Raw genomic sequence first — 53,447 nt, forward strand, 5'->3', positions numbered from 1 at the left:
TTCGGCATCCAGACTGACCCCGATTTCAAAGGGGTCTGCCATGCGTCTGTCGTTTTCAATCTGCCTGTCGTTCGGCCTGTTCGTCCTTGGTGCGACCCCGCCGACCGCCCAGACGACCGTCCCGCCATCGACATCCGCCACGGTTCAAACCGCCCATGACGCGCGGGGGATCGAAGGGGTCGGTCGGTTGGACATCCGGGGCGCGGATGGCGCATCCGGCTTTTGCACCGCCGCCCTCGTTTCCCCATCGCTGGTCCTGACGGCCGCGCATTGCTTGTTCGACAAATCGACCGGGCAAGCGTTCTCGAACGAGGCGATGACCTTCCGCGCCGGTCTGCGCCAAGGCGAGGAGACCGCCTCCCGGCGGGTGCGGCGGATGGTGATCCACCCCGGGTACACGTATTCCGAACGCCCGACCGGGACCGCCCTGCGGACCGACCTTGCCTTGCTGGAACTGGCGCGCGACGTCCGGTTGCCGCAGGTCCATCCATTCGCCGCGCAGGGCAGTCTGACCACCGGCGATGCGGTGGAATTGATCAGCTATGCCAGGGGCCGCGCCGATGCGCCGATGCGCGAAAGCGGCTGCACCGTCCTGGACCGGGACGCCCGCGTTCTGGTGCTGTCGTGTTCGGTCGATTACGGGGCCTCCGGCTCTCCGGTGTTCGTGCGGACCGCGCAGGGATTGCAGATCGTATCGGTCATCTCCTCGATGAGCGACTGGGACGGCCGGCCGGTCGCCCTTGCCGTCACGGTGGAGAGCGGCCTGGAGGAGTTGAAGCGCGAATTCCTGCGCACCCCGCAGTTCGCGGCCCGGCGCAAGGTCCTGCGCGTCGGCGAAGATGGCGGAACCGGGACGATCCGCTTCCATCGGCCCGGCGACTGACACAATCCGCCCGATCTGCCCGCAAAGGGTCCCGAACGGGCACCAATCCGGACCCAGACTCGGCGCTTTCCAACCCTAGACAGGGGGAAGACGCAGTGAGGGCAGACATGAACACTCCTTTGAAATCGATGATGATGGCCGTCCTTGCGGCGGTCACGCTAGGCGCGCCTTCGATGGCCGAGACCCCGCTCGAAAGCCTGGAAACGGCCGACGCGAACCGGGGCTGGGAAGCGGTTGGGCGGCTCAACTTCGGGCCCGACGGGTTCTGCACCGCATCGCTCATCACGTCCGACGTCGTGCTGACGGCGGCACATTGCCTTTACGACGCGGCGACCGGAGAGCGGATCGATCCATCCAAGATCGAATTTCAGCCCGGGTTGCGCAACGGCCGTGCCGAAGCCTATCGCGGCGTGCGCCGGATCGTCGTGCATCCCGAATACGACTTCTCGGACTCCACCCGGCTGAGCCGCGTCGGCTCCGACCTCGCACTGCTGGAGTTGGATCAGCCTGTGCGTCTGGGCCATGTCCGCCCGTTCCGCACCCAGGTCCGGGTCGAGGCCGGGCAGGTTGTCCAAGTGGTAAGCTACGGGCAGGACCGGGCCGATGCGCCGTCGCACGAAAGTGCATGCGAAATTCTGGCCCGCGACAACGAAATCCTGGTGCTGAGCTGCGAGGTCGATTTCGGATCTTCCGGCGCGCCGATCTTCATTCGCTACGGGGACGAAACGCGCATCATTTCGGTGGTGTCCGCCAAGGCGCAATGGGAGGGGCAGGACGTGTCCCTTGCCGCCGTGATGGAAGGGCAGCTGGACGCCCTGATCGGCGAATTCGCCCGCACGCCGGCCATCGGCGCGGTGGGCAAACGGTTGGCCATCGACGGTGCGGTCGACACGTCCGCGTCGCGGTGAGCACGCATTATCCGTCGGCCCGCACCTTGACCTGACGTCCGCGAACGCCACCATCGTTATCATGCTCAGGACATTCTTCGCATTGGTTCTTTCCGCCGCGCCCGCTTTCGCGACCTGTCCGCCGGCCCCCGACATCGCGGGCGCGATCGACGGGCTGATCGATGCGGTGCAGGACGCCCCGGATGAAGGGGCCGCACGCGTCCTGTCGGGCGAAATGTGGACCTTCTGGGCGAAGGCGCCCGATGCCCGGGCCCAAGACCTGCTGGATGACGGCATGGCGCGCAGGGCGTCGTTCGATCTGGCAGGGGCGGTGACCGCGTTCGACGCGCTGATCGAATACTGCCCGGAGTATGCCGAAGGCTACAACCAGCGTGCCTTCGCCAATTTCATCCGGGAAGATTTCGCCGCCGCGCTGCCCGATCTGGACCGCGCCCTGGCGTTGCAACCGCGTCACATCCCGGCGATGGCGGGCAAGGGCCTGACGTTGATCCGCATGGGCCGTATCCGGGACGGACAGGCGGAAATCAGGCGGGCCGTCGCATTAAACCCGTGGCTGAGCGAGCGCATCTATCTGACGCTCAAACCCGAGAGCACCGATCTCTGACGGCTTGGCGCTTGCCAATGGCGGGCGGTTCCACTTACGCAGGCGACGTGCGGGTGTGGTGGAATGGTAGACACATCAGACTTAAAATCTGAAGGGCTTTGCCCGTGCGGGTTCGAGTCCCGCCACCCGTACCGAAATCTTCCGCAGTCTTCGTCACCACGAAAAACGGGGCGGCCTTCGCCACCCCGCTATCGTCAAGATATCTGCCTGATTTCTACCGGATACGTTCGGCCGCATAGGCGATGGCGCGCTGGTAGTTGCCGCTGTCGTTCCAGGCCGACAGGACGTTGAAGTTGCGCGTGCCCTGACCAAAGGGCTGTCCGGCCTGCCAGCCGTTCTGGCGCAGCATGTTGGCAGCACTCGCAAGCGCATCGGTCGCGGAATAGGGATCGCGGCGACCGTTTCCGTCGGCATCGACGCCGAAGCGTTCCCAGTTGCCAGCCAGGAATTGCATGTGCCCCAGCTCGCCCGATGGGCCACCGCGCGTGTTGGCCGCGATGGCACCCTGATCGACCAGACGCAGGGCCGAAACCGCATGCGTCTCAAACCGGGGGTGACGGCGGCAATAGCTGGCAAGCGTCACGGCCCCGTCCACGATCGGCGTCTGGCCGGTATAGCCGCCCCAGGATGTCTCCAGCCCCCAGATCGTCACCAGGATCGAGCCGGGCACGCCATATTGCCGCTCCAGTGTGTCGAACAGACCGGCGTTGCGGTCCTTGCGCGATTGCGCCTGGCTGACGAAGGCCTGCGCCGAGGAGCCGGAGCGTTTGGCAAGGAAGGCCGCCGGATCGCCCTGGCTCACGCCGGACTGGCTGGCCGGGTTCGACTCGAAGCGCCATGTGATGCCCGAAAGATCGGCGCTGTTCAGGGCCTGAAGCCCGCGCTGACCGACGCCCGCCGACGCCGCCTGCTGTCCCAGACCCTGCTTGTAGGCACCGAACTGACCCTGACTGGTGATGCATTGTGCGGCCAGGGCCGGGGTGGCGACGAGCGTGGCCAGAACGGCCGCGGCGCGAAGCAGGTTTGCGCGGATCATGGGAATCTCCTGAAGGAATTGTCTGACGGGAACCTTAGCATGGGTTCGCAGGTGGACAACGTTCGGGTGTCCGTTATCGAATATCGGTGGCGATCTGCAAAAGGGCTTCCATGTCGAGGCAGACCGCCAGATGCGCGGCAAGGGCATCCAACGTGGCATCGACGCCCGCACCGTAGTCGGTGGGCGATGTGAGGGCCCCCAACCTGGCCAGGTAGGCCGCGCGAAAGGCATCGCCTGTAAAAAGCCCGTGCAGGTAACACCCCCGGACACGGCCATTTTCGCCAGCGGCGCCGACCCGTGTGCCGTTTCGCGTCAACCAGCCGCGCGCGGTATCCGGGCCGGTCGTCTGCCCCAGGTGGATTTCATAGCCTGTCACGGCCGCGCCGCTGTCCACGTCGGTGGCGGTCACGCGGGACAGATGCTTGCGCGGCTGCATCACCGTGTGGATGTCCAGGTGGCCCAGGCCGTCCACGGTCGTCGGTGCGCCCTCCAGACCTTCGGGGTCGGCGATGGTGCGGCCCAACATCTGATAGCCGCCGCAGATGCCAAGAACATGACCGCCCCGCCGCACGTGCGCCGCGATATCGATGTCCCAGCCCTGCGCGCGCAGGTCGGCCAGATCGGCAATCGTGGCTTTACTGCCGGGGATCAGGATCAGGTCGCAGACGGGCAGGGGACGGCCCGGCGCGATCACCTCGACCGACAGGTTCGGATCGGCGGACAACGGGTCAAGGTCGTCGAAATTGGCGATCCGGTTCAGGCGCGGCACGACGATGCGGAAGGTGTCGGGCCGGGTCGCGGACCGGATGTCCATGATGTCTTCGGCCGGAAGCCGCCACGCATCGGCGAACCAGGGCACCGTCCCCAGTGCCGCCCATCCCGTGCGCGCCGCGATCTGCGCCGTGCCTTCGTCGAACAGGCTGACATCGCCGCGGAACTTGTTGACGAGGAACCCCTTGATGCGGTCGGCATCGTCGGGGGCCAGCACCGCCTTGGTGCCCACAAGCTGCGCGATGACGCCGCCCCGGTCGATGTCGCCCGCAAGGACGACGGGCACATTCGCCGCCTCGGCGAAGCCCATGTTGGCGATATCGCCCGCGCGCAGATTGATCTCCGCCGGGGAGCCGGCCCCTTCGATGACGATCAGATCCGCATCGAGGGACAGGCGGCGAAAGCTGTCGAGGCAGGCCGTCAGAAGCTGAGGTTTGAGCGCGGCGTAGTCGCGCGCGCGCACCGTCGCCAGACGCTGCCCTTGCACGATGACCTGACTGCCGGTGTCTGTCTCGGGCTTGAGCAGGACAGGGTTCATGTCCGTAACCGGATCGACCCCGCAAGCCATCGCCTGCAACGCCTGCGCGCGCCCGATCTCACCGCCGTCGGCGGTCACGGCGGCGTTGTTGGACATGTTCTGCGGTTTGAACGGTCGAACGCGCAGGCCGGCTTGTGTAAAGTGGCGGCAAATGCCCGCGACCAGCATCGATTTGCCAACGTTCGAGCCGGCCCCCTGGATCATGATCGCCCGTGTCATGCGCGTTCCTGTCTGATGTGGCGGGTGATGGCGCTCGATCCCTCGTTCTCGCTGTTCGGCCCGGCGGACCATCGCAGTTTAGGGACGTCCACGCCGCAGGTCAGCGCGCGACGTCCTCGACCACATCGACCACCGGATCGCCGACCCGCTGCGGTGCGGGGGCGATGGGGAAACCCGCCTCCTCCATCAGACGGTTTGACGCGGTTTCGACCCGCTCCTCCAGAAGGGCCATGAAGGTCGCACGGTCCAGGCCCGGCGGGATCGGATCGAGGAATTCGGCCACGGCCAGACCGGATCTGCGCAGCAGGCCGCGCTTGGGCCAGAAGACACCGACGTTGGTGGCCACGGGCACGCAGGGCTGCTTGAGCTGATCGTAGAGCGCGAAGGTCCCCACCTTATAGGGCGCGCGCACCCCCGGTGCGACGCGTGTGCCCTGAGGATAGATCAAGAGCTGACCGCCTTCGCGCTTGCCCGACGACACTTCGGCCAGCATCCGTTTGATCGCCTCGGCCCGCTTGCCACGAAAGACGGGGATACATCCCAGTCGCAGGGCGTACTGGCCCAGGAAGGGGGCAAACCGCAGGATGGATTTCATGATGAAGAACGGACGCGACAGGGGGATCCAGATCAACATGATGTCGAGAAAGCTCTGATGCTTTGCGGCGACCAGAACGCCGCCGGTGGGCACATTGCCCCGGATTTCAGTGCGCAGGCCGGTTATCTTTTCAAGCAACCAGAGCGTCGTCTTGGCGTAAAAACTGCAGGTCCAGCGCGCGCCTTCGGGCGACGCGATGAGCAACGGGATGCAGGCGATGCCGACGATGGTCATCCAGATGTACATGACGACGTTGAATAGGACGGAACGGATCATTTGCATGGGGCGACCTTATTCGAACCGGGCCAGCGCGGATAGCGCGGCGCGGCGGGTGGCCAGGAACGCGACGGCCCCGGCAAAAAGCGGGATCAGCGGCAGTAGGAGCCAAGCCGCCCCGGCGAAGCTGAGTCCGGTGAGAAACCCGCCGGCGGGATCGGCCTGCGGCAGAAAGGCGATGGCAAGGCCGCCAAGCGTGGTTCCGATCAAAGCCCCGGCGGCGGCGCGCAGGGTGAAACGGCGGGTGAATGCGCGCGCGACATAGGCGTCGCGTGCCCCGACCAGGCGCAGCACGCGGATCACCTGCGAATTGGCGGACAATGCGGCCTGCGCGGCCAGGGTGACCATCGCCGCCAGCGTGCCCGCAATCAGTGTCAGCGCGATCCAGCCAAGGGCGCGCAATCTGTCGGCCGCGCGCACCAGGGGCTGCCGCCAGCGGGTATGGTCGTCGTAGGTGGCGCCCGGAACCTCGGCCGCGAGACGTTGGCGCAGGCCCTCGACATCCAGATCGTCGGTGCCGATCACCTCCACCAAGCGGGGCAGGGGAAGCGTGTCGAGCGGCAGATCCGCACCCAGCCAAGGCTCCAGCAGGGCGGCCTGTTCGGACTGGTCCAGAACGCGGCTCTCGGCCACGCCGGGCGTCGCGGCCAAGATCGCCTGCAGCGCATCGACCTGGGCATCGGCCTGTTCGGGCGGGGCGGACACGCGTATCGTGGCGGCCTGTGCAAGACTGTCGGCCCAGCGGTCGGCAAGCCGGCCCGTGGCCAATGCCAGAGCCAACGCAAAAACGGCGAGGAAGGCCATCGCGGTCGCGGTCAATACGGTCAGCCAGACCGTGTGCCCGGTGGGTGGGACGACGCGATCGGCCTGACGGTCACCAAGGGCCGCGTCGAGCATCGGGCGCAACGCTTTCACAACTCCGCCCCCGACGATAGCACACCATTCGCCAGACGCAGCACCCGGGCCGAGACCTGCGATTTGGCGGCGCGGATCAGGGCCAGGTCATGGGTGGCGACCAGAACTGTTTTTCCCATGCGGTTCAGTTCGGCCAGCAGGGTCAGCAGGCGCTGCGACATTTCCCAGTCGATGTTTCCCGTCGGCTCGTCCGCGATGATGACTTCGGGGTCCATGATGATCGCACGGGCAAGGGCCGCGCGCTGCCGCTCTCCGCCCGACAGCTGCGGGGGCAGGGCATCGGCACGCGGCGCAAGGCCGACCCAGCCCAGCAATTGGGCCAGGTTCACCGCTTCGGCCGCGACGTCGCGGCCCGCCACCATCAGCGGCAGGGCGACGTTTTCGCGGATGCTCAGGTGGTCGATGAACTGACAATCCTGGTGGACAACACCGATCCTTCGGCGCATCCGCGCCAGCCCATCGCGTTCGAGGCTGCGGGTGTCGCGGCCGTCCAGAAGAACCTGGCCGGAGGTCGGCTTCAGATCGCCGTAGCAGAGTTTCAGCAGCGTCGTCTTGCCCGCGCCCGACGGCCCCGTCAGGAAGTGGAACGACCCCTGCGCCAGACCCAGATCCAGGCCGGCCAGCAGGCCCGCGCCGCCATAAGAATATCCTGCGCCCTGCAGCTCGATCACGGTTGTCCCCTCGTGTTCGTGCCCTTCTGCCCCAGCCATGATTTTGACGCAATCGCCGCCTTTCCGGGTATCCGGGTCACAGCCTCGGTCGGGATGCCCGGCGTCAGGGTTGACACCTGCGGGCCAATGGGGCGCGGTAAGCGCAATTGTTAACCTTTCGTCCAGGACACCCACCGGCCGCATGCGCATCACCTGTCCAAACTGCAACGCCCAATACGAAGTGGGCGACGACATGATCCCGTCCGAAGGTCGGGACGTGCAGTGTTCGAATTGCGGGACGACCTGGTTTCAGGACGGACGCCCCCGTGCGGCCAGCGCGGTCCAGGAACGGGCGGTGCGCCGTCCGGGACGTCGCGCCACGGACCTGCCTGTCGAAGATGATGAAGTCGACGACGATGACGATATTCCCGAACCCGTCCGGGCGCGTGCCCGCCGGGTCGAACCGGATCAGCAGACGCTGGATATCCTGCGCGAGGAACGCGATCTTGCCGAACGCCGACACGACGACGAAGGCACGTCCGAAGGATCACGTGACACGGCGAGCGATGATGACCGGGATGGTGATGTGCCGGATGTTGTCGGATCTCAGGATGCGATGATAGAAGGCGCGCCCGGCAACGATACGCCCGACAAAAACGCGCCGGACGACAATGCGACGGATGATGGCGGCGACGCGGACGAGACGCCGTCCGATGACCAGGACGAAACGTCCGACCCGCGCCAGAAAGCAGCTGCCGAACGGGCCCGCATGGCCGCCGCCGCCACACTGGCCCGCGCGCGCGGATCCGCCCGCGGCGGACGGGGAACCCGAACCGTGACCCCGGCAGAAGAGCCCGACATCGACGTGTCGGACGTGATCGCCGAAACGCTGCGCGACGCCGCCGCCCCATCGGGCGATGACGGGGTCGACGACAACGGCGATCCGTTTGATGGCACCGACACGACAAACGACGCCCCGGTGTCTGCCCGCGCGGCGCGGCGCGAATTGCTGCCCGATATCGAGGAAATCAACTCCTCCCTGCGGCCCGACGAACGCGCCGCCGAGGCCGAAGCCGCCGCCGATGCAGAGGCGGAGGCCCCGCGCATGGCCAAGCGGATGAGCGGATTTCGACTGGGTTTTCTGACGGTCTGCGGCGTGATCCTGATCCTTGTCGGGATCTATGTCTTCGCGGACCATATCGGCGAGGCGGTGCCGCAGGCGTCGACCGTCCTGACGAAATACGTGGCTTGGGTCGACGTACAGCGCATGACCATCGCGGCGGCGGCCGAAAAGCTGACGGAAAGCATCTCTCCCGACCGCTGAGGTCCGATCAGAACCGATCGAGCAGGCGGCGCAGGTAGTCGAGTTCCAACTCCGGTCGATCACGCTCGCCCGAGCGGCGACGGATTTCATCCATCAGATCGCGTGCGCGGCGCTGGGCTTCGGGCCCCTCGCCCAGGGACTCTGTGCTGCCGATCTGACCGCCCTCACCCGATTGCCGACCCAAAGGGTCGCGGTCGATGGCGCGGCCAGGCCGGTCGCCCTGCTGCCCCTGATTGCCGGGCTGATCGCTGCCGGGCGGGCGGTCGCCGGCAAGCGCGCGGCCCAGCTCCTGCATCCCGTCGCGCAGCGCATCCATGGCGCGCGCCTGATCGTCGAGCGCACCGCCCAGATTGCCATCGGCAAGATCCTGTTCGGCATCCTCCATCGCGCCCTCGGCCCGACCAAGGGCCTCGCGCGCGGCATCGCCGGCTTCGGTGCCTGCGCCGGGCAGGTTGCCGCGCAGCGTCTCCAGTCCCTGCCGCAGAGCCTCCTGGCGCTGGGCCAACTCCTCGGGGCTGCCGCCCTGACCGCCGCCCTGTCCGGGCTGCTGGTTCGGCTGGCCCTGGCTGCCGCCACCCTGACCGGGGGACTGGGACTGCTGGTTCTCGCCCTGCTCCCCCTGCTGACCTTGACCCTGTTGCTGGCCCTGACCCGGCGAATGCTGTTCGGACTGACCTTGCCCGCTGCCGTTTGCACCCTCGTTCTGCTGGCTTTCGCCGGCCTGCGCGTCCGGGTTGAACTGCTCCTGCAGCTGGCGGAACGCTTCGTCCGACAGGCCCTGCTGTTCGCGCAATTGCTCGCGCAGGTCATCCATCGCCTGCTGACCCTCGCCCTGCTGACCTTCACCGCCGCCGCCCTGCCCTTGGGTGACCTGCATGTTCTCCATCATCTCCTGCAGCTGGCGCAGCAATTCCTGCGCCTCGGCGGTGCGACCCTGGCGCATCAGCTCCTCGATGCGTTCCATCATCTCGTCCAGCATGTCGGGCGTGATTTCCTGCGTTTCACCCTGGGCCTGCTGTTGCTGTCCCTGCTCGCCTTCCTGCTGGGCAAGCTGGCGGGTGTAATCGTCCATAGCCTCGCGCATTTCCGCCATCAGGCGGTCGATCTCTTCGGGGGAAGCCCCTTGACGGATGGCTTCGGCCAGCCGCTCCTGCGCCTCGCGCAAGCGGGCCAGTGCACTGTCGAGAGACCCTTCCTCGATCCGGACGGCGGCCTGCCAAAGCATTTCGGCCACCTGATCGCGGGTCTCCAGCGTCAGCGGCCCTTCGTCCAGCCGGCGAATGGCCATGCGGGTGATGATATAAGCGGTGGGCGCGTTCCAGCTGCCGTCGGCCTGCCAAGTCACGGCCTTGAGCAGGCGAGAGACACGGTCGCGGTTGGCCCGCGACCAGTTCAGGTCGCGACGCTGTTCGATCAAGGCGCTTGCGATGGGATCATAGAAGGCCCGACCGGGCAGTGTCATCTGCGCGACCGTCGTGCCGGTCTGATTGGCGGCGTCGCTGGCGCGCAGGGTGATGGTGACGGGCATGTCGGCCAGCGGATGCTCGGTCAGTTCGGCGCGGAAGGTTTCCACGATATCCGCGCGGTCGCCTGAAATAGGCAGCGACATGTCGAGGGTCAGCGGCGCGCGCGGTTCCGGCTCGATCGTCAGACCGTGGCGACGCTCGGCCGCATCGGGGTCGAGTGCGATGGTTATTTCTGCCGCGGTCACGCCGTAGTCGTCGCTGGCGGTCCAAGGCAGGGTGACCAGATCAGGGAACTCGAATGCCGGATCGCCAGCGACGGCGATGTCGGGTTCTGCGTCGGGCGTTGCTGTCAGGGTCCAGAGGGGGGTGTCGTCCACCCCGTCGATGGACAGGGTGCCGGACTGAGTGACGACGAAGTCCTGCAACGGCTCCGACGGAAGGGTTTCGGTCCGGCCCGAGACGGTCTCGCTGACGGCGAGGGCACCGACCTCGCCGTAAAGGCGCAGAGTCACCCGCGTGCCTTCGGGGACGTTCACAGGCCCCGGATCTATGTCGTTGAGATATAGCGTCGGCAAACCCGTATGGCGCGGCGGCTCCAGCCAGCCTTCCCATGCGGGACCGGTCGCGACTTGGCTGCCGGCCCCCGGCAGCGCGGGCACCTCAGGAACGCGCCAGAGCGTACCGAAAAGCAAGGCGACGGCGGCCAGAAGGACGGCCATGTAGCGCAGGGCGTAAGGGTCGCGGCGCGACACCCGCAGGTCGCCCGGCACGGCACGCGCCCCGGCCAGACGGTCGGCCATGCGACGACGATGCGCCTCCCAGACGGCGGCGGCCTGAGGGTCGTCGGACCCTACCGCCATGTCATCGGAGAGCGCCGAGAGCGGCCTTCCGGGCAGGGTTGCGTCCAGACGGGCCAGCGCATCGGCGCGGGTGGGCGCGCGGAAATCCCACATACCGACGACGAAAAGGGCGATGGCGACAAGGCCGGCGGCAGCGAGCGCGGGCAGTTCCCACAAGTTGGGAAGGATACCGGACGCCCAGATGGCCAGTCCGACGAACAGCACCGTCCACATCGGCCAGAACGCACGGGTCACCCGCTCGGCCCAGAGGCCGAGATGGGTCAGGCGCACGGCTCCGGCGAGGGAGCGCTTGGGGGGCGGCGTGCTGTCGGTCAATCGACCCTCCCGATGTCTGTCCCTAGGAAGGTAGGGTCATTCGAGCCAATGGGGAACACTATCGCGCGAAATCATCTCGTCATAGGTCGGACGCGGGCGGATCACCGCGTATTGATCGCCCTGCACCAAAACCTCGGGGATGAGGGGGCGGGAGTTGTATTCACTGGACATCACGGCACCGTAAGCCCCGGCGGACCGGAAGGCGATCAGGTCGCCTGCGTCCACCTGCGGCATATCGCGTCCCTTGGCGAAGGTATCGCCCGTTTCGCAGATGGGGCCGACGATATCGAAGGCGCGGGTGTCCGCCCCCGGCGTGGGTTCGATCACCGGAACGATGTCGTGGTGCGCACCGTACATCGCCGGACGGATCAGGTCGTTCATTGCCGCGTCCACGATCAGGAAATCGCGGCCCTCGCCTTCCTTAACGAAGATGGTCGAGGTCAGCAGGATCCCCGCATTGCCCGCGATCAAGCGGCCGGGTTCAATCTCGATCTCGCAGCCCAGATCCCCTACCTCCTCGCGGATGACCTGCCCGTATTCCATCGGCACGGGCGGGGCGAGGTTGGAGCGGGCATAGGGAATGCCGAGGCCCCCGCCCAGATCGAGGCGCGTGATTTCATGCCCGTCCTCGCGCAACGCCCGCGTCAGGTCGGCGACCTTGCGATACGCGGCGCGGAACGGGTCGAGGTCGGTCAGCTGGCTGCCGATGTGGACGTCGATGCCCACGACCTTCAGCCCCGGTAGGCTTGCCAATTCGGCATAGACCTCGCGGGCGCGGGCGATGGGGATGCCGAACTTGTTGTCGGATTTACCCGTCGCGATCTTCTCGTGCGTCTTGGCGTCGACATCTGGGTTCACGCGCACGGTGACGGGCACGTCGAGGCCCATTTCGGCGGCGATCTTCGACAGAAGACGGTATTCCGGCTCGGATTCCAGGTTGATCTGGCGGATGCCGTTTTCGAGGACGTAGCGCATCTCGGCTTCGGTCTTGCCCACACCCGAGAACACGATCCGGTCGCCCGGTACCCCGGCGGCGCGGGCGCGGCGGTATTCGCCCTCCGACACGACGTCCATGCCGGCCCCGGCATCGCCCAGCAGCTTGAGGATGGCGACGTTGGACGCTGCCTTGACGGCGTAGCAGACCAGATGCGGCCCCCAGGCAAGGGCCTCATCGAACAGATGGAAATGGCGCAGCAGGGTCGCGGCGGAATAGACATAGGCCGGCGTGCCGACCCCGCGCGCGATGTCCGACAGCGGCACGTCTTCGGCGTGCAGCATGCCATCGCGGTAGAGGAAATGATCCATGTCAGCGGCTCCGCAAGAACAGATAGAGCGGCAGGCCAAGCGAGACGCCCACGAGATAAGTCGCGGGAATTGCGATCAGGCCCAGCCAGTTGCGGGTTTTCACGGCCTCATAGACGATCCAGACCGTCAAGGTCACGGCGGCCACCGTCAGATCCCAGACCAACCCCGATGACGCGTCGTTGACGTGCCAGGCATCGATCATCGCGCCGATGTCCCAATCGTTCGCCTGCAACCACGGAATGAAGTAGCGCATCGGCAGGATTACCCCCGCCATGCAGAGCAGGAGCCAGAGGATGCGGATCGGTTTCATGGCGTCTCTCCCGTCGGGTGTCGCGCTTCTATAGGGAACGATTCACCGGGTTGGAACTGCGGGACCCTCCGGCAGGGGGTATTTTGGGTCTGAAGACACAAGCGGGGTGACGTGACGCGGCAGGACGTTGCGACACGATGTTGCGCCGCCGTTGACCTGTGGGGTGCCGGACCGCATATCGAGATTGATAAATTCGACGAGGGAGACCACCATGTCCGATGCACCGACACGCGAAGCGATGGAATACGATGTCGTCATCGTGGGCGCGGGGCCCGCGGGCCTTTCGGCGGCGATCCGGCTCAAGCAGCTGGATGCCGATCTGCAGGTCGTTGTGTTGGAAAAAGGCTCGGAAGTCGGGGCGCATATCCTGTCGGGGGCGGTGCTGGACCCCTGCGGCCTGAACGCGCTGATCCCCGACTGGAAGAAGAAGGGGGCACCCCTGAATGTTCCGGTCACATCGGATGCGTTCTTCGTTCTGGGCGAAGAGGGCAAGGTGCGCGTTCCCAACGCCGTGATGCCGCCGCTCATGTCAAACCACGGCAACTACGTCGTGTCGATGGGCAACGTCTGCCGCTGGATGGCCGAACAGGCCGAGGAATTGGGCGTCGAGATATTCCCCGGCATGGCCTGTTCCGAAATCGTCTGGGACGGCGACCGTGTGAAAGGCGTCGTCGCCGGTGAATTCGGGCGCAACGCCGACGGGACCGAAGGGCCGGGGTACGAGCCGGGGATGGAGTTGCACGGCAAATACGTGATGCTGGGCGAAGGCGTGCGGGGATCGCTGTCCAAGCAGGTGATCGCCTATCACAAGTTGGATGCGGACGCGGACGTGCAGAAATACGGCCTCGGCATGAAGGAAATCTGGGAAATCGACCCCGACAAGCACACGCCCGGCAAGGTCGTGCACACGATGGGCTGGCCGCTGGGCAAGAACGCGGGCGGCGGGTCGTTCATCTATCATCTGGATAACAATCAGGTCTATGTCGGCTTCGTCGTGCACCTGAACTACAAGAACCCCTATGTTTTCCCGTACATGGAGTTCCAGAAATTCAAGCACCACCCGATGGTCGCCGAGCTTCTGAAGGGTGGCAAGCGCGTCGCCTACGGGGCCCGCGCGATCACAGAAGGCGGGTATCAGTCGCTGCCCAAGACGGCGTTTCCGGGCGGCGTCCTGCTGGGCTGTGCCGCCGGCATGGTCAACGTCCCGCGCATCAAGGGCAACCACAACGCGATGCTGTCGGGCAAAGCGGCCGCCGAGGCCGCGCACGAGGCCATTCAGGCCGGGCGCGCGGGCGATGTGCTGGACGGCTATGACACCGAAGTGCGCGAGGGGGCCATCGGCAAGGACCTCAAGCGCGTGCGCAACGTCAAGCCGCTGTGGTCCAAGTACGGGCTGACCGCGTCGCTGACGGTGGGCGGCGCGGACATGTGGCTGCAGAATCTGACCGGCTGGTCGCCGCTGAACGTGGCACACGGCAAGAACGACGCAGACTCGACCGAGGAGGCGTCGAAGCATCAGGAAATCGTCTATCCCAAGCCTGACGGCAAATTGTCGTTCGACCGGCTGACCAACGTCGCCTTCAGCTTCACCAACCACGAGGAAAGCCAGCCCGCGCACCTGAAACTGAAGGACGCGAGTGTCCCGGTCGCGATAAACCTGCCGAAATATGCCGGCCCTTCGGCGCGATATTGCCCGGCCGGCGTTTACGAATTCGTGGGCGAAGGCGACGCGGCGAAATTCCAGATCAACTTCCAGAATTGCGTCCACTGCAAGACTTGCGACATCAAGGACCCGTCCCAGAACATCGTCTGGACGACACCGCAGGGCGGCGATGGGCCGAATTACCCGAACATGTGATCGCACCGCACCGTCTGGAACGAATCCCTGCAATCCAGACGGATGCGGGGATTTTTCAACCTCGGGCGGAACGGACCCGGCGGCAGACCGGTCCTGCGACGCCGGATTCGTTGCATCCTGTCCCCACGCCGCCTAGCGTGAGCGAAACGCGGGTCACAGAGCCCCGATGCCAGAGGTTTCCCATGTTCCGTTCCCTGCTGCTTGCCGCCACGTGTCTGGCCCCGCTTCCTGCCCTGTCGCAGGGTCTTGCCGGGCCGTATCTTTCCGCGCGGATCGCGGGCTTCAACAACGATTACGAGGCGGCCGGCGCAAGCTATGCCGATCTGGTCGAACAGGGCGAAACGACGCCGCAAATCCTTGAAAACGCGCTCATCATCTATTCCGTACTGGGCGACTTCGACAGCGCCGTCGACGTAGCGGATATTCTTACTCAAGACGGTCAGCCCAGTCAGTTCGCTGCCAGTGCGCGGATGGTCGTCGCCCTGCGCGACGGCGATCTGGCGACGGCCCGCGACCTGCTGGATGATGGCGGCATCGCCGGCCCGTTGCTTGATGGCCTGCTGGACGGTTGGATCCTGGCCGAGGAGGGCGACATCGAAGGGGCCCTCGCCGCGTTCGATGCCTTGGCCGACCAGGAGGCGTTCACCCCCTTCGGCCTGCGCCACAAGGCGTATCTGCTGGCGATGACCGGCGACATGGAACAGGCCGACGAGATCATGTCGGGCCGATCCGGTGACGGTCTGTTGAATGCGACGGCACGCGGCATTGCGGCCCATGGGCAGGTCATGGCGCAACTGGGTCGGCGCGACGATGCACTGGAGCTTGTCACCAAGGCCAATGACGCGACCAGTTCCGCGCTGCTGCGCGACATGCAGGCGCGATTGCAGGGGGACGACGATGTGCCCTTCGACCTGATCCGCACGCCGCAGGACGGGATGGCCGAAGCCTATTTCATCTTCGCGGCCCTTCTGGCCGGGGATTCCTCGGCCACGTTCACGTTGCTCAACGCGCGGGCGGCAAGCGCGCTGCGACCCGACCACGTGGAGGCGCTGGTCCTTATCGCACAGCTTCTGGAGCAACAGGATCAGCTGGATCTGGCCGCGATGGTTCTTGACGCCGTGCCATCGGAAGACCCCGCCTTCTATGAGGCGGAGATCGCGCGCGCCGATATCCTGCTGGCGACGAACGACGACGACGCGGCTGTGCAGGCGCTGCGCTCGCTCACCGACAGCGACGGCGACAAGGTGGAGGTCTGGGCGGCGCTGGCCGATGCGCTGCGCCGGCTGGACCGCTTCGACGAGTCGGCCAGCGCCTATGACCGCGCGATCGAAATGCTGGCCGAGGTGACGGAGCGCAATTGGCTGCTGTTCTATGCCCGTGGCATCGCCCGCGAGCGGTTGGACGACTGGCCGGGCGCGGAGCGGGATTTCCGCCGCGCGCTGGAGTTGAACCCCGGCAATCCGAACGTGCTCAATTATCTCGGCTACGGTCTGGTGGAGCAGCGGATCAAACTGGACGAGGCGCTCGACATGATCGAACAGGCGGTGGAGGCGCGGCCCAACGACGGGTTCATCGCCGATAGCTTGGCCTGGGTGCTCTACCGACTGGGCCGCTACGAGGAGGCGGTCGAGCCGATGGAGCGGGCGGTGATGCTGACGCCGCTGGACCCGCTGATCAACGACCATCTGGGCGACGTTCTCTGGGCTGTGGACCGCAAGCGCGAAGCGCGGTTCCAATGGCGCCGCGCCCTGTCGCTCGACCCGCAGGAGCAGGAGGACCGGATCCGCCGCAAGTTGGAGGTCGGTCTGGATGTCGTGCTGGAGGAAGAGGGCGGCGTCGGTCCCATCGAAGCCGTCGACTGACGTCGTGCGCACGGGGATCGCGCCGGCCAAGGTCAACCTGACGCTTCACGTGACTGGCCGACGGCCCGACGGATATCACACGCTCGATTCGCTGGTGGCCTTCGCGGACTTCGGTGACGGGATTACGATCGCACCGGGCGACGGTCTGACGGTGACCGGGCCGTTCGCCGAAGGCGTGCCGATTGACGATGGCAATCTGATCGTCAGGGCGCTGCGTCTGGCCGGTGTCACGCGCGCCGTGACGCTGGACAAGCGGTTGCCGCACCCCGCGGGCATCGGCGGCGGATCGTCGGATGCGGCGACTGTTCTGCGCCTGATCGGGGCGACCCTGCCGATCGAAACTGTTCTGAGCCTTGGGGCCGATGTGCCCGTCTGTCTGCACCCGCGAGCGGCACGGATGCGGGGTATCGGCGAAGTGGTGGAGCGGATCGACATCCCACCCCTTTCGGCTGTTTTGGTCAATCCGGGGCTCGCGGTGCCGACATCCGACGTGTTCCGTGCGCTGCTGACGCCGAACAACGCGCCGATGGCGGATCTGCCACGTTGGCAGGACGCCGGGGATATGATCGGTTGGCTCGCCACGATGCGCAACGATCTGGAGCAGGCCGCGATTGCGGTGGCACCGGGTGTTTCGGATGTGCTTACGGCGATCGACGGAACGGGGGCCGGGTTGACCCGGATGTCCGGGTCGGGGGCGACATGCTTCGGCCTCTACGCTGACGGTGCGGTGGCAAACCGTGCGGCCGCGGCTCTCGCGCAGTCCGGATGGTGGGTGCGGCGCGTCACCCTGCGCTAAAGCGCGCGGGCCACGACGTAGTCGGCCAGATCGCCCAGCATGTCGCGCAGGTCGCTTTGCGGCAAACGGCGCAGCGCGGCCTTGGCCCGGTCGCGCCAGGCAATCGCCTCGACCCGCGTCTCCTCCAACGTGTCGTGACGTGCCAGGATCGCGCGGGCGCGGTCCAGATCGGTCGCGTTGCCCCGCTCCAGCGCGTCCTTCCAGAACGCCCACTCCACGTCGTCGCCCTTGGCGATGGCCCGGATCACCGGCAGCGTCAGCTTGCCTTCGCGGAAGTCGTCGCCCAGATCCTTGCCGATGGCATCGCCGGCCCCACCGTAGTCGAGCCAATCGTCGATGATCTGGAAACTGACGCCGAGGGCGTCGCCGAAATCGGCCAGGGCGCTCACGTGGTCCTCGGGGGCACCGGCGACGACCGCGCCGCTTTCGCAGGCGGCCTGGAACAGTGCGGCGGTCTTGCCGCGCACGACGCGGAGGTAGGTGTCTTCGGTGGTGGCGATGTTGCGCGCGGCCGTCAGTTGCAGCACCTCGCCTTCGGCGATGGTGGCGGCGGCCCCCGACAGGATGTCGAGGATGCGCAGCGATCCGGTCTCCACCATCAGTTGGAACGAGCGGGCGAAGAGGTAGTCCCCGACCAGAACGCTCGACTGGTTGTCCCACAGCAGGTTCGCGGTGGGCCGGCCGCGCCGCTGATTGCTCTCGTCGACCACATCGTCGTGGAGCAGGGTCGCGGTGTGGATGAATTCGACCGTGGCGGCCAGTTTGACATGATCTTCGCCGTCGTAGCCGCACAGCCGGGCGGCAGCGACGGTCAGAAGGGGCCGCACGCGTTTGCCCCCCGCGCTGACCAGATGGGCCGTCACTTCGGGGATGCGGGGCGCGTTTTCCGACGCCATCCGTGTCGTGATGAGCGCGGCCACCGCCTCCATATCCGACGACAGGGCGGCGGCCAGCCGTTCGTGCGGTTTGATCGGCGTGGCCTCGGTCATGGCGGTCCCTCGACAACGGCGCATGGGGCGCCCATAGCTTGGCCCATGAAAGAACTGCTGCGCACCAACGACCCGACGATCATCGCCTTTGCAAGCGCCCTTCTGGACGGCGAAGACATAGATTGCTTCGTGCTGGATGAAAACATCTCGGTGTTGGAGGGAAGCATCGGCATATTGCCGCGGCGCATGATGGTCGCCGACGACGATCTGGAAGATGCGCGGGTCGTGTTGCGCGACAACGGGGTCCATGTTTCCGCGTGAGCGGCCCCGACATTACGACCGACGAATTTTTGGGCGGTCGGCTCACTTCGCTTCAATAGCATGTTGGTTTCCGATCTGGCTTCGATCCGGTTTTGCTTGCGGTCGCCACTCCGGCAAGGGCGGGTGACAGCGTGCTTGACCTTGGCTGTGGCCTCTGGGTTGCGATGTACTGCCTGGGGTGCCGCGGCCCGGCCTGGCGCTGAAGGGGTGGAGCGGCACGCTGACGCCGCTTACATGGCCCGAGGTAACGGCGATGCGGAGGGTTGGGTGGATCGGCCCAATGGCTGGATGCGGTGGTGCGCCGCGCCGGATCGAAGGGCAGCGTTACCCTTACGGCAATGAGGAGACGATCGTCACACTATCGTCGCGTCTGGGCGATCTGATCGCACTGCTGGTCATCTGATGGGCCGGACGGGGGGCACAGCGCTGGACCGTCCGGGGCCGCAAGAACCGCCGCGCCCCCCTGCGGCTGCAACCGCACATGGTTCTGCGCGACGGTGCCAAGCCCTGCCACAGAAACGATGTCGAGACGCCCGCCGCGCAAGCAATGCTGCGCGATGGACAGGCACTTTTGCTGGATGACTAGAATTGGATGCAACTATCCGCCGCCGTGTTTCGAAAAATGATGACAGATGGGTATGTCATATGCTGCAATCGAACGATCACAAACCATCAGAGGAGAATGCCATGTCGCTCACGTCCCATCTGTCGGAGTTGCGAAAGAAACATGAAACCCTCTCTCAGCAGGTCGAGTCCGAGGCGCGCAGTCCGGGCGTCGACAGCATCGTGCTGACCCAGCTCAAGAAGCGCAAGCTGGCCATCAAGCAAGAGATCGAGAAGCTGAGCGCGGCCCCCGCGCACTGACCCGCCCACATCGGTTTCGAAAGGTCTGTCCCGGTAACCCCGGCGACGGGCCTTTTTTCTAGGGTCGTCCCGCAGGCGTCAGCCACCCGCAAGGACCATCCGGCGTCCGTCGCGCTGCCCCTCCATCCGCCCCGCCTCCCGACCTAACCAATCGAGGAAGGCCCGCGTGCCGGGCCGCGTTTCCGCCCCCTTGGGACACAGCACCCGGAAGTTCGCGCGAGGGATCAGCGCCGTGTCGAAAGGTGCCACGAGATTGCCCTGCCGCAGCGCCGCTTCGCCCAGCGAAATGCGGCCCAGCACCACGCCGGCCCCCGATTGGGCGGCGTCGATGGCATGGTCAGCCTGACTGAAATGGGTGCCGTGCAGATCCGGCGTGGCAAGTCCGTGCGCGTCGAACCAATCGGCCCAGCTGACGGAATTTTTAAGAAACTTCATCGAATCGTCGAAGATGATCGTCGCCTCCAACAGGCTTTCGATCGTCTGGTATTTCTGTGCGAGGTCGGGGTGCATCATCGGCGTCACCCACTCCTCGATCGTCAGGGCGCGGTGCAGGTCAGGCGGGTCGTCCTGATCGCTGGGACCGAAGCGTATGGCGATGTCGATGTCATCGGTCGCGAAATCCAGCATCCGAAGCGTCGCGGCAAAGCGCAATTCGATCTCCGGGTGGTTGCCGGCGAAATCGAACAGGCGCGGGGCCAGCCACTTGGCGGTGAAGGCCGGTCCGGCGGTGATCGTCAGAATGCCGGAGTCGAGCACCCGTTTGGCAGCGCGCCATCCCGCCGTCAGCGTTTGAAATCCTTCGCTGGCCTGCGGAGACAGGGCAAGACCCGCCTCGGTCAGTTCCACACGACGGTTCAAGCGGCGAAAAAGGGGCGCGCCCAGGTGTTCCTCCAGGCTCTTGATCTGGAACGACAGCGCGGCGGGTGTCACGTTCAATTCTCCCGCCGCGGCCTGAAACGACAGATGGCGGGCAGCGGCCTCGAAGGCGCGCAGGGCGGTCAGCGGGGGAAGGCGATCGGACATATCACTTAAGTAATACTTATCCGAAACCATGGGAAGTCTAGTTTGTAAGGTTGTCCGGCCATCTCTATCTCTTGATCAACAGCAACACAGTTGATCCGAAGGAATATCCGCCATGTTCGAGACGCATACCTCCACCACCTATGACGAAGCTTTCGCCCGTGCCCGCAAAGAGCGTGCCGAAGCCTTCCGCGCGATGTTCGCTTTCTTTCGCCTGCCGAAGGTCTTGCCGGGTCGGCGGTCCGCCGCAGCCTGACCGCAGCAGACGAAAGCCGAAGGCCCGACGTTTGCGAACGCCGGGCCTTTTGCATGCCGACGGGACTGATCGTGCGCCCCGGTTCAAATCGTCTGCGTCAGGTCATGTACTGACCGCCGTTCGCCGAAATGGTCGAACCGGTCACGAAGCCCGCATCGTCGGACGTGAGGAACGCGACGGCCCGCGCGATTTCAGATGCGTCGCCCAGTCGACCGACCGGAATTTGCGGCAAGATGACCTCGTTCATCACCTTTTCGGGAATCGTGCTCATCATTTCGGTGTTGATGTAGCCAGGGGCGACGACGTTGACGGTGATGCCCGCACGCGCACCCTCCTGCGCCAAAGCCTTGGTGAAGCCGATGTCACCGGCCTTGGTCGCGGCATAGTTCGCCTGCGCGAACTGACCCTTCTGGCCGTTGATGGACGAAATGGTGACGATGCGCCCGAATTTCCGCTCTCGCATGCCGCCCCAGACGTTGTGCGTCATGTTGAAGACGCCGTTCAGATTGGTGTCGATGCACTCGTGCCACTGCTGCGGGGTCATCTTGTGAAACGGCGCGTCGCGCGTGATACCGGCATTGTTCACCAGGATGTCCACCGGGCCAAGGTCCGCCTCGATCTGAGCGACGCCCTCCTTGCAGGCGTCGTAATCGGCGACGTTCCATTTGTAGGTTTTGATGCCGGTTTCGTCGGTGAAGGCGCGGGCCTTTTCGTCGTTGCCGGCATAGGTCGCCGCGACTTGGCACCCCTGCTCTTTGAGGGCCTGCGCGATGGCCGCGCCGATACCCCGTGATCCGCCGGTAACGATTGCTGTGCGAGTCATGATGTTTCCTCCTCTATGACGTTCACGTTATTTTGTTCCGCCAGTGACGTCCATCGTCGCGGCCTTGATCCCAAGCCGATTGCGGCAGTGTCGGATCGGTGAAATCGAGCTTTCGCCCGGGCAGAACATCATCGGAAGGTTGCACGAAAACGATGCGGCCCCCGTCGTCATCGGGCAGGACCTTGAAGCGTTTGGTCAGCAGCACCAGGGTCCGTCCCTCGTCCGGGTCGGGCATCGGCGCCTTGTCGACCATGCCGCCGTCGTACACCGGCTCCCCGTTCCAATCGTCGGGACGGAAGGCGGGGGGCACCGTCGCGGCCATGCGTACAAGGTCGTGCAAGGTGCCATCGCGGGCGGCCTGTCGTCCGTCGATCAAGCGTTGCTCCATCCCCGTCAGGCTAGCGAGGCGGGGGCGCGGGGTCGGTGCGAGAAATTGTTCCACTTGATAGATCGTGCCCCCGACAAGGGCGCGCAGAGTCGGCGCGTCGCAGTTTCCGGGGGTCGAGAGGCTAATCTGGAAAGCGGGGCCGTCGGCGATCCGCGCGGTGGCACTGTCGTCAAGAACGTCCTCGACGATCGACGCATAGACCCGCTGATGTGCACTGCGCCCGGCATCGTCGTCTGCGTCGTCGAGCGAGAAATTGGCCTCTTCGGTGGTCAGCGCCTTCTCGAACCTGTCCCTCAGGGCGATTTCGCGTCCGGCAATCCATACGGCGGCGGAAAGGGCCCCGCCCGAACTTCCGGTGACGCGCTTGGGGCGAAGGCGATGGTCGGCTTCGACGACCTCCATGAAGCCGCCGTGCCAGAAACAGCGCAATCCGCCGCCGGAAAAGACCAACTGGTCATAGGAAAGTTCGGTCGAGGTCATGGAGTGGAAACGGGCCGGGGCCCGCTTCCGTTCCGATGGTCAGTCACGCTCGACGCACAGGGCGACGCCCATGCCGCCACCGATGCACAAAGTGGCAAGGCCCTTCTTGGCATCGCGACGCTTCATTTCGAAGAGCAGCGTATTGAGCACGCGGCAGCCCGACGCCCCGATGGGGTGACCGATGGCGATGGCACCGCCGTTCACGTTCACGATTTCCGGGTCCCAGCCCATATCCTTGTTCACGGCGCAGGCCTGCGCGGCGAAGGCTTCGTTCGCTTCGATCAGATCAAGATCCTCGACCTTCCAGCCGGCGTTCTCCAGCGCCTTGCGCGAGGCATAGATCGGGCCGACGCCCATGATCGTCGGGTCCAGACCGGCGGTCGCATAGCTGACGATACGGGCCAACGGCTCGATCCCGCGCTTGGCGGCGTCGTCGGCAGACATCAGCAGCGTGGCGGCCGCCCCGTCGTTCAGGCCGGACGCGTTGGCGGCGGTCACGGTGCCGTCTTTGGTGAAAGCGGGGCGCAGCTTGCCCATCGCGTCCATCGTGGCCCCGTGGCGAATGTATTCGTCTTGGTCGACGATGGTGTCGCCCTTGCGGCCCTTGACGGTGAAGGCCGCGATTTCGTCGGCGAAGCGGCCGGCCTTCTGTGCGGCCTCCGCCTTGTTCTGGCTGGCGACGGCGAATTCATCCTGCATGTCGCGGCTGATCTGCCATTTCTCGGCGACGTTCTCGGCGGTCTGGCCCATGTGGTAGTTGTTGAACGCATCCCACAATCCGTCGGTGATCATGGTGTCGACCAGTTTCATGTCGCCCATCTTCTGACCCTGGCGGATGGCCTGGGCATGCATGGACATCGACATGCTTTCCTGGCCGCCGGCGACGATGATCTGGCTGTCGCCCAGCATGATGTGCTGCGCGCCCAGCGCCACGGCGCGCAGGCCCGATCCGCAGACCTGATTGATGCCCCAGGCGGCGGATTCCTGCGGCAAACCCGCGTTGATGTGCGCCTGGCGCGCGGGGTTCTGTCCTTGGCCGGCGGTCAACACCTGACCCAGGATCGTTTCGGAGACATCGGTCTTGTCCACGCCGGCGCGGGCCACGACTTCTTCGATCACGGCAGCGCCAAGAGCGTGGGCGGGCGTGTTGGCGAAGGCTCCGAGGAAAGAGCCGACCGGCGTCCGGGCGGCAGAGGCGATCACGACGTTGGTCATGGGCAGGCATCCTTTTTCATGCGGCGAGGGGCGGGACGGCGTGCCCCGGCGGGATACCCCGTCGCGTTATGCCCCTTGCCCTAGCGTGCGGCGCGCGCGGGATCAAACGATGTTCGGTGCGGCCCCGTGGGGACGGACCGCGCCGCGGTGCCCTGCTATGTGTCCGTCTGCGTGGGTTCAGTCGCCCTGCGTCAGCCGATCGCCTTCCGGCGCGCCTCCGCATCACGCAGCCACCCGGGTCGCAATTCGGGCGCGCCGTAGTAGTACCCCTGCAGGCAATCAATGCCCGCCTGCGTCAGAAATTCCGCCTCGGCCTTCGTCTCGACGGCTTCGGCGACGGTGAACATGTCGAATTGCTGTCCGACGCTGATGAGCGCGTTGAGGATGCACTGATTGTCGGGGTCGGTGTCGCATTGGCGCACGAAGCTGCCGTCGATCTTGAGAATGTCGAAGTAGAATTCCTTGAGGTAGCGGAAACTGGTCTGACCGGCCCCGAAATCGTCGAGCGCGAAGGTGATCCCGCGATCCTGAAGGTCGGTCATGAAGGTCTTGACCAGTTCGGGCACCTGCATGGCGGAGCGTTCCGTAATCTCGAGGATCAGACGTTCGCCGACCGTGGCATCGGCCAGCAGGCCCTTTTGCAAGGTCTGCATCCAGCGCCGGTACCCGATGGAGCGGGCGGACATGTTGACCGACAGCCGCAGCGCCGGCGTCTGGGCAAGGGCGGCAAGCCCCAGACGCAGGGCGGCGCAGTCGATTTCCCGGCCCAGTTCGGCGGTTTCGACCACGTCGATGAACTGTACGGCCGGGATGATGCGCCCGGTTTCGTCGCGCAGCCGGATCAGACCTTCGTGGAAAGCGATGGTCCCGCCGATGGTTCCGATGACGGGTTGATAGGCCAGCAGAACGCGATCCTGGGCAAGGGCGTCCCGCGCCATGTCGAGCACACCGCGGTCGCGGGCATCGGCCGCGTCGGCGATCAGGTCGCCGTCTGTCACGTGGTCCAGGGATCGATCGGACATGGCTCCCCCTTCGTTTCAGGCAAAGGGATGCCACGTCGGGTTGAACGCTTCGTTAAATCCGCTCTACTGCCGTCACCGGAGCCGGCGAAAAACACTGCGAATTTTTGCTATTCCGGTCCCGCAAGCAGGAGGCGGAGCGATGGAGAGATGCGGCTGGGTTGGCGACGACCCCCTTTATGTCGCCTATCACGACACGGAATGGGGCGTGCCGCAACGCGATCCACGCGCCCTGTGGGAACAATTGATGCTGGAGGGATTCCAGGCGGGCCTGAGCTGGATCACGATTCTGCGCAAACGCGAGAATTTCCGCACGGCCTTTGCAAATTTCGATCCGGAGATCATTGCCCGGTGGGGCGCGCCGGAGGTGCAGCGCCTGCTTGGCGATGCGGGGATCATTCGCCATCGGGGCAAGATCGAAGCGACGATCGGCAATGCGCGCGCCTTTCTAGACATGCGGGACGGGCCGGGGTTCGATGCCTTCATCTGGGACCGTGTCGATGGCACGCCGCAGCACAACCGGCCCGCAACGCTGGCCGACGTGCCCGCGCAGACCCCGCTGTCGGTGGGGCTGTCCAAGGATCTCAAGAAAGCAGGGTTCAGGTTCTGCGGGCCGACGACGGTCTATGCCTTCCTACAGGCCGCGGGGGTGGTGAACGACCATGTGGTGACGTGTCACCGACACGATGCGGTCGCGCAAATGTCGGGGCCGGGGGGCTAGGCCCGTTCGTCCTTGGGGCTGTCCATGACGACATAGGTTGTCAGCCGTGCGACCTGCGGCAGGACGCCCAGAACCTCTGTGTGGAAATGCTTGTAGGCGATCAGGTCGCGCGCCTCGATCCGCAGCAGGTATTCGACGGCCCCGGTGATGTTATGGCATTCGCGCACCTCGGGCGCTTCGGCGATGGCCCGCTCGAACCCTTCCTGCCCCGCCTTGGTGTGATCGTTGAGGCCCACGGCGATATAGGCGGTGAAGCCTATGCCGGCCCGCTCCGGGTCGATAACGGCGCGGTAGCCCTTGATAAGGCCGCTTGCCTCCATCGCCTGCACCCGGCGCAGCGTTGCCGAAGGCGAAAGGCCGACCGTCTCGGACAGAGCCTGATTGGTAATCCGGCCGTCGCCGCTCAGCGCGCGCAAGATACGGTCGTCAATATCATCGATTCTGCTCATAGACTGCAAAATCTGCACGGATGCAGCGATGTTTGCAAGGACATGCACAGCAATACGACGGATGATGCGAGCATGACATACGATCTGTTCCTCGGCCTGGTTGCCTTTGCTTTCGTCTCTTCGATCACGCCAGGGCCGAACAATCTGATGATAATGGCCTCGGGGGCGAACTTCGGGGTTGGGCGGTCGGTGCCCCATGCGCTGGGCATCTCGCTCGGTTTTGGCGTGATGATCGTGCTGGTCGGCCTTGGCCTGGCGCAGGTGTTCGACCGGTTTCCTGCGGCAAAGACGGCGCTGGCGATCCTGTCGGTGATCTATCTTCTCTGGCTGGCGTGGAAGATCGCGAATGCGGCCCCGCCCAAGGCCGCCACGGCCGAGGGCACGCCGATGACCTTCCTGCAGGCGGCGGCGTTCCAGTGGGTCAACCCCAAGGCCTGGACGATGGCACTGACGGCGGTGACGCTCTACACCGCTGGCGGGCCCTTGGCGGTCGTGCCGGTGGCGGCGATCTTCACGGTCGTGAACCTGCCATCGATCTCTTGCTGGTTGGTGCTGGGGGTGCAGATGCGCCGGTTCCTGACGTCGCCCGCGCGCCTGCGGGCGTTCAATTGGACGATGGCGGGCCTTCTCGTCTTGTCGCTGGTGCCGTCGGTCGCGCCGCTGTTGTAGGTGAGGCGACCGAATACTCGTAAAACGGAGACGTCTTCAATCGAGGGGGATGTCGCGGCGGAAGGTGCCGTCGGGCGCGAAGATCAGCACGCGGTCGTCGGTCGTCGTCGCGATCCAGTAGGATGGGGCCTGCGTGACGGCGACGATGCTGGTGCCGTTCGGAACCTGAAGTCGATCGGGCAGGGTGACGGCCGCACCCGGCAGACGCGTGACAAGCAGGACGACGACGGTTATCAGCCCGACGATCATCACCCCCGTCAGCATCGTGACCAGCGTCTTCAGAAACCGCAGGTCCGGGGGCAATCCGGGGTTTTCGTCCATGTCCGACACAAAAGTCACCTTCATGATCGCGGTCGATCCGCCCGCGCGTCTGGATAAGGCAATCGCGCGCGACGTGCCAGCGGAGGCGCATTTAAGCAGATCCCGCATGGCCAAACTGCTGGAAGAAGGGCGCGTGACGGTCGATGGGCGCGTGGCATCGGCCCGCGACAAGGTCGAATGGGGCGCGCAGATCGAAGTGCGCGTGCCCGTGACCGACGACCCCGAGACACGGGCCGAGGATATCCCGCTGACCATCGTGCACGAAGACGCGGACCTTATCGTCATCGACAAACCGGCCGGCATGGTCGTTCATCCCGCCCCCGGATCGCCCGGCGGGACGCTGGTGAACGCGCTGCTGCATCACTTCGGTGGGAACCTGTCGGGCGTGGGCGGGGCCAAACGGCCCGGCATCGTTCACCGCATCGACAAGGAGACGAGCGGTCTATTGGTCGTCGCGAAATCCGATGCGGCCCACCACGGGCTGGCCGCACAGTTCGAAGCGCATAGTGTCGAGCGTCGGTACCTGGCCGTCGTCCACGGCGTGCCGTCAGCGGGCGATCCGCGCCTGCGCGGGACGCGGGGGATCAACTGGGAACAGGCCGATATCCTGAAGATCACGACACGCCTGGGCCGGCACCGCACCGACCGCCAGAAGCAGGCGGTGTTCTGGGACAGCGGGCGTCACGCAGTCACACGGGCCCGCACGATCGAGCCGTTCGGGACGGCGGCCCTGATCGAATGCTGGCTGGAAACGGGGCGGACCCACCAGATCCGGGTGCATATGGCGCATGCGGGTCACGGCCTGATCGGGGACCCGACCTATGGCGGCGCGCGGCGCTTGCCCAAGGATCATCCGGGCGCGGCGGTCGTCGCGGCCTTCGGGCGGCAGGCGCTCCATGCGGAAACCTTGGGTTTTGTGCATCCCGTGACGGCGGCGCAAATGCGCTTCAACTCCGCCGTGCCCGACGACATGGCGGGGCTGCTTGCGGCGTTGCGGGTCAAGCGCCCCTCCTGATCGGAACGATTTGCGGGGGGCCGCGTTTTATGTGCGAATAAGCAGGGCTGACCGGCCGTTTCGGCCCTGTCCCTGCGTTTTCACAGTGGGTAGTTCTGTCTTTCCGACGGAGGATCATGGGTATGACAGACCCGTGACCCCCCACATCTTGAAGTTTCCGCCGGGGCACACCACCTCTGACGCAAGGGGTGTTAAGCCCATTAACATGAGGGAGACCGACATGGCCGCCACATACGCCAATCTTCCGGCACCGAACCCCGAAGCGGGTCTGAACCGCTATCTGCAGGAAATCCGCAAGTTCCCGATGCTGGAGCCGGAACAGGAATACATGCTCGCCAAGCGGTGGGTTGAAGAGGGTGACACAGATTCCGCGCACCAGATGGTCACGTCGCACCTGCGCTTGGCCGCCAAGATCGCCATGGGATATCGCGGTTATGGCCTGCCGCAGGCCGAAGTCATCTCCGAGGCGAACGTGGGCCTGATGCAGGCCGTCAAGAAGTTCGACCCCGAAAAGGGCTTCCGCCTTGCCACCTATGCGATGTGGTGGATCCGCGCCGCAATTCAGGAATACGTCCTGCGGTCGTGGTCGATGGTCAAGCTGGGCACCACCAGCGCGCAAAAGAAGCTGTTCTTCAACCTGCGCAAGGCCAAGAACCGCATCGGCGCGTTGGAAGAAGGCGATCTGCGGCCCGAGAATGTCGCCCGCATCGCCAAAGACCTTGGCGTGACCGAAACCGAGGTGACGTCTATGAACCGGCGCATGTCGGGCGGCGACGCGTCGCTGAACGTGCAGGTCGGATCGGATGGCGAAGGCACGACGCAGTGGCAGGACTGGCTGGCCGACGATTCGGCGGATCAAGCCAGCGACTACGCCGAAAAGGACGAGTTCGACACGCGTATCGACATGATGACCGAGGCCATGGATGTCCTCAACGACCGCGAAAAGGACATCCTGACCCAGCGCCGCCTGTCCGAGGAGACGGTGACGCTGGAAGACCTGTCGACCAAGTACGAGGTCAGCCGCGAACGAATTCGCCAGATCGAGGTGCGCGCGTTCGAGAAACTGTCCAAGCGCGTGAAGGAACTTGCGCGCGAAAAGGGCATGGTTTCGGCCTGATCCGGTTTCGATCCGGATGGGTTCCCGACCCCGGATCATTCGCACCACGACAAGGGTCCGCACCGGCAAGATGCGGACCTTTTTCGTTTTCGCGCGCGTTCATGGTAAGATCTGATTACGCCGACAGGAGGTCGAGATGTCGTATTACGCCGGTTTCGTGGCCGCGGTTCCCACCGATCACAAGGCCGATTTCATAACCCATTCCAAGCAGGCGTGGCAAACCATCTTCAAGCCGCTGGGCGCGCTGGCACAGGTGGAAACCTGGGGCGACGACGTGCCTGACGGCACGGTCACATCGTTCCCGATGGCTGTGAAGGCGCGCCCTGGAGAGACCGTCGTCTTCAGCTGGATCGAATGGCCCGACAAGGCGACGCATGATGCCGCGAACGCCCAAATGATGTCGCCCGAGTTCGCCGCCGAGATGGACGGAATGGCCGACATGCCCTTCGATGGAAAGCGCATGATCTTCGGCGGGTTCGCCCCGGTCGTCGAAATGCGGGTCTGACCGGTGGCGGGTGGTTGGGCCAAGGACGGGGCCGTGTCCGAACAGATCGAAGCGTCGATCAACGACGAATTGGCGCGGCTCAAGGCCCGCAAGGTGCCGGTGGGCCAGAGCTTGACGCATTGCGCCGACTGCGAGGAGCCGATCCCGGACGCGCGGCGCGCGGCGTTGCCGGGCGTCAAGCTGTGCATCGACTGCGCGGGCCAGCGGGACACGCGGAATGCGCCGCGTGGGGGCATCAATCGCCGCGGCAGCAAGGATTCACAGCTTAAGTAACGGGACTGCGCGGGCCGGCCGGTGGTATGGCTCCATTAAATCGGAGCCGGGCCGATGTTCACAGACCTGTCCACACCGATCCTCCTTCTGATTTTCGCGGTGGCCGATAGTATCGTTCTTGTGGTTTCGATCAAGCGTGCAGGTCTGATCCGACGGGACCGTCAGGGGCCCGCGGGCATCGGCTTCCAAAGTGTCACGCTGTCGGTGGTCTATGTCGGGGCGCTGTGCCTTCAGGACATGACCAACTAAGGGTCGCCCAGGGTTTCGACCTCGTGACCCGTCAACCGTTCCAATTCGTGCATGATATCGCCCTGTGCGTCCTCCGCATCGGTGGCAACGGCTGCCAGCGTGTCACGCGCGACTTCGGCGATGTCCGGTGTCAGGTCGTCGCGGAAAACCGCCCAGATCGGATAGGGGAAGGTGGGTGCGCCGGGGACCAGATGCAGACGACCGGCGTCCAGATGGGGCTGGGCCGCGCGGGCGGGCAGATAAGCGGCGGCGTGACGGTTGACGATGTAATGCGCACCCAACGCGCCCAACGACAGATTGACCCCGCTGTCGGCCAGACCGGGCAGATCCGTGGCGTGGGCGCGCGTAAATTCCGCGCCCCAATCCATGAAGACGTAATGCGGTGCGACGGCGTCCATGCCATCGGCAGGGAACGAGGAGGTGAGGATCAGCTCATCGTCCATTACCGGCGCCACCGTCAGGCCGGGCCGCGATTGCGGCATGTAGGTGAGGGTCGCCTGCACGACTCCTTCGATCAGGAACCGCGTCAGGCGGTCGGGCATTCCCACTTCGGCGCGCAACGCCAGCGTCGGGCGGGCCCGTTGCAGCGCATCCATCCAACGGAATCCCAGGCGCGGCCAGAGGGAGTATTGCGCCCCGATGGTGAGCGATTGCGCATATCCGCGGGGGACAGCGACCTGTTGGCGGGCTTCCTCCCACAGTTTGACGAGGCTGGTGGCATAGGGCGCGAACGCACGGCCCGACGGTGTCAAGGCGACCCCGGCCTTGGACCGCGTGAACAGGGTCTGGCCCAACTGATCCTCCAAACGCTGCACGCGCAGGCTGACGGCGGATTGGGTGACGAACAAACGGGCGGAGGCGGCGACGAAGCTGCCGGTGTCGGACACGGCAAGGAACGTGCGGATGAGAGCGATATCCATGAAAGATGTATGAGCAGAAATGCGATGAACTGCAATTCTTATTCGTTTTTCTTTTGTATGAGGCATTGGCATAAGGGGGCATCGGAAGGCAGTGCCCTTCCACGGCCGGGACGGCGCGTCGCCCCTTCCACCGCCGCAATCGCCGACGCAAAACGGAGTTCTGCCATGACCTTCACTCGTATCGCCTTCGTCGCCGCCCTGATCGCCGGCCTGTCCGCCTGTTCCGCCGAACGTGTGGTCGACCGCACCGTCGACACCACGTTGTTTGCTGGAAAGACCGTCGTCAAGACGGGCGTCGGGGCCGGCAAATTGGTCGTGCGCGGGACCGGTGCCGCGATCGGCTACGGCGACGAATGATCGCTCGGACCTGAATGAGAAACGGGCGCGGTGGTTTCCCACCGCGCCCGTCTGACGTTCATGATATGGGGTGGGCGGCGTCAGGTGCCGTCCGCCTCCTCGCCCATTACGGTGTCGGCGTTCTGATTGATGACCTCGGTTTCGGTCACTTCATCCTCATCGTCGTCTTCCGCCAGCAGCGCGGCCGGGGCCTGCATGTTGGCCAGGACGAAGTCGCGGTCGATGGTCGGCTTCGACCCTTCGGGCAGCGTGACGTCCGAGATGTGGACGGTGTCGCCGATTTCCATGCCCGAGCAGTCGACCGTAATCGCATCGGGAATGTCACCGGCGGTCACGCGCAGCTCCACTTCCGGGCGCACGACGGTCAGCACGCCACCGGCCTTGTCGCCGGGGGGTCCTTCAACGCCTTCGAAGACGACCGGAAGGAACAGGTTGACCTTGGACGTGCGGCGCAGGCGCATCAGGTCCAGGTGGGTCGGCAGGTCCTTGACGACATCACGCTGGACGTCGCGGGCGATGACGCGGACGTCGTCGTGACCCTCAACCTTCAGGTTCCAGAGCGTCGCGCGAAAGCGGCCGGCCTTGAGCTTCTTGAGAAGCTCGTTGAAGGGGATCTGAATGGCGATGGGATCTTCCCCGCCGCCATAAACCACGCCTGGGACCATGCCGTCCCGACGTGCCTGGCGAGCGGCCCCCTTGCCTGTCCCCGCGCGTGCATGTGCCACGAGATCCGGAATCTCTTTAGCCATGATGTTTCTCCATATGATAAAAGGGGCGGCCTCCAAGGGTGTCCGCCCGGTCGAAGACCGCCGTTTAGGGGGCGTGCGCGTGCAAGGCAAGCCCCCGCGCGTTGCACCCCGCCCGCAAGCGGCGTAAGCCGCGCGGGACGTTTCCCCCGTGTTTCGAGGCCCCGATGTCCAATCCCGCAACAGACAACACCCGCGACGATCCCGCCACGCTGGTCTCGACCCGCTGGCTGGCGCAGCGGTTGACGTCGCCCGACCTGCGGATCATCGACGTCTCGTGGTATTTGCCGGATGCGGACCGCGACGCGCGGGCCGAATACGAGGCCGCGCATATCCCCGGCGCGCGTTTCGTTCCGTTGGAAGAGGTCAGCGACGGGCGCAGCGCGCTGCCGCACATGGCCCCGCCCGCGCCGAAGTTCATGTCCCGGATGCGCCGCATGGGCGTCGGCGACGGACATACGGTCGTGATCTATGACGGGGCCGACGGCGGCGTCTTCTCGGCCGCCCGGCTTTGGTGGCTGTTTCGGCTGTTCGGTCAGCGGGCGGCGGTGCTGGACGGCGGTTTGTCGAAATGGCGGGCCGAGGGCCGGCCTGTGACATCGGAGCCGCCGACGATCCGCGATCGGCACATGACGGTCACCCGTCAGCCCGCACTGATGCGCGACGTGACGGACGTCGCGCAGGCCGCCAAGCTGGGCACCGCGCAGATCGTCGACGCCCGCAGCGCGCCGCGGTTCCGGGGCGACGCGCCCGAACCGCGTGAGGGACTGCGGGCCGGTCACATCCCCGGATCGAAGAACCTGCCGATCGCCAAGTTGTTCCGGCCCGACGGCAGCATGAAGGACGGGGCCGATCTGGCGCGGGCCTTCATCGCGGCTGGCATCGACTTGGACCGGCCCGTCATCACCACCTGCGGATCCGGCGTTACGGCGGCGGTCCTGAACCTTGGCCTGGCGCGGCTGGGCCACGACGACCATTCGCTCTATGACGGCAGCTGGGCCGAATGGGGCATGTATCCGGACCTGAAGATCGAGAGAGGCTGACACGATGCTAAGCGCCCTGACCCCGCAGGCCCCCGACAAGATCCTGGCGCTGATGGCGGCCTTCCGCGAAGACCCCCGCGAGGCCAAGATCGACCTGGGCGTCGGCGTCTATAAGGATGCGACCGGCCTGACCCCGGTGATGCGCGCCGTGAAGACGGCGGAGCGGCAGTTGGTCGAGGCGCAGGACACCAAGGTCTATACCGGGTTGGCCGGCGATCCGGTCTTTGCCGACGCGCTGTCCCGTCTTGTGTTGGGCGACGCGTGGCCCGCGGATCGGCTGGCCTGCGTGGCGACGCCGGGCGGCACCAGCGCGATCCGGCAGGGATTGGAGCTGATCCGCATGGCGGCACCCGACGCGGCGCTGTGGTTGTCGATGCCGACCTGGCCGAACCACCCTGCGATCGCGAACTATCTGGGCGTGCCCGTGCGCGAATACCGATATTTCGACGCAGAAACCGGGGGCGTCGATTTCGCCGCCATGATGGACGATCTGGGCCGCGCGGCCACGGGCGACGTGGTGATGCTGCACGGCTGCTGCCACAACCCGACCGGTGCCAACCTGACGCTGGACCAGTGGGATGCGGTGGCCGACCTGATCGTCGAAAGGGATCTGCTTCCGTTCGTCGACATCGCGTACCAGGGCTTCGGGGATGGACTGGACGCCGATGCCGCCGGGTTGCGCGCGCTTGTGTCCAAGGTGCCCGAGGCGCTGATCGCCGCCAGTTGTTCCAAGAATTTCGGCATCTACCGCGAACGGACGGGTTTGTTGATGGCGATCGCCCCGTCGGCGAAGCGTCGTCAGGTGACGCAGGGCGCGATGGCGGCGCTCAACCGGCTGAACTTCTCCTTCCCGCCCGATCACGGGGCGCGCGTGGTCCAGATGATCCTGACCGACGATACGCTGCGCGCCGATTGGGCCGCGGAGTTGGAGGACGTACGCAAGGGGATGCTGTCCCTGCGCGAGGCATTGGCGACCGCCCTGCGGGCGCGGACGGGATCGGACCGCTTCGGTTTTCTGGCGGCCCATCGCGGTATGTTCTCTCTGCTGGGGGCCACGCCCGAGCAGGTAGAGGTCATGCGACGCGATCACGGCGTCTACATGGTCGGGGACAGTCGAATGAACATCGCCGGGCTGAATGCGGCGACCGTGCCGATACTGGCCGATGCCATCGTCGCGGCCGGGGTCTGACCGGGCGGCGGGCCGGTCCGTCGTGGACAGTCGTGATGCGAAAGACGGTCGGCCACGGCTGACGGGTCTGGACCACCTTGTCCTGACAGTTGCCGACCCCGAGGCGACGGCGACGTTCTATGCCCATGTGTTGGGGACGGGGCGCGAAACCTTTCGCCCTGCCGACGGGTCGACGCGGCTGGCGCTGACGTTCGGGGATCAGAAGATCAACCTGCACCGCGCCGGGGCGGAGTGGGAGCCGAAGGCGGCGCATCCCGGTCCCGGTACGGCGGATCTGTGTTTTCTGACCGACGTGCCGCTGGCGATCTGGCAGGCGCATCTGGCCGCGCAAGGCGTCGCGGTCGAGGAGGGGCCGGTCGCACGCACCGGCGCGACCGGGCCGATCACGTCGATCTACCTGCGCGACCCGGACGGAAACCTGATCGAAGTCTCGATCCGTGATTGAACTTTTGCCGTCCCCCGGTGTCTGGGCGGCGTGCCTGATCGCGGTGGTAGTCGGGACGGCGGTGCAGCGCTTGGCGGGACAGGGGTTCGGGATGGTCGCGGCCCCGATGCTGGCGCTTCTGGCCCCTGATTATCTGCCCGGCACGGTGCTTCTGGTGGGGCTTTGCGTCGGGGCCGGGTCGTTTCTGTCGGATCGCAGCGCGGTCGTTCTGCGCGATCTGCCGCCGGGGTTTGCGGGCCGCGCGCTGGGGGCGGGCATCGCGGCCTGGATCGCGGCGCGGGTCGTCGGCACCGCGGCTCTGCCGCTGGTGACGGGCCTGCTGGTGTGGCTTGCGGTCGGGCTGACGCTGCTGGGCCTGCGCCTGCCCCTGACCGGGCCCACGCTGTTCGCGGCGGGGACGGTCGCGGGCGTGATGGGCACCCTGACGGGGATCGGCGCGCCGCCCATGGCCATCGTCTATTCAGATGTGGAGGCGCGACGGTCAGCGGCGACCCAGAACGTATTCTTCGCGTTCGGGATGGCGGTGTCGATCACGGCCCTTCTGGTGGCGGGCGTGATCGGCCTTCGACATCTGGCCTTCGCGGCGGTGCTGGCCCCGGCGGTTCCTGTCACGCTGTGGGCGGTGCGGCCGTTCGCGGCGCGCGTTGCCAAGCGGTCGATCCGGCCCTGGGCGCTGGGCCTTGCGGGCACGGCGGCGGGCGTCCTGATCGTTCGCAGCCTGATCTGAGCCATCGCCCGGGTCCGGGGGGTGTCGACTGCCACAGGATGCCGCCTTCGGCCCGGCGGGGCCCGGGGGCGGTGGACATTCGCAGGTCTTTCCGTTTCGACTGCCCGCAAGACTGCGTTCCGGAGAGGTGAGCACGATGCGACATGGTGGCCGGATCCTGGCGGATCAACTTCGCATCCAGGGTGTCGAGCGTGTCTTCTCGGTTCCCGGCGAGAGTTTTCTTGCTGCACTCGATGGGTTGCACGACGCGGGCATCCGCAACGTCGTCTGCCGGCAGGAGGGCGGCGCCGCGATGATGGCCGAAGCGACGGCCAAGCTGACTGGCACGCCGGGGGTCGTCTTCGTCACGCGCGGTCCGGGGGCCACGAACGCCAGCGCGGGACTGCACATCGCGATGCAGGATTCGACGCCGGTGGTGTGTTTCGTCGGCCAGATCGCGCGCGGCCACCGCGATCGGGAGGCCTTTCAGGAAGTGGATTACCGAGCTTTGTTCGGCGGGCTGGTGAAATGGGTGGCTGAGGTCGATGCGACCGACCGCCTGCCCGAATACATCGCCCGCGCGTTTTCCGTGGCGCAATCGGGCCGACCGGGGCCGGTGGTGCTGGCATTGCCCGAAGATATGCTGTCGGACGTCGCCGACGTGCCGGATCGGGCGGCAGTCGTGGTGCCGGTGCCTGCGGTGCCCGATCTGGACGCGGTGGTGGGGCGGCTGCGCGAGGCGGAGCGCCCCCTGATCGTCGTCGGCGGGTCGCAGTGGTCGCCGGCGGCGTCGGACGCGCTGAAGACATGGGCGGAGCGTCATGGTCTGCCGGTGGCGGTGGCGTTTCGGCGGCAGGACCGGATCGACAACGCCTCGCCCAGCTATGTCGGCGACCTGAACGTCGGACCGAACCCTAAACTGATGGCGCGGCTGAAAGCGGCGGACCTGATCGTGGCGCTGGGCACCCGGCTCGGCGACATCGCCACCGGCGGATACGACGTGCTGGACCCGGTGCGGGACGCGCCGAATGTGATACATGTCCATCCCGACGCGGACGAGTTGAACCGCGTCTGGAGCGCGTCGCTGCCCATCGTGGGGCGGGCCCCGGATGTGGTGGTGGCACTCGCGGCGGACGACACCGCCCTGCCGGGCTGGCACGAGGGGACGGCACAGGCGCGGGCGGAGTACGAGGCGTGGCTTGCGCCCAAGCAGACGCCCGGCGCTGTGAAGATGGAGCAAGTCATCGCCCATCTGGACGCGGTATTGCCCCACGATGCGATCCTGACGAATGGGGCAGGCAACTATGCCGCGTTCCTGCATCGATACTACCGCTGGCGGCAGTATGGCACGCAACTGGCCCCGACCTCCGGTTCTATGGGCTATGGATTTCCAGCCGCCATCGCGGCGTCGATCCATCGACCCGACGTGCCGGTGATCTGCCTGGCCGGCGACGGGTGTTTCCAGATGACCTGCAACGAGGCGTCGACGGCGGTGCAGCACGGCGCGACACCCGTCGTGATCGTCGCCAACAACGGACGCTACGGGACCATCCGCATGCATCAGGAGCGGCATTACCCCGGCCGCGTGTCGGGCACCGACCTGGTCAATCCCGACTTCGCCGCCTTCGCGCGGGCCTATGGCGGGCAGGGCTGGACGGTAGAGACGCAGGACGACTTCGCCCCCGCGCTGGAGGCGGCCCTGGCCTGCGGCACCTTGGCGATCATCGAATTGAAATTGGACCCCGACATGCTGACGCCAGGCGCGTCGTTGTCGGACATGGAGGCGGCGCGATGACCGAAGGACACCGTATTGACCCCGTCGATTGGGATGCCTTCGAGGCCGATCTGCATGACATCACACACCGCTGCGTCGAGCGGCTGCGCGCCGCCCGCGATACGCCGTGGATCGCCCCGCCCGCCGACATGGCCGACCGGGTCAAGATAACCGGAGCGGGTCAGGCGACCGGCCCGCTGTTCGACAGAGTATTCACGGATATCGTGCCCCATGCGACCGGCAACACGCATCCGCGGTTCTATGGCTGGGTCCACGGTACCGGGACCGCGACGGGCGTGGCCGCCGAAATGGTCGCCGCGACGATGAACGCCAATATGGGCGGGCGCGATCAGGGCGGGGCTTACGTCGAGCGTGCGGTGATCGACTGGCTGCACGGGGTCGCGGGTTGGCCCGACGGGTCGGGGTTGATGACGTCTGGCACGTCGCAGGCAACGATCCTTGCCCTGTCCTGCGCGCGGATGCGGGCCTTTCCGCAGGTACGGGCCAAAGGATTAGCGGGATTGCCCGAGATGCGGGTGTATATCGCCAAGGGCGGGCACAGCTGCGTCAAGAAGGCGTTGGAGGTCATGGGCCACGGGGCCGACGCGACCCATCAGGTCGCGGCCCCGAACGGGGTGATGGATGTCGAGGCGCTGCGCGCAGCCATCGCGCAGGACCGCGCCGCCGGGCTGCACCCGCTTGTGGTGGTCGGCACGGTCGGGTCGGTGAACCTGGGCACCTACGATGATCTGAACGCGGTGGCCGACGTGGCGCGCGACGAAGATCTGTGGCTGCATTGCGATGCGGCCTTCGGTTTCTGGTCGCGGCTGGCCGACGCGCCTTGGCGCGATCTGTCGGCGGGGATCGAACAGGCGGATTCCGTGGCGATGGATTTCCACAAATGGATGGCCGTGCCCTATGCCGCCGGGGCCGTCCTGATCCGGGACGAGGATCTGCACCTCAAGACGTTCCGTGAACGGCCCGAATATCTGGCGGCGGGCGGCGCGGGGCTGGCGGGCGGCGCGTGGTGGGCGACGGACTATGGGTTGGAGCTGTCGCGCGGGTTCACCGCGCTCAAGGTCTGGGCCACCGTCGAAGGGATCGGCACCAAAGCCCTGGGCGCGCAGATTACCGACAACTGCAAGCAGGCCGCCTATATGGGCGAGTTGGCGGAGGCATCCGATGTTCTGGACCTGGCCGCGCCGGTGGTGTCGAACCTTTGTGTGATCCGGCCCGCGCGTGGCAAGGCCACGGATCTTGCGGCCAGACTTCAGATCGACGGCGATGCGGTGTTTTCGACCACGATGGTGGAGGGGGTAAGCTGCCTGCGTGCCGCGATCGTCAATCACCGCACGACACGCGCCGATGTGGTCGCATCGGTTGCCGCGCTGGGAGCTGCGGTGCGGGCGGTGGATTAGTCCGAACGCGGCCCGGTTGGCAGAGAGGGCCGCGTTCGGGTTCGGTCGCGGGAGGAGGCACACTCGACACCCCCGACCAATCACAATGGTGTTCGGGATCAGGCCTGTCGGGCGGCCGTCTGCTGCGCCGGTACCTGTTCGGGCAGAACCAGGGGCGCGGGACGACGGCGCGTCCAGGGCATCTGCACATCCGCATCGCGGGCGGCTTCGATGGTGCGATCCATCCAGGTCTGACGGGACATGACGTCCTCCGGCATATCGTTGCGTTGGAACCGGTATGCGGGGGACACGGGGCGGACGTTGGACCGCGCCTTGGTCTTTCGGCGGCGGGATTGTGTCAGAAATTGGGGTGCGGCGTTCGGTGCCCGGCCTCAGAGTCGGATCGCCGCGATCAGCCGTCCATAATCCGCCTCGCCCGCGTGGGTCGTGCGGCGGAAGGAATAGAAGCGGCCCGGGTCGAGATAGGTGCAATGCCCCGTCCATTCGGCCTGCGCACCCGTCCGGCGGATCCGCCAGAGACCGTAGCCGGGCAGATCGAACATGTAGCGGTCGGCCTCTCCGTTGGAAAAGAAGCGACTCGCTTCGGGGTCGTCATTCAGGAAGGGCTCCGGAAAATCGACCCCGACTTCGTAGGATGCCTGACTGATCGACGGGCCGATGGCCGCGCGGATGTTTTTCGGGTCCGCACCCAACCCCTGCATCGCTTCGATCGTAGCCTCCAACACACCGCCAAGCGCGCCTTTCCAGCCCGCGTGCGCGGCGCCGATCACCCCCGCGTCTGGGTCGCTGAACAGCACGGGCTGACAATCCGCCGTCAGGATCGTCAGGACCTGCCCCGCCACATTTGTCACGAGTGCATCGGCTCGGCGCGGGTTGCCGTCGGGGTCGGTCACATCGCTGAGCGGGCCGTCGATGACGACCACATCGGCCGAATGGACCTGGTGCACGCCGTGCAGCGGGCCGCCCATCGCCTCGGCCACGCGGGCCCGGTTGAGTTCCACCGCCTCGGTCTGGTCCGACGATCCCAGGCCGCAGTTCAGCCCTTCGAATATGCCCGACGACGCGCCGCCCTTGCGGGTGAAGAACCCGTGGTGGACCGGTCCAAGCAAGTCCGAGGTCAGCGCTTCCAATGTCATCCGTCGAATCCCGGTGGCAGGTCTGCCCCCGTCGGGACGAGGGCCATCGCCTTGAAAAGGTCGCCCATCTCGCCGGGGTGGGTCAAGCGGCGATGCGCGGCGATATGCGCGGCGAGCGTCGGTCCAGTCAGGTTGCGGGCCAGGGCCTGTGCGCGCGCGGTGATGCCCAGACGCTCCAGCAGGATACCCTGCGGCGTCATCGCGCTGTGGCGGGCGGGGTGTGCGGCCGCGGCGATGGCCTCGAAATCGACATGCGCGGTCAGGTCGGCCTGACCGGGGTTTGCCAGCGGATCTTCGGGCGCGTGGTCGCGCAGCGCCTGCAGGGTATCGCCCCGGCTGCGCCAGTGGCCATAGTCGACGAAGATCGCCGTGCCGCCACCAGACAGCCGCGCGGCGACCGATGCGATCACCCCGGCCAAGGCGGGACAGCGCTCGACCAGCGTGCCGTCGGGCACATCATGGTGCGCCAGCTCAGGCACCGGCATCGGCGGCGACAGGGCAAAGGTCAGCGCGCCGTCCCGGTCCGACACCAGCCGTTCGCGCCAGCCGCCCCCGTCGCGCACAAGCTGCCGGATCGGCAGCGCGTCGAGGAATTCGTTCGCCAGCAAAAACAGCGGCACATCGTCGGGCAGGGTGTCGACGGTGTCGTGCCACGTGACCGCGCGGGGGGCGAGGGTCCGGGCCTGCGCAGTGCGCAACGGAGCGGAGGCTTCGACCAGATGCACCTGTGCCGCCGCGTCGAAGCCCGGCACCGCGCGGCCCGCCCGCAGGACGTCGGCCATCAACGTACCGCGCCCGGGGCCAAGTTCGGCCAGTGCAAAGCGGAGCGCGCAGCCCTGATCGACCCAGGATTGAGCCAGGCACAGGCCCAGCATCTCTCCGAACATCTGACTGATTTCCGGTGCGGTGGTGAAATCACCCGCCGTCCCCAGCGGATCGCGGGTGGAATAATAGCCCAGCGTCGGATGCAGCAGGCAATCGGCCATGTAGTCAGCCACGGTCAGCGGCCCCGCCGCACGGATGCGGCCCAGCAGATGATCGCGCAGCGTTGCCGTCACGTGCGCCGGAAACGCAGGGCGATGGCCAGCACCACAAGCCCGGCTGCGACCATCGGCAGCGACAGAAGCTGTCCCATGGTCAAGCCGAACTCCGGCCCGCCGACGACATGGCCCAGCGGATTGTCGGGCGTGATGTACTGCGCGTCGGCCTGGCGGAAGTATTCGACGAAGGTCCGCGCGGCCCCGTAGCCGATCAGAAACAGGCCGAAGACCAGACCGGGCGTCTTGAGCCCCCCGCGCAGTGCCACGATCCAGAGCACGACGAGCAGGATCAGACCTTCGAGGATCGCCTCGTAGAGTTGGCTCGGGTGACGGGCGCAGACCTCGCCCACGTTGGCGCAGGCCTGCGCGGCCCCGCCGGGAAACACGACGGCCCAGGGCGCGTCGGATGGGCGGCCCCACAACTCGGCGTTGATGAAGTTCGCAACGCGGCCCAGGCCCAGGCCCAGGGGCGTGCACAGGGCCGCGATATCGACGATGGCAGGTACCGATATGCCCTTGCGCCAGGCATAGATCGCAACGGCCAGCCCCGTGCCGATCGCGCCGCCATGAAACGACATGCCGCCGCCGCGCAGGTTCAGGATCTGGATTGGATCGCCCAGGATGATTTCGGGCTGATAGAACAGGACATAGCCGATGCGCCCGCCCAGAACGATGCCCAGAACGACCCAGGTCATCACATCCTCGACCTGCGCACGGGTCATGGGGGCCGTTCCGCCGGGCCACAAACGCGGGTGCGACACCAGCCACCGGCCCATCGCCCAGCCGCCCAGGATGCCGACGATATAGGCCATGGCGTACCATTTGACCGCAAAGCCGATCACCGGGATCGTGAACATGTCCGGCGACACATCGGGAAAGGGCAGCACGAGGGGGAGGGTGGCAATCATGGCGATGCAATGCCCGCCCCCCGCGACAAGATCAATCCTTGAGGACCGGGACCCGCGCCCCCATATGTCTGCAAACAACCCGGAGGCCAGACACATGCAGACCCGCAACCGCATCATGGACGATATCGGTCAACTGATGACCAACGCGATGGGCGTGGCCCAAGGGGCCCGCGAGGAGGCCGAGACGGCGATGAAATCACTTATGGATCGCTGGATGGCCGACCGCGATTTCGTCACCCGCGAGGAGTTCGACGCCGTGCGCGCCATGGCTCAGAAGGCCCGCGAGGAAAACGACGCCCTCAAGGCCCGTCTGGATGCGATGGACGGTGGCGCGGCGAAGACGTCCGCACCCAAGGCGTAACGCAGCGACGGTCGCGGAGCCGATCCGCGACCGTTCGGTCAGCCGGCCATGACGTCCAGCAAGCCGTCCACCTCCGCATCCGTCTTGGTGTAATCGCACACGAAGCGGCAAAGCGGCGTTTCCGCCTCCTCGATCACGTAGTACTTCGCCGCCGCCCGCGCGCGCTCATGGGCCGCGCGGGGCAGGCGGGCGAACAGCAGGTTCGCGCCCGGTTCCCATTCCAGGACCGCGCCGATGTCGGCCAGACCCTTGGCCAGACGCTGGCCGGCGGCATTCGCGGCGCGCGCCGTGTCCAGCCACAGATCGTCTTCCAGATAGGCCAGCATCTGCGATGACAGAAAGCGGTGCTTGGACCACAATTGTGCGCCGCGCTTGCGGCGCAGCTGCATTTCCCAATGGAGCGCCGGATCGCGCATCACGATCGCTTCCACCCCCATGCAGCCGTTCTTGGTGCCGCCGAAACTGACCATGTCGAAACCGCGCACCATGTCGGCGGCCGAACAGTCCAGCGCGGCGCAGGCGTTGGCAAAGCGCGCGCCGTCCAGATGCGTGGCAAACCCCGCATCGCGCGCCATCGTGGTCAGTTCCGCGAGCTGATCCAGGGAGTAGAGCGTTCCCGCCTCGGTCACGTTCGTCAGCGACAGCGCGCCCTTCTGAACGTTGTGGACCGACCCGCCCGTGCGCGAGATCTGTGCAGTCAGCGCATCCGCGCCGATCCGGCCTTGCGCCCCGTCGATCAGGACCAGTTTCGCGCCGCCGGTGAAGAATTCGGGCGCGCCGCATTCGTCTTCCTCGATATGGGCGATGCGGTGGCACAGGATGCTGTCCCAGGGTTGCACCAGACCGGCCAGCGCCAGCGCGTTCGCCCCGGTGCCTGTCGCGACAAGCAGGACTTCCGCCTCGGGCCAGTCGAAGATCGTGCGGATGCGCTCCGTCACCTGCGGCATCCATGGGTCATTGCCATAGGGCATCGCCGCGCCGGCATTGGCCTCGACCATCGCGGCCATGATTTTCGGGTGCACGGGCCCGGTGTTGTCGGATGCGAAGTTCAGGTTCATCACGCCCCTCCGGTCGGTTCTTCGATCAGATGGTCTTCCCAGTCGTCCTCGTGGACCTGCGTCTCGGACAGGGTTTCGTCCATCATCGACGCGCCCGCATTGTGCGGCGACATCGGATCGCCCGTCAGCAGCGGATGCCAGACCGGCAATGTGCGGCCTTCGTGCAGGCGGCGATAGGCGCAGGTGTCGGGCATGAAATACGCGGCCTTCGGCAGGGTTTCCGGCGTCAGCACCACGCATTCGGGCACGAACCGCAGCCGGTCGTCGTAATTCGAACAGCGGCAGGTCTGGTCGTCGAACAGGCGACAGGCGATGCGGGTAAAGACGACTTCGCCGGTGTCGTCATCCTCCAGCTTGTTGAGGCAGCATTTGCCGCATCCGTCGCACAGCGCCTCCCATTCCTTCGGCGTCAGCGCATTCAGCCCCCGTTCCCAGAACCGCGGGCGCAGCCCGTCCCGGTCGATCGGGTCATCCATGGACGGGCACCGGGTCGGGCAGCGCGGTCAGGATGTCGCGCGCCCGCGCGCTGTCGCCGTCCATCTGCGCGATCAGGCCCGGCAGGCCGTCGAACGTCATTTCGGGACGCAGGAAGTCGATCAGCGCGACGGATATCTGTTTGCCATAGAGATCGCCCTCGAAGTCGAACAGGAAGGTTTCGATATTGGGCGTATTCTCCCCGAACATCGGCCGCACGCCCAGCGACGCCACGCCGTGATACGTCCCGGCATCCGGCCCCTCCAGCACGTCGACCAGGACGGCATAGACGCCCAGCTTGGGCAGATGCAGACCGTCCAGCCCCATGTTCGCCGTCGGATATCCCAGCTCTCGCCCGCGCTTTTCGCCGTGCAGGACGGGGCCTTCGATCCGGTGCCAATGGCCCAACATGGCGGCCGCGTCGCGGGGGCGCCCGTCGGTCAGGGCAGTGCGGATCGCGGTCGAGGAGACGGGTGAGGTATCGCCCAGAAGGGCCGCGACGGACACGTCGAACCCCAGCCGCGCACCGCCCGAGCGTAGCACGCCGACGTCGCCTGCGCGTCCCTTGCCGAACTTGAAATCCGCGCCGGTCACGACGTGGGTCAACCCCAGGCCGTTCGCCAGAACGTCCGACATGAACGCCTCTGCCGTCAGCGGTGCGATGGTATCGAACGGCAATTCGAACAGAAGATCGACGCCCAACTTCGCCAGCCGGTTCGCGCGGGCGGCGGGGGACATCAGGCGGAATGGCGGCGCGTCGGGGGCAAAGACCTCGCGGGGGTGCGGCTCGAACGTCACGACGGCCAGGGGGGTATCGTCGCGGCGTGCCAGATCGAGGACCGATCGGTGTCCCAGATGCACGCCGTCGAAATTGCCGATGGCGGCGGATGCACCGCGCGCGTCCGCAGGAATGTCGTTATGATCCCGGAAAATCCGCATGAAATGCGGCTAGCCCGACGGATCGCAAGGCGCAAGCGCAGGCCGCCGTTGATCCGCGAATATCGCGGGCGGCACCTGTGCCCCGGCGGGCCGCGTCAGTCGAACTTGCGCGACGGGGCCAGCACCACGGCTTCGCCCCTGAGAACCTTTTTGCCGTCGATGGCGCAATGTGTTTCCATCGTCACCCGGCGCTTGGACAGGTCCATATCGGTGACGGTCACGACGGCTTCCACCATGTCACCGGGGCGCACAGGGGCCAGAAACTTCAGCGTCTGACCCAGATAGACGGTGCCATGGCCGGGCAATTGCTCCCCGATGACGGCAGAGATCAGGCCTGCGGTCAGCATCCCGTGGGCGATGCGGCCCTCGAAGATCGTGTCGCGGGCGTAGTCGTCGTCCAGATGCACCGGATTGTGGTCGGTCGATACCTCGGCGAACAACTGGATGTCGCGGTCGGTGACGATCTTGCGCAATGACCGGCTCATGCCGATTTCGATGTCCTCGATGCAGATCGTGCCGCGCGGCATGTTGTCGAGCATGGCGTCATCCTCCGGGGGTATCCTTCCATATGACATAGCGCCCACGCCGCATTGCGGCAATCCCCGACGCAATAAAAATGCGTCAGGGATGCGCGCAAGAAGCAATCATTACCGAAGCGTTCCGATCACGTATGTCGGCGAAACGCCCGTCTGGGCCAGATAAGCGTTCAGTTTCGTCGGGTCCGGATCGCCGCCGGGGGCGGTTCCGGTTTCAACCGCGCCAAGTCCGCCCGAGATGAACAGAAGGTCCAGATTTTCGCCCATCGCCCCCGACGCATCCGTTACCGGCCCGTCGCCGATGGCCAGGATGCCCGCGTCCGACACCTCCTTGATCGCGGCCAGACGGCGCCGGGCAAGGTCGTAGATCGGCGGATGCGGCTTGCCGAAATACAAGCTCTCACCGCCCATTTCGGTATAGAGTTTCGCCAGCGCGCCGGCACACCACTCCCGCCTTTCCCCCCGGTCGACGACGATATCGGGGTTCGCACACAGAAGCTTCAACCCCCGCGTCTTGGCGGCCAGGAATTGCGGGCGCAGGTCGGACGGGTCGGCGAGGGGATCGAACGGGCCGGTGCAGACGATGCCTTCGGCCTGGTCCAACGGAACGCGTTCGATCGGGGTCGGATTGGACAGGATGGCGGGCGGGTCGAAGAATCCAGCGTCGTGATCGGGGCCCAAATGCCAGACTTTGTTGCCCACCGCGCCATCGAACATCGCGACCCGCGCCGAATCGCCTGACGTTGCGATGTTGTCATAGGCGTCGTCGGGGACGCCGATATCCTCGATCTGGGCGGCGACGCCGGCACGCGGGCGGGGCGAATTCGTCACGAGGATGACCACGCCGCCGCCCGCACGGTAGGCCTGCAACGCTTCGACCGCGCCGGGCAAGGGCTTGAGCCCGTCATGGACGCAGCCCCAAAGGTCGACGAACAGGGCCGGATAGCGGTCGGACACCTCGGACAGGGCGGAAATGATCTGCATGGGATAACGGGCCTCGGCTGATGCTTTGGCCCGACACCTACAGCATCGACGTGCGCGGTAAAGCGGTGCTCAGACCCCGGCCATCGCAAGGCTCGTCGCTTCGGACGCGGTCAGATAGGGAATGCGCGGGGCACCGAACCCCGCCCCGCCGGTCGTCTGCGGGAAGAGTTTCGCCATATCGGCCAACACCGTCCGCGTCAGACTGCGGCCTGTGGCGCGCGCGGGGTGGTAGCTTTCGATGGCAAGGCCCGCGGCCAACATTGCCTCCTGCCCGCGGCAGGCGATGCCATAGACGGTGACGTCGCCCGGCGGCACGACGGCGGCAACGGCATGGCCGTCTTCGAAGGCGGCGATCGGCGCAAAAGCCAATGTGGCGCCGACAAGGTCGAGGCAGCGCTTGCTGTCGATCAGGATATGGGCCGACGCGCCCAGCAGGATATCGGCGTCCGGACCGGAAGCCCCGAAGGCGCGCGCCGCGACGCGGTAGAATATGGGCCGCTCGCCCTGCATGGAGTAGCTGCGCGATCCGATCCAGTCGATCTGGGCCGTGCCGCCGCCGCGCACCACGACGCGATCACCGGGGATCAGATCCTCCACCGCGACCGGGCCCCGTGGGCTGCGCAGCATGGCACCGCGCGCAAAGCTGGAGACGGCAGCTTCCACTTCGGGGGTGTCGGGCAGGGACCGCCGATCCCAGGTGGCCGCGCCACGGTGGTCGATCCATGCAAGGTCGTAGGAGGCGGAGGTGCGGTTTTCAGCCCCCTGGTCCTCGCCATCGAGGCCCGGAACCGGGCTGAACGAGGCGGTGGGAAGCCGCTGATATGCAGTCATGACGAGGCCGTCCTGGCAAATGCGGCCCCCACCGCTGCCTCTTCCTAGCCGTTCGCTGGGCCTGTGATCTATGGCTCGTTGGGAAACAATCGGTTTCGTTCGCCCTTTTCGGTGCGCGTTTTGCCGTGTTACGCGACCTCATGACCGACGGTTCCGCCGATCCTGCCCAAGTGCTCGCCCGCGCCCGCGCCGCCCTGGATGCGGAGCGTGCATCTGACGCTCGCGATCTGCTTGCCCCCTTGGTCGAGGCGCACCCCCGCGCGGCCGAGGCGTGGCTGCAATTGGCCCGCGCCCAGGCGCAGCTGGGCCAGCCCGACGCCGCGCGGGCCGCCTTTGCGCAGTGCCTGACCCTGGCCCCGAAGGAGCCTGTCGTCTGGATGGAGGCGGCGCTGTTCGAGGCGACGCAGGGCAGAGGCGGCAGAATCACCGCGCAGGCGCGCAAAGCCGGCCTGCCGCAGGCGCTGGTCGCGATGGTGCAAGCGGCGGGTGGCGGGCAGGGCGCCCGCGCCATGGGAACCAGCAGCGCGACCAAGGCGGACATCGCCGCACTGTCGAAATCCACCGCCGATCCGCGCGCGGTGGAGGCGCGTGCGATCCCGCTTTTGAAGGCGCGACCCGGCGCGGTGGTCTGGTACCATTTGGGTCAGGCGCGTCAGGCCGCTGGCCGGCTGCCGCAGGCCTTGGAGGCGTTTCGTCAGGGACTGAAACTGGAACCCTATGCCGTCGATCTGCGCCTGGCGCTGGCACGTGCGCTTTTAAGCTCGGGCGATCTGGCCGGTGCCCTGATGGAAGCGCGCCGCGCTGCACAGGTCGCGCCCCTGTCGGTGTCCGCGCAGCTGATCTATGGGCGGATCGCGCTGCAGGCGGGGCTGGCACCGCGCGCGGTGTCCATTGCCGAGGCCCTGCTGGCCCGGCACCCGAAGGACGATGCCGTCCTGGCGCTGGCCGCCGAGGCGGCCGTTCAGTTTGACCGGCCCGATGACGCGGTCCGTTTCGCCCGCCAGCGGTCGGCCAAGGCCCGCGACCGGCTGAGCCTGCTGGCCCGCGTTCTGCGCAACGCGGGCGACACGGCGGGGGCCGCGGAGGTGCTGGACCGTATCCTGGATGCGACGCCGGACGATGCGGTCGCCCTGACCGCGCGCGGTCAGCAACGGCAATCGCTTGGCGATACTGCCGGGGCGGAGGCGGACCTGCGCGCCGCCCTGATCGCGGACCCCGCCGACGGAGTTGCCGCGCGGGCGCTGGCCTATGGCACCCGATTGGCGGCTGACGATCCGGCGATCACACTGATGCGGCGCACGCTGGATCGTCGGGATCTGCCCGCAACCGGACGCCGGATGCTGGACTATGCGCTGGCCCGCGCGCTGGCCCCGCACGACGCGCCCGCCGCCGCCGCACATCTGGCGCAGGCGAATGCCTCGATGCTGCGCAGCTATCCCTACGATCCGCGCCAGTTGGGGGCCGTGCTGGAGCGGGCGACACAAGTGACGTGGCCCGCGCTCAGGCAGGCCCGGCAGGGCGGTGCCGCAAGCCAGGTCGACGTTGCCCCGATCTTCGTGACCGGCCTGCCGCGATCCGGCACGACCCTGGTCGAGACGATCCTGGCCGCGCACCCCGACGTCACCGCCGGGGGGGAGCTGGGGGTGTTGCAGGGCAGCGTCGCGGACCTGACCGCGCAGATCGCCGCCGGGACCGCGCCCACCGGGGCGGATCTGACGGCAGCGGGCGAGGCCTATGCCGCCGCTGCCCGCCGCGCGGTGGGGGCGGAGGTGGGCCGCATCACCGATAAATCCATCTTCACCTTCTTCGACATCGGGTTGGTGCAGGCGATCTTGCCGAAGGCGCGGATCGTGGTGGTCACCCGCGATCCGCGCGACGTCGGTCTGTCGATCTGGCGCAACGCCTTTCGCGACGGGACGCACCGCTACGCCGCCACGCAGACGGGTATCGCCGAACAGATCGGGCTGTTCCGCGATGCCGTCGCGTTCTGGGAGAGCGCTTTGCCGGGCGTGGTGCACCGGATCGCCTACGAAGATCTGCTCGACGATCTTGAAGGACAGTCGCGTGCGCTGTTGTCTTTTGCCGGTCTGGAGTGGGACGACCGCGTTCTGTCGTTCCACGAGCATGCCGGTGATGTGAAGACCCTCAGCTTCGCGCAGGTGCGCCAGCCGCTCTATCGCTCCTCGAAGGATGGCTGGAGGAAGAGCGCCGATGAAATCGCCCCGCTGATCGCCGCGCTGGACGAAAAGGGCCTGCTGCCGGAGTGACCCCCGGGATCAGTCGCCGGCGATGGTGACGACCGCTTCGGTTAGCGTCAGGTCGGGATCGAAATGCCCCGTTTCCAGAAACGTCAGAACCTGCGCGATGACCAACGGTTGGTTCATCATGAAGGTATGCGTGACACCCATCGCAATATGATCGTCCATCCCGTCCACGCGGGTGGAAGCGACCGAGACCTTGCCGTCGTCGGGACCGGGCAGGATCGTGGACCAGATCGGGTTGAGGCTGCGCGTGCCCGCGATCACCCCGACGCCGGGCCAGACGGGGCCCATCCGCGTGGTCACGCCATCGGTGCCCAGTTGCGCGCCGGCGGGCCCGTTGATCCAGTCGAAAGCCGCGATGTCGCCCAGGGTATCGACGATTTCGGAGCCCTGATTGGGTGGGGCCAGCATTACCGTGCGGCCAAGCGTGGGCAGGGTGTTTTCGGCCATCCATTGGCGCAACAGGATACCGCCCATCGAATGGGTGACGAAATGAACGGTCGGTGCCCCGTCGCAGCGCGCGACGACGGTCGATACGGCCGTCTGCGCCAGACCTTCGACGGTGTCGGCCGTGCTGTCGTAATCGCTGTTGGCGACGCGATAGCCCTGTGCCAGCAGCGCCTCCTCCAGGATCAGAAGCGACGCATCGGACCGCGCAAGACCGTGCAGCAGGACGATGCAATCGGGCTTCGGCGTGTCGGCGTGGACCGGCAGGGCCATCAGCATGGCAAGAAGAAGCGGGCGGATCATATTGCTGACCTAGTGCCTGCGCCCGCGCCGCGCTAGGCGTGTCCCATGAAGCCGACGCCACGTTCCATCAGATTGGCCGCCCGCGCCGTCCTCGTGCATGAGGATCGGCTGCTTCTGGTGAATGCCTGGCCCGCGTCGAAGGCCAGCGAATTATGGTGCGCGCCCGGTGGCGGGGCCGAAGCCCACGAAAGCCTGCCCGCCAACCTGGCCCGAGAGGTCCACGAGGAGACGGGCCTTCGCGTCGCCGTTGGTGCACCCTGCCTCGTCAACGAATTTCACTCGCCGCGCCGACGCTGGCATCAGGTGGAGGTGTTCTTTCGCTGCACCTTGCTGGAAGGAGTTCTCGACGCCGCGTGGAAAGACCCCGAGGGGATCGTCACATCGCGCCGTTGGGTTACGCGGGCGGAAATGGCCGGGATGCTGGTGCGTCCCGCCGCGTTGGAGGCCGTGGCCTGGGGCGACGGGGCCGCGCCGACCTATGATCCGCTGGAGCTGATCCTGGAATAGGGCCGGGCGGTGGCCAGGCCGATCCCGGCCAGCACCAGCGCGCCCGCCGCCAGCGCCCGCACGCCCGGCACCTCGCCCAGAAGGGCCGCGCCGCCGGCCATCGCGATCACCGGCACCGCCAGTTGCAGCACCCCCGCCGTCGCCACGCCCATGCGTGGCAAAACGCGGAACAGCAGGGCATAGCCGATGCCGGACGCAAGCCCCCCCGATACCACCGCCAGCACCACGCCCGCGAGCGTTACGGGTGCCCCCCACCAGATAGGGAAGGCGGCGGCGAACAGCGCGGTTCCGACAAGGAAGTTGCCTGCCGTGCCGGCCAAGGGTTTGGGCTCGAACTTGCCGGCGAATGTATAGGCGGCCCAGCCCAGGCCCGCGACGATCATCAGGGCCGCATCCACCGGATCGGCCCGCACGCCGCCCCCGGGCAGCAGCAGCCAGACCAACCCCGTCAGTGCGACCCCCATTCCCACAAGACGCAGCGGTCCCGCGCGTTCGCGCCGGATCAGCGACAGGCCGAACAGGCCAAGTTGCACCGTCGCAAACAGGATCAGCGCGCCCAGCCCGGCGTCGAGCGTGCGATAGGCCAGCGAGAAGCCCAGCAGATAAACGACGAGCGCCGCCGCGGCCCCCCACCGGCGCGCGCCCGTCACCGTGATGCCCCGGCGCGCCGCCAGCACGGCCAGAACCGCCGCCCCAGCCGCGACGCGGATCGCGGCGAAAGCCAGCGGATCGGTCCCGTCCAGCACACCCGCCCGCGTCAGCAAGGAATTAGCGGCCAGAAAGCACAGGGCCAGCGCGGTGAGGAGGACGAGTTGCATCGCGGACTTGATGCGCGGTTGCGCGGGGCGGTGAAAGGCCTTTCGGCGCAAAGCCCGGTAAAGGCTGCTAGGAAGGCGGCGCTATCGCGCTTCGGCCCGCGTCGCTGAGGGCGTAGACCCCCGTCTCGACCTTCACGAACCAGCCGTAATGGTTGGACCGCATCATCGCCGTTGCGCGGACGACGCCGGTCGCGGCCTTCACATCGCGGCCCCGCGCATGCCCCGCCTGCAACAGGAACTCCGCGATCAACGTCGCATTCTGGCGGTACGCGGTCACCAGCCCCACACGGGTTGCGCCGCCCTTGTTCGGATCGCCCGTCCGAGCCGCGAATTCGCGCAGCAGCCGTTCGCGGGGTTTCTTGACCAGGCGCGGCTGAAACGGGCCGGGGTCGCAATGCACGGTGACCAGCCCGTCGGAGCCGCGAACCGTCAAAACCCCCAGTCCCAGCCGCCGCGCCAGTTTGAGGTTGGATTTCAAAGCCGACCAGCCGCGTTTGCCCGCCACGTCCGGCACCGCCAGATAGACATGCGGCGTCACGGCCTGCCGGTCGATACCCTGATTCACCAGTGCCAGCGAAAACCCGGTCTTCAGTTCCACGATAACCGGCGGTTCGGATCCCCGCACGGCAAGAACGTCGGCCGCCCCGACCTCGCCCTTTACGGCATAGCCCTGCGCCTCCAGAAAGGTTTTTACCGGCGGATAGAGGTCGGTTTCACGCATGACGCTGTTCGTTTCCCCCCCCGTGCCCGTGACAATCACTGCGGCCCGCGCTAAAGCGCCGCGACTCCATTCTCAGCACGGATTGCCCCAATGACCACCCTCGTTTTCGGCCACAAATCCCCCGACACCGATTCCACCGGGTCGCCCATCGCCTGGGCCTGGTACCTAAACGAAGTGGCCGGCATCGCCGCCGCACCCGCCCTGCTGGGGGAGCCGAATACAGAAGCGCGGTGGATGCTGGAGAAGTGGGACCTGCCCAAGCCGCAGATCATCGACGATGTGGAGCCGTTGCAGCCCTGCGTCATCGTCGACACCAACAACCCGCTGGAACTGCCCGCCGGCATCAACGCCGCCGACGTGCGCGCCATCATTGACCATCACAAGCTGGTGGGCGGGCTGGAAACGGCCGGTCCCATTGACATCACCATCCGCCCGCTGGCCTGCACCGCCACGATCATGGCCGACCTTATGGGTCAGTCGCTGTCATCGGCCCCCGACGCGATCAAGGGCGCAATGCTGACCTGCATCCTGTCGGACACGCTTGAATTCCGCAGCCCCACCACGACCGACCACGACCGGGCCCTGGCCGAGCGTCTGGCAGGAGAGCTGGGCGTGGATATCGCAGGATATTCCGCCGAGATGTTCGCCGCCAAATCCGACGTCAGCGCGTTTTCCGAAGCCGAGCTTCTGCGCATGGACAGCAAGGAATACGGCGTCGACGGCACCAAATTCCGCGTCTCCGTTCTGGAAACGACGTCGCCCGAATCCGTTTTGTCGCGCAAGGACGCGCTGATCGCGGCGATGCCGGCGGTGGCGGCGGAGGACGGGGTGGAGCAGGTCCTGCTGTTCGTGGTCGACATCCTGGCCGAGGAGGCGACGATGCTGATCCCCAACGTCCTGACGAAGACCGTGGCCGAGAAAAGCTTCGGTGCCACCGTCACGGGCGACATGGTCGTTCTGCCCGGCGTGATGAGCCGCAAGAAGCAGATTATCCCCGCGCTCAAGGTCTGAAGGCAAGATCGGGTGCGACGAAGGGCCGGGGGTGTTCCCCGGCCCTTCGCGTTTCCTGTTCGTCGCTCAGATTTCTTCGTGAACCTGTGCATAGGCCAGCATCGCGAACAGCCCGGTGCCGCCGATGACATTGCCCAGAAACATCGGCAGGATGTGCCCGATTAAGGCCGTCACGATGTTGAGCTCTCCGTTGAAGACCAGAACGAAGATCTCGTTGGATCCGGCGACGACGTGGGTGAAGTCGCCTGCCGCGATCAGCCATGTGAACATGATGATCAGCAGCAGTTCCGACCCCTTCGCTGATGGCAGCATCCAGACCAGTGCGGCGATGAAGAAACCCGACGGGATGCCGCGCAGCAACGCTTCCGACCAGGTGAAGCTGGCCACGT

61 protein-coding genes and 1 tRNA gene (1 of these 62 only partly in view) are annotated in these 53,447 nt (G+C 66.3%); 30 read left to right on the plus strand and 32 right to left on the minus strand.

Translation table 11 applies throughout. From position 1 onward, the window contains the following. The 4 genes from JDO7802_RS02925 to JDO7802_RS02940 all read left to right on the plus strand — a co-directional run. Positions 1–883 (plus strand): trypsin-like serine peptidase (locus JDO7802_RS02925; RefSeq protein WP_222836383.1); only part of this gene is annotated, 883 nt, incomplete at its 5' end. A gap of 107 nt (positions 884–990) precedes the next feature. Next, positions 991–1,791 carry a trypsin-like serine peptidase gene (locus JDO7802_RS02930; protein ID WP_055082407.1) on the plus strand — a complete coding sequence of 267 codons (801 nt, stop codon included), beginning with the start codon at positions 991–993 and terminating at the stop codon, positions 1,789–1,791. 61 nt (positions 1,792–1,852) lie between these two features. Next, the gene (locus JDO7802_RS02935) at positions 1,853–2,395 is read left to right on the plus strand and encodes a tetratricopeptide repeat protein (protein ID WP_055083002.1); all 543 of its coding nucleotides are present in this window, start codon (positions 1,853–1,855) and stop codon (positions 2,393–2,395) included. Positions 2,396–2,444: 49 nt separating this feature from the next. Then, positions 2,445–2,526: transfer RNA gene (locus JDO7802_RS02940), tRNA-Leu, on the plus strand. 83 nt (positions 2,527–2,609) lie between these two features. Here JDO7802_RS02940 and JDO7802_RS02945 read toward each other — a convergent pair. The 5 genes from JDO7802_RS02945 to JDO7802_RS02965 form a co-directional block, all read right to left on the minus strand. Then, on the minus strand, positions 2,610–3,431 hold the full coding sequence (locus JDO7802_RS02945; protein ID WP_055082409.1) for a lytic murein transglycosylase: 822 nt from the start codon (positions 3,429–3,431) through the stop codon (positions 2,610–2,612). A gap of 73 nt (positions 3,432–3,504) precedes the next feature. After that, the gene (locus JDO7802_RS02950) at positions 3,505–4,959 is read right to left on the minus strand and encodes a cobyric acid synthase (protein WP_055082411.1); all 1,455 of its coding nucleotides are present in this window, start codon (positions 4,957–4,959) and stop codon (positions 3,505–3,507) included. Between the two features lie 100 nt (positions 4,960–5,059). Continuing rightward, positions 5,060–5,830 carry a lysophospholipid acyltransferase family protein gene (locus JDO7802_RS02955; RefSeq protein ID WP_306455343.1) on the minus strand — a complete coding sequence of 257 codons (771 nt, stop codon included), beginning with the start codon at positions 5,828–5,830 and terminating at the stop codon, positions 5,060–5,062. 15 nt (positions 5,831–5,845) lie between these two features. Further along, a complete protein-coding gene (locus tag JDO7802_RS02960; protein ID WP_055082414.1) occupies positions 5,846–6,727 on the minus strand; it encodes a cell division protein FtsX in 882 nt (293 codons plus the stop codon). Between the two features lie 14 nt (positions 6,728–6,741). Further along, a complete protein-coding gene (locus JDO7802_RS02965) occupies positions 6,742–7,416 on the minus strand; it encodes a cell division ATP-binding protein FtsE (protein WP_055083004.1) in 675 nt (224 codons plus the stop codon). Between the two features lie 181 nt (positions 7,417–7,597). On the opposite strand from JDO7802_RS02965, the gene JDO7802_RS18455 reads away from it, so the two are divergent. Further along, a complete protein-coding gene (locus JDO7802_RS18455; RefSeq protein ID WP_055082416.1) occupies positions 7,598–8,719 on the plus strand; it encodes a zinc-ribbon domain-containing protein in 1,122 nt (373 codons plus the stop codon). Between the two features lie 7 nt (positions 8,720–8,726). Here JDO7802_RS18455 and JDO7802_RS02975 read toward each other — a convergent pair whose 3' ends face one another. From JDO7802_RS02975 to JDO7802_RS02985, 3 genes are read right to left on the minus strand one after another with little or no spacing between them, the layout of a single operon-like run. After that, positions 8,727–11,360 (minus strand): DUF4175 domain-containing protein, encoded by a 2,634-nt coding sequence (locus JDO7802_RS02975; RefSeq protein ID WP_055082419.1) that lies wholly within the window; start codon positions 11,358–11,360, stop codon positions 8,727–8,729. 36 nt (positions 11,361–11,396) lie between these two features. Then, positions 11,397–12,665 carry a diaminopimelate decarboxylase gene (lysA, locus tag JDO7802_RS02980; RefSeq protein ID WP_055082421.1) on the minus strand — a complete coding sequence of 423 codons (1,269 nt, stop codon included), beginning with the start codon at positions 12,663–12,665 and terminating at the stop codon, positions 11,397–11,399. Position 12,666: 1 nt separating this feature from the next. Further along, positions 12,667–12,975 carry a DUF2834 domain-containing protein gene (locus tag JDO7802_RS02985; protein WP_055082423.1) on the minus strand — a complete coding sequence of 103 codons (309 nt, stop codon included), beginning with the start codon at positions 12,973–12,975 and terminating at the stop codon, positions 12,667–12,669. Positions 12,976–13,186: 211 nt separating this feature from the next. Between JDO7802_RS02985 and JDO7802_RS02990 the strand changes: the two genes are divergently transcribed. From JDO7802_RS02990 to JDO7802_RS03000, 3 genes are all read left to right on the plus strand, one after another. Next, a complete protein-coding gene (locus tag JDO7802_RS02990; protein WP_055082425.1) occupies positions 13,187–14,833 on the plus strand; it encodes an electron transfer flavoprotein-ubiquinone oxidoreductase in 1,647 nt (548 codons plus the stop codon). 182 nt (positions 14,834–15,015) lie between these two features. After that, positions 15,016–16,695 carry a tetratricopeptide repeat protein gene (locus tag JDO7802_RS02995; protein ID WP_055082427.1) on the plus strand — a complete coding sequence of 560 codons (1,680 nt, stop codon included), beginning with the start codon at positions 15,016–15,018 and terminating at the stop codon, positions 16,693–16,695. Between the two features lie 4 nt (positions 16,696–16,699). Continuing rightward, complete coding sequence (locus tag JDO7802_RS03000; RefSeq protein ID WP_055082430.1) at positions 16,700–17,491, plus strand: 4-(cytidine 5'-diphospho)-2-C-methyl-D-erythritol kinase; 792 nt, start codon at positions 16,700–16,702, stop codon at positions 17,489–17,491. Here the strand turns inward: JDO7802_RS03000 and JDO7802_RS03005 are convergent. Continuing rightward, positions 17,488–18,480: a polyprenyl synthetase family protein gene (locus JDO7802_RS03005; RefSeq protein ID WP_055082432.1), complete on the minus strand. Its 993-nt coding sequence runs from the start codon at positions 18,478–18,480 to the stop codon at positions 17,488–17,490. The two genes, JDO7802_RS03000 and JDO7802_RS03005, sit on opposite strands and share 4 nt — an antisense overlap. Positions 18,481–18,525: 45 nt before the next feature. Here JDO7802_RS03005 and JDO7802_RS03010 point away from each other — a divergent pair, with 45 nt between their 5' ends. The 3 genes from JDO7802_RS03010 to JDO7802_RS17570 all read left to right on the plus strand — a co-directional run bounded on the left by JDO7802_RS03010 (position 18,526) and on the right by JDO7802_RS17570 (position 19,605). Then, a complete protein-coding gene (locus JDO7802_RS03010) occupies positions 18,526–18,741 on the plus strand; it encodes a putative signal transducing protein (protein WP_055082434.1) in 216 nt (71 codons plus the stop codon). Positions 18,742–19,021: 280 nt separating this feature from the next. Next, positions 19,022–19,144: a hypothetical protein gene (locus JDO7802_RS18665; RefSeq protein WP_275934845.1), complete on the plus strand. Its 123-nt coding sequence runs from the start codon at positions 19,022–19,024 to the stop codon at positions 19,142–19,144. A gap of 284 nt (positions 19,145–19,428) precedes the next feature. Continuing rightward, positions 19,429–19,605: a YdcH family protein gene (locus JDO7802_RS17570; RefSeq protein ID WP_083480984.1), complete on the plus strand. Its 177-nt coding sequence runs from the start codon at positions 19,429–19,431 to the stop codon at positions 19,603–19,605. Positions 19,606–19,683: 78 nt separating this feature from the next. Here JDO7802_RS17570 and gcvA read toward each other — a convergent pair whose 3' ends face one another. Then, positions 19,684–20,628 (minus strand): transcriptional regulator GcvA, encoded by a 945-nt coding sequence (gcvA, locus tag JDO7802_RS03015; protein WP_055082436.1) that lies wholly within the window; start codon positions 20,626–20,628, stop codon positions 19,684–19,686. Between the two features lie 112 nt (positions 20,629–20,740). Between gcvA and JDO7802_RS18160 the strand changes: the two genes are divergently transcribed. Further along, positions 20,741–20,881 (plus strand): hypothetical protein, encoded by a 141-nt coding sequence (locus JDO7802_RS18160; RefSeq protein WP_187298083.1) that lies wholly within the window; start codon positions 20,741–20,743, stop codon positions 20,879–20,881. A 97-nt stretch (positions 20,882–20,978) separates the two neighbouring features. Here the strand turns inward: JDO7802_RS18160 and phbB are convergent, their stop codons facing one another. The 4 genes from phbB to JDO7802_RS03035 form a co-directional block, all read right to left on the minus strand. Beyond that, complete coding sequence (phbB, locus tag JDO7802_RS03020; RefSeq protein ID WP_055082439.1) at positions 20,979–21,704, minus strand: acetoacetyl-CoA reductase; 726 nt, start codon at positions 21,702–21,704, stop codon at positions 20,979–20,981. A 22-nt stretch (positions 21,705–21,726) separates the two neighbouring features. Next, positions 21,727–22,572: a patatin-like phospholipase family protein gene (locus JDO7802_RS03025; protein ID WP_055082441.1), complete on the minus strand. Its 846-nt coding sequence runs from the start codon at positions 22,570–22,572 to the stop codon at positions 21,727–21,729. Positions 22,573–22,611: 39 nt separating this feature from the next. Continuing rightward, positions 22,612–23,787, minus strand: coding sequence for an acetyl-CoA C-acetyltransferase (locus JDO7802_RS03030; RefSeq protein WP_055082443.1), 1,176 nt, complete (start codon positions 23,785–23,787; stop codon positions 22,612–22,614). 191 nt (positions 23,788–23,978) lie between these two features. Further along, positions 23,979–24,809, minus strand: a complete 831-nt coding sequence (locus tag JDO7802_RS03035) for an EAL domain-containing protein (RefSeq protein ID WP_055082445.1) — start codon at positions 24,807–24,809, stop codon at positions 23,979–23,981. Between the two features lie 139 nt (positions 24,810–24,948). Here JDO7802_RS03035 and JDO7802_RS03040 point away from each other — a divergent pair, with 139 nt between their 5' ends. Continuing rightward, a complete protein-coding gene (locus tag JDO7802_RS03040; protein ID WP_055082446.1) occupies positions 24,949–25,527 on the plus strand; it encodes a DNA-3-methyladenine glycosylase I in 579 nt (192 codons plus the stop codon). On the opposite strand, the gene JDO7802_RS03045 is transcribed toward JDO7802_RS03040, so the two are convergent. Beyond that, entirely contained in the window at positions 25,524–25,976 is a 453-nt protein-coding gene (locus tag JDO7802_RS03045; protein ID WP_055082448.1) for an Lrp/AsnC family transcriptional regulator, read from the minus strand. The two genes, JDO7802_RS03040 and JDO7802_RS03045, sit on opposite strands and share 4 nt — an antisense overlap. Positions 25,977–26,048: 72 nt before the next feature. On the opposite strand from JDO7802_RS03045, the gene JDO7802_RS03050 reads away from it, so the two are divergent. Next, entirely contained in the window at positions 26,049–26,645 is a 597-nt protein-coding gene (locus JDO7802_RS03050) for a LysE family translocator (RefSeq protein WP_055083006.1), read from the plus strand. A gap of 36 nt (positions 26,646–26,681) precedes the next feature. Here the strand turns inward: JDO7802_RS03050 and JDO7802_RS03055 are convergent, their stop codons facing one another. Beyond that, positions 26,682–26,966 (minus strand): DUF6476 family protein, encoded by a 285-nt coding sequence (locus JDO7802_RS03055; RefSeq protein WP_055082450.1) that lies wholly within the window; start codon positions 26,964–26,966, stop codon positions 26,682–26,684. On the opposite strand from JDO7802_RS03055, the gene JDO7802_RS03060 reads away from it, so the two are divergent. The 5 genes from JDO7802_RS03060 to JDO7802_RS03080 all read left to right on the plus strand — a co-directional run bounded on the left by JDO7802_RS03060 (position 26,965) and on the right by JDO7802_RS03080 (position 30,125). After that, positions 26,965–27,981: an RluA family pseudouridine synthase gene (locus JDO7802_RS03060; RefSeq protein ID WP_055082452.1), complete on the plus strand. Its 1,017-nt coding sequence runs from the start codon at positions 26,965–26,967 to the stop codon at positions 27,979–27,981. The genes JDO7802_RS03055 and JDO7802_RS03060 overlap by 2 nt on opposite strands. 220 nt (positions 27,982–28,201) lie before the next feature. Further along, positions 28,202–29,098: an RNA polymerase sigma factor RpoH gene (rpoH, locus tag JDO7802_RS03065; protein ID WP_055082455.1), complete on the plus strand. Its 897-nt coding sequence runs from the start codon at positions 28,202–28,204 to the stop codon at positions 29,096–29,098. A gap of 136 nt (positions 29,099–29,234) precedes the next feature. After that, positions 29,235–29,603, plus strand: a complete 369-nt coding sequence (locus JDO7802_RS03070) for a DUF1428 domain-containing protein (RefSeq protein ID WP_055082457.1) — start codon at positions 29,235–29,237, stop codon at positions 29,601–29,603. A gap of 3 nt (positions 29,604–29,606) precedes the next feature. Next, positions 29,607–29,876 carry a DksA/TraR family C4-type zinc finger protein gene (locus JDO7802_RS03075; RefSeq protein ID WP_055082459.1) on the plus strand — a complete coding sequence of 90 codons (270 nt, stop codon included), beginning with the start codon at positions 29,607–29,609 and terminating at the stop codon, positions 29,874–29,876. Positions 29,877–29,930: 54 nt separating this feature from the next. Continuing rightward, positions 29,931–30,125 (plus strand): hypothetical protein, encoded by a 195-nt coding sequence (locus JDO7802_RS03080; RefSeq protein ID WP_055082461.1) that lies wholly within the window; start codon positions 29,931–29,933, stop codon positions 30,123–30,125. Here the strand turns inward: JDO7802_RS03080 and JDO7802_RS03085 are convergent. After that, complete coding sequence (locus tag JDO7802_RS03085; RefSeq protein WP_055082463.1) at positions 30,122–31,045, minus strand: LysR family transcriptional regulator; 924 nt, start codon at positions 31,043–31,045, stop codon at positions 30,122–30,124. The genes JDO7802_RS03080 and JDO7802_RS03085 overlap by 4 nt on opposite strands. A gap of 165 nt (positions 31,046–31,210) precedes the next feature. On the opposite strand from JDO7802_RS03085, the gene JDO7802_RS03090 reads away from it, so the two are divergent. Further along, complete coding sequence (locus tag JDO7802_RS03090) at positions 31,211–31,402, plus strand: hypothetical protein (protein WP_055082465.1); 192 nt, start codon at positions 31,211–31,213, stop codon at positions 31,400–31,402. 80 nt (positions 31,403–31,482) lie between these two features. On the opposite strand, the gene JDO7802_RS03095 is transcribed toward JDO7802_RS03090, so the two are convergent. Further along, complete coding sequence (locus tag JDO7802_RS03095) at positions 31,483–32,151, minus strand: 50S ribosomal protein L25/general stress protein Ctc (protein WP_055082467.1); 669 nt, start codon at positions 32,149–32,151, stop codon at positions 31,483–31,485. A gap of 164 nt (positions 32,152–32,315) precedes the next feature. On the opposite strand from JDO7802_RS03095, the gene sseA reads away from it, so the two are divergent. The 6 genes from sseA (at position 32,316) to JDO7802_RS03125 (ending at position 38,723) form a co-directional block, all read left to right on the plus strand. Beyond that, the gene (sseA, locus tag JDO7802_RS03100) at positions 32,316–33,191 is read left to right on the plus strand and encodes a 3-mercaptopyruvate sulfurtransferase (protein WP_055082469.1); all 876 of its coding nucleotides are present in this window, start codon (positions 32,316–32,318) and stop codon (positions 33,189–33,191) included. Between the two features lie 4 nt (positions 33,192–33,195). Further along, positions 33,196–34,380, plus strand: a complete 1,185-nt coding sequence (locus JDO7802_RS03105; protein WP_055082471.1) for an amino acid aminotransferase — start codon at positions 33,196–33,198, stop codon at positions 34,378–34,380. Positions 34,381–34,402: 22 nt separating this feature from the next. Then, positions 34,403–34,825, plus strand: coding sequence for a VOC family protein (locus JDO7802_RS03110; RefSeq protein WP_055083008.1), 423 nt, complete (start codon positions 34,403–34,405; stop codon positions 34,823–34,825). Beyond that, complete coding sequence (locus tag JDO7802_RS03115; protein ID WP_245624093.1) at positions 34,818–35,552, plus strand: TSUP family transporter; 735 nt, start codon at positions 34,818–34,820, stop codon at positions 35,550–35,552. Before JDO7802_RS03110 ends, JDO7802_RS03115 begins: the two co-directional genes overlap by 8 nt. A 136-nt stretch (positions 35,553–35,688) precedes the next feature. Continuing rightward, complete coding sequence (locus JDO7802_RS03120) at positions 35,689–37,326, plus strand: thiamine pyrophosphate-binding protein (protein WP_055082473.1); 1,638 nt, start codon at positions 35,689–35,691, stop codon at positions 37,324–37,326. Next, positions 37,323–38,723, plus strand: coding sequence for a pyridoxal phosphate-dependent decarboxylase family protein (locus JDO7802_RS03125; protein ID WP_083480986.1), 1,401 nt, complete (start codon positions 37,323–37,325; stop codon positions 38,721–38,723). The genes JDO7802_RS03120 and JDO7802_RS03125 overlap by 4 nt, the downstream gene beginning before the upstream one ends. A 98-nt stretch (positions 38,724–38,821) precedes the next feature. On the opposite strand, the gene JDO7802_RS18165 is transcribed toward JDO7802_RS03125, so the two are convergent. The 4 genes from JDO7802_RS18165 to lgt form a co-directional block, all read right to left on the minus strand. Next, positions 38,822–38,965 (minus strand): hypothetical protein, encoded by a 144-nt coding sequence (locus JDO7802_RS18165; RefSeq protein WP_187298084.1) that lies wholly within the window; start codon positions 38,963–38,965, stop codon positions 38,822–38,824. A gap of 129 nt (positions 38,966–39,094) precedes the next feature. After that, positions 39,095–39,859: a peptidoglycan editing factor PgeF gene (pgeF, locus tag JDO7802_RS03130; RefSeq protein ID WP_055082475.1), complete on the minus strand. Its 765-nt coding sequence runs from the start codon at positions 39,857–39,859 to the stop codon at positions 39,095–39,097. Continuing rightward, a complete protein-coding gene (locus JDO7802_RS03135; protein WP_055082477.1) occupies positions 39,856–40,917 on the minus strand; it encodes a class I SAM-dependent methyltransferase in 1,062 nt (353 codons plus the stop codon). Before JDO7802_RS03135 ends, pgeF begins: the two co-directional genes overlap by 4 nt. Continuing rightward, positions 40,914–41,807, minus strand: coding sequence for a prolipoprotein diacylglyceryl transferase (lgt, locus tag JDO7802_RS03140; RefSeq protein ID WP_055082479.1), 894 nt, complete (start codon positions 41,805–41,807; stop codon positions 40,914–40,916). Before lgt ends, JDO7802_RS03135 begins: the two co-directional genes overlap by 4 nt. A 94-nt stretch (positions 41,808–41,901) precedes the next feature. Between lgt and JDO7802_RS03145 the strand changes: the two genes are divergently transcribed. Beyond that, positions 41,902–42,168, plus strand: coding sequence for an accessory factor UbiK family protein (locus JDO7802_RS03145; protein WP_055082481.1), 267 nt, complete (start codon positions 41,902–41,904; stop codon positions 42,166–42,168). A gap of 38 nt (positions 42,169–42,206) precedes the next feature. On the opposite strand, the gene JDO7802_RS03150 is transcribed toward JDO7802_RS03145, so the two are convergent. The 6 genes from JDO7802_RS03150 to JDO7802_RS03175 form a co-directional block, all read right to left on the minus strand. Beyond that, positions 42,207–43,226 carry a threonine aldolase family protein gene (locus tag JDO7802_RS03150; RefSeq protein WP_055082483.1) on the minus strand — a complete coding sequence of 340 codons (1,020 nt, stop codon included), beginning with the start codon at positions 43,224–43,226 and terminating at the stop codon, positions 42,207–42,209. Continuing rightward, positions 43,226–43,702 (minus strand): YcgN family cysteine cluster protein, encoded by a 477-nt coding sequence (locus JDO7802_RS03155; protein WP_055082485.1) that lies wholly within the window; start codon positions 43,700–43,702, stop codon positions 43,226–43,228. Before JDO7802_RS03155 ends, JDO7802_RS03150 begins: the two co-directional genes overlap by 1 nt. Then, positions 43,695–44,639, minus strand: coding sequence for a bifunctional riboflavin kinase/FAD synthetase (locus JDO7802_RS03160; RefSeq protein WP_055082487.1), 945 nt, complete (start codon positions 44,637–44,639; stop codon positions 43,695–43,697). The genes JDO7802_RS03155 and JDO7802_RS03160 overlap by 8 nt, the downstream gene beginning before the upstream one ends. A 95-nt stretch (positions 44,640–44,734) precedes the next feature. Beyond that, complete coding sequence (locus JDO7802_RS03165) at positions 44,735–45,178, minus strand: MaoC family dehydratase (protein WP_055082489.1); 444 nt, start codon at positions 45,176–45,178, stop codon at positions 44,735–44,737. A 108-nt stretch (positions 45,179–45,286) separates the two neighbouring features. Beyond that, on the minus strand, positions 45,287–46,159 hold the full coding sequence (locus JDO7802_RS03170) for a TIGR01459 family HAD-type hydrolase (protein WP_055082491.1): 873 nt from the start codon (positions 46,157–46,159) through the stop codon (positions 45,287–45,289). Positions 46,160–46,228: 69 nt separating this feature from the next. Beyond that, positions 46,229–46,990: a Hint domain-containing protein gene (locus JDO7802_RS03175; protein WP_055082493.1), complete on the minus strand. Its 762-nt coding sequence runs from the start codon at positions 46,988–46,990 to the stop codon at positions 46,229–46,231. Positions 46,991–47,130: 140 nt separating this feature from the next. Here JDO7802_RS03175 and JDO7802_RS03180 point away from each other — a divergent pair, with 140 nt between their 5' ends. Continuing rightward, positions 47,131–49,257, plus strand: a complete 2,127-nt coding sequence (locus JDO7802_RS03180; RefSeq protein ID WP_055082495.1) for a tetratricopeptide repeat-containing sulfotransferase family protein — start codon at positions 47,131–47,133, stop codon at positions 49,255–49,257. A gap of 9 nt (positions 49,258–49,266) precedes the next feature. Here JDO7802_RS03180 and JDO7802_RS03185 read toward each other — a convergent pair whose 3' ends face one another. Next, a complete protein-coding gene (locus tag JDO7802_RS03185) occupies positions 49,267–50,001 on the minus strand; it encodes an esterase/lipase family protein (RefSeq protein ID WP_055082498.1) in 735 nt (244 codons plus the stop codon). Positions 50,002–50,046: 45 nt separating this feature from the next. Here JDO7802_RS03185 and JDO7802_RS03190 point away from each other — a divergent pair, with 45 nt between their 5' ends. Further along, on the plus strand, positions 50,047–50,508 hold the full coding sequence (locus JDO7802_RS03190) for an NUDIX domain-containing protein (RefSeq protein ID WP_055082500.1): 462 nt from the start codon (positions 50,047–50,049) through the stop codon (positions 50,506–50,508). Here JDO7802_RS03190 and JDO7802_RS03195 read toward each other — a convergent pair. Both JDO7802_RS03195 and JDO7802_RS03200 read right to left on the minus strand, forming a co-directional pair. Next, complete coding sequence (locus JDO7802_RS03195) at positions 50,478–51,326, minus strand: DMT family transporter (RefSeq protein ID WP_055083013.1); 849 nt, start codon at positions 51,324–51,326, stop codon at positions 50,478–50,480. The two genes, JDO7802_RS03190 and JDO7802_RS03195, sit on opposite strands and share 31 nt — an antisense overlap. Before the next feature lie 67 nt (positions 51,327–51,393). After that, positions 51,394–52,047, minus strand: coding sequence for a DUF2161 domain-containing phosphodiesterase (locus JDO7802_RS03200; RefSeq protein WP_055082502.1), 654 nt, complete (start codon positions 52,045–52,047; stop codon positions 51,394–51,396). Positions 52,048–52,137: 90 nt separating this feature from the next. Here JDO7802_RS03200 and JDO7802_RS03205 point away from each other — a divergent pair, with 90 nt between their 5' ends. After that, positions 52,138–53,058: a manganese-dependent inorganic pyrophosphatase gene (locus JDO7802_RS03205; protein ID WP_055082504.1), complete on the plus strand. Its 921-nt coding sequence runs from the start codon at positions 52,138–52,140 to the stop codon at positions 53,056–53,058. A 66-nt stretch (positions 53,059–53,124) separates the two neighbouring features. On the opposite strand, the gene JDO7802_RS03210 is transcribed toward JDO7802_RS03205, so the two are convergent. Continuing rightward, a protein-coding gene (locus tag JDO7802_RS03210; RefSeq protein ID WP_055082506.1) for a formate/nitrite transporter family protein crosses the window boundary here: on the minus strand, positions 53,125–53,447 show its 3' end. 580 nt of this gene lie beyond the right edge of the window; 323 of the gene's 903 nt are visible here — the last part of the coding sequence; its start codon lies off the right edge, out of view; the stop codon is at positions 53,125–53,127.

Source organism: Jannaschia donghaensis, from assembly GCF_001403795.1.
GTDB lineage: Bacteria > Pseudomonadota > Alphaproteobacteria > Rhodobacterales > Rhodobacteraceae > Jannaschia > Jannaschia donghaensis.

Bases quoted from the DNA above. Each gene is read 5' to 3' on its own strand.
- JDO7802_RS17570 (WP_083480984.1), top strand. From the start codon at position 19,429: ATGTCGCTCACGTCCCATCTGTCGGAGTTGCGAAAGAAACATGAAACC.
- JDO7802_RS02960 (WP_055082414.1), bottom strand. From the start codon at position 6,727: ATGCTCGACGCGGCCCTTGGTGACCGTCAGGCCGATCGCGTCGTCCCA.
- JDO7802_RS03190 (WP_055082500.1), top strand. From the start codon at position 50,047: ATGAAGCCGACGCCACGTTCCATCAGATTGGCCGCCCGCGCCGTCCTC.
- JDO7802_RS03180 (WP_055082495.1), top strand. From the start codon at position 47,131: ATGACCGACGGTTCCGCCGATCCTGCCCAAGTGCTCGCCCGCGCCCGC.
- JDO7802_RS03160 (WP_055082487.1), bottom strand. From the start codon at position 44,639: ATGCGGATTTTCCGGGATCATAACGACATTCCTGCGGACGCGCGCGGT.
- JDO7802_RS03030 (WP_055082443.1), bottom strand. From the start codon at position 23,787: ATGACCAACGTCGTGATCGCCTCTGCCGCCCGGACGCCGGTCGGCTCT.
- sseA (WP_055082469.1), top strand. From the start codon at position 32,316: ATGTCCAATCCCGCAACAGACAACACCCGCGACGATCCCGCCACGCTG.
- JDO7802_RS03165 (WP_055082489.1), bottom strand. From the start codon at position 45,178: ATGCTCGACAACATGCCGCGCGGCACGATCTGCATCGAGGACATCGAA.
- JDO7802_RS03035 (WP_055082445.1), bottom strand. From the start codon at position 24,809: ATGTCCGATCGATCCCTGGACCACGTGACAGACGGCGACCTGATCGCC.
- JDO7802_RS03095 (WP_055082467.1), bottom strand. From the start codon at position 32,151: ATGGCTAAAGAGATTCCGGATCTCGTGGCACATGCACGCGCGGGGACA.
- JDO7802_RS02945 (WP_055082409.1), bottom strand. From the start codon at position 3,431: ATGATCCGCGCAAACCTGCTTCGCGCCGCGGCCGTTCTGGCCACGCTC.
- JDO7802_RS03085 (WP_055082463.1), bottom strand. From the start codon at position 31,045: ATGGATATCGCTCTCATCCGCACGTTCCTTGCCGTGTCCGACACCGGC.
- JDO7802_RS03205 (WP_055082504.1), top strand. From the start codon at position 52,138: ATGACCACCCTCGTTTTCGGCCACAAATCCCCCGACACCGATTCCACC.
- JDO7802_RS03005 (WP_055082432.1), bottom strand. From the start codon at position 18,480: ATGACCGAGGCCACGCCGATCAAACCGCACGAACGGCTGGCCGCCGCC.
- JDO7802_RS03010 (WP_055082434.1), top strand. From the start codon at position 18,526: ATGAAAGAACTGCTGCGCACCAACGACCCGACGATCATCGCCTTTGCA.
- JDO7802_RS03080 (WP_055082461.1), top strand. From the start codon at position 29,931: ATGTTCACAGACCTGTCCACACCGATCCTCCTTCTGATTTTCGCGGTG.
- JDO7802_RS18165 (WP_187298084.1), bottom strand. From the start codon at position 38,965: ATGTCCCGTCAGACCTGGATGGATCGCACCATCGAAGCCGCCCGCGAT.
- JDO7802_RS03195 (WP_055083013.1), bottom strand. From the start codon at position 51,326: ATGCAACTCGTCCTCCTCACCGCGCTGGCCCTGTGCTTTCTGGCCGCT.
- JDO7802_RS02995 (WP_055082427.1), top strand. From the start codon at position 15,016: ATGTTCCGTTCCCTGCTGCTTGCCGCCACGTGTCTGGCCCCGCTTCCT.
- JDO7802_RS03070 (WP_055082457.1), top strand. From the start codon at position 29,235: ATGTCGTATTACGCCGGTTTCGTGGCCGCGGTTCCCACCGATCACAAG.
- JDO7802_RS02930 (WP_055082407.1), top strand. From the start codon at position 991: ATGAACACTCCTTTGAAATCGATGATGATGGCCGTCCTTGCGGCGGTC.
- JDO7802_RS02955 (WP_306455343.1), bottom strand. From the start codon at position 5,830: ATGATCCGTTCCGTCCTATTCAACGTCGTCATGTACATCTGGATGACC.
- JDO7802_RS03155 (WP_055082485.1), bottom strand. From the start codon at position 43,702: ATGGATGACCCGATCGACCGGGACGGGCTGCGCCCGCGGTTCTGGGAA.
- JDO7802_RS03175 (WP_055082493.1), bottom strand. From the start codon at position 46,990: ATGACTGCATATCAGCGGCTTCCCACCGCCTCGTTCAGCCCGGTTCCG.
- JDO7802_RS03055 (WP_055082450.1), bottom strand. From the start codon at position 26,966: ATGGACGAAAACCCCGGATTGCCCCCGGACCTGCGGTTTCTGAAGACG.
- JDO7802_RS03045 (WP_055082448.1), bottom strand. From the start codon at position 25,976: ATGAGCAGAATCGATGATATTGACGACCGTATCTTGCGCGCGCTGAGC.
- JDO7802_RS03145 (WP_055082481.1), top strand. From the start codon at position 41,902: ATGCAGACCCGCAACCGCATCATGGACGATATCGGTCAACTGATGACC.
- JDO7802_RS03090 (WP_055082465.1), top strand. From the start codon at position 31,211: ATGACCTTCACTCGTATCGCCTTCGTCGCCGCCCTGATCGCCGGCCTG.
- JDO7802_RS03150 (WP_055082483.1), bottom strand. From the start codon at position 43,226: ATGAACCTGAACTTCGCATCCGACAACACCGGGCCCGTGCACCCGAAA.
- lgt (WP_055082479.1), bottom strand. From the start codon at position 41,807: ATGATTGCCACCCTCCCCCTCGTGCTGCCCTTTCCCGATGTGTCGCCG.
- JDO7802_RS02985 (WP_055082423.1), bottom strand. From the start codon at position 12,975: ATGAAACCGATCCGCATCCTCTGGCTCCTGCTCTGCATGGCGGGGGTA.
- JDO7802_RS02935 (WP_055083002.1), top strand. From the start codon at position 1,853: ATGCTCAGGACATTCTTCGCATTGGTTCTTTCCGCCGCGCCCGCTTTC.
- JDO7802_RS03185 (WP_055082498.1), bottom strand. From the start codon at position 50,001: ATGATCCGCCCGCTTCTTCTTGCCATGCTGATGGCCCTGCCGGTCCAC.
- JDO7802_RS03170 (WP_055082491.1), bottom strand. From the start codon at position 46,159: ATGCAGATCATTTCCGCCCTGTCCGAGGTGTCCGACCGCTATCCGGCC.
- JDO7802_RS03050 (WP_055083006.1), top strand. From the start codon at position 26,049: ATGACATACGATCTGTTCCTCGGCCTGGTTGCCTTTGCTTTCGTCTCT.
- lysA (WP_055082421.1), bottom strand. From the start codon at position 12,665: ATGGATCATTTCCTCTACCGCGATGGCATGCTGCACGCCGAAGACGTG.
- JDO7802_RS02990 (WP_055082425.1), top strand. From the start codon at position 13,187: ATGTCCGATGCACCGACACGCGAAGCGATGGAATACGATGTCGTCATC.
- JDO7802_RS18665 (WP_275934845.1), top strand. From the start codon at position 19,022: ATGGCTGGATGCGGTGGTGCGCCGCGCCGGATCGAAGGGCAGCGTTAC.
- pgeF (WP_055082475.1), bottom strand. From the start codon at position 39,859: ATGACATTGGAAGCGCTGACCTCGGACTTGCTTGGACCGGTCCACCAC.
- JDO7802_RS02950 (WP_055082411.1), bottom strand. From the start codon at position 4,959: ATGACACGGGCGATCATGATCCAGGGGGCCGGCTCGAACGTTGGCAAA.
- JDO7802_RS03120 (WP_055082473.1), top strand. From the start codon at position 35,689: ATGCGACATGGTGGCCGGATCCTGGCGGATCAACTTCGCATCCAGGGT.
- JDO7802_RS03025 (WP_055082441.1), bottom strand. From the start codon at position 22,572: ATGACCTCGACCGAACTTTCCTATGACCAGTTGGTCTTTTCCGGCGGC.
- JDO7802_RS03200 (WP_055082502.1), bottom strand. From the start codon at position 52,047: ATGCGTGAAACCGACCTCTATCCGCCGGTAAAAACCTTTCTGGAGGCG.
- JDO7802_RS03125 (WP_083480986.1), top strand. From the start codon at position 37,323: ATGACCGAAGGACACCGTATTGACCCCGTCGATTGGGATGCCTTCGAG.
- JDO7802_RS18455 (WP_055082416.1), top strand. From the start codon at position 7,598: ATGCGCATCACCTGTCCAAACTGCAACGCCCAATACGAAGTGGGCGAC.
- phbB (WP_055082439.1), bottom strand. From the start codon at position 21,704: ATGACTCGCACAGCAATCGTTACCGGCGGATCACGGGGTATCGGCGCG.
- JDO7802_RS03105 (WP_055082471.1), top strand. From the start codon at position 33,196: ATGCTAAGCGCCCTGACCCCGCAGGCCCCCGACAAGATCCTGGCGCTG.
- gcvA (WP_055082436.1), bottom strand. From the start codon at position 20,628: ATGTCCGATCGCCTTCCCCCGCTGACCGCCCTGCGCGCCTTCGAGGCC.
- JDO7802_RS03060 (WP_055082452.1), top strand. From the start codon at position 26,965: ATGTCCGACACAAAAGTCACCTTCATGATCGCGGTCGATCCGCCCGCG.
- rpoH (WP_055082455.1), top strand. From the start codon at position 28,202: ATGGCCGCCACATACGCCAATCTTCCGGCACCGAACCCCGAAGCGGGT.
- JDO7802_RS18160 (WP_187298083.1), top strand. From the start codon at position 20,741: ATGTTCGAGACGCATACCTCCACCACCTATGACGAAGCTTTCGCCCGT.
- JDO7802_RS03040 (WP_055082446.1), top strand. From the start codon at position 24,949: ATGGAGAGATGCGGCTGGGTTGGCGACGACCCCCTTTATGTCGCCTAT.